This is a genomic window from Bacillus sp. 1735sda2 (assembly GCF_024159245.1).
In the GTDB taxonomy this organism is placed as follows: Bacteria; Bacillota; Bacilli; order Bacillales; family Bacillaceae; genus Bacillus; species Bacillus pumilus_O.
Genome location: NZ_JAMYWZ010000001.1, coordinates 1,144,373 through 1,198,955, shown reverse-complemented (window position 1 = coordinate 1,198,955; position 54,583 = coordinate 1,144,373). Strand labels below are relative to the sequence as shown.

Genomic DNA, 54,583 nt, shown 5'->3' with positions numbered 1-54,583 from the left:
CCCTTTTATCTCAACCGGCCCAGTAAAAGTTGTCAAAGAAATTCCGTTGCCTCCGACTATATTAGTTTTGTTTGGAGATCTTAAATCAACGTATCCTTTGGATCCATACAAACTTATATTTTCTGCTGAAACAGAATAAGATTGGTAATAGGATTCGAGATATGCTTTTCCGTTAATTAATAGACGTGGTTTGCTACTTACAGAGTCAACCATAAAATACAAAACATCTTCGTCATTCTGTGAAAAGACCGCTTGACTACAACTGTTAGTTACACCTGCCCCATTAGGAACTCCCGGATTTGTTTCTAACCTTAATTTGTGCAAGATGTTATCTTTTTTGGAGATTGAGGAAAATTCTATTCCGCCTCTTCTTACCTCAACTGTACTGATCGGCTCTTGTGTTTCATTTTGCCCGATTCTATTTCCATGTTCCTGTGTAATGTAACCAGCTTTAATGGTAAGTTTTTCATATCTTTTTACTGTTAAATCGTAAATAGTCCGTCTGAATTGATAAATTTGATCTGCTTCAATAAAAGATTCGAATGTTGTAGAACTAGAAATCGGTTCAATTCTCGCCCCTTTTATAAGTGAACCCTCTATCGTGATCCCTTTTATCGTACCAGCTGTGATCTTGTCCGCAGATAGATTGGCTATTTTGGCATTTGTAATGGCACCATCTGTGATGTGCACCGTGTCAATTATCGCTGTGCCTAAATGTGCTTTTTGGATTGCGGCATTTTGAATGGCTGCCGTTCCAATTGCAGCATCATTTACGTGCAATGCCGTCACTGATTTTTCGGTAAGCATTACATCATAGGGGCTTGGTGACCATTCTTTTACTTCGTTCCCTGATCGTAACTGGACATTGCGTATATCAAAAGAAACAGATGTTACGTCTAAAGTTTCTATACCTTCTACAGTAGTTGCTGATCTTGTAACACTGCCTATAATGGTATCTTGTGAATTTGGTGTAAAATCGACCCAAGTTAAATTGTTGTTGTATTGCCATTGAGAGCCGTTATATCGCACTACTCTAAAATCATAAGTTTGTACGGTGACACCGCTTGTAAACCTTGAATTATCTGACCCAGTGAACATTAAAAAGGCATTTGTTTCAGTAGAATTTGCCCCTGTACCTTCTAAATTTGTGCTAATTTCGGTGCTTCCCTTTGGAAATTTGTAAATAGTTCCGTCTGGCGTTGTAAAAGAAGCATTTTCACCGAAGATAACTTGAATTTCCCCCGGATTATACAAGCCGGAAAACTGCATGTTTTTCAGGAATTTTATGTCTCTTACTCCCCCGCCACGTTGAATCCCATTTACTGTTAGTGCGGGCATCCTTCCACCAAGTCCAGCTATTAAGATGCAATAGTCAGGATTGGTATTCCCCGTAAATTCAAACGGAATGTCATATCTCATAAATTCTTCTTCTGGAAAACTAGATATATCCGTGTATGGCGATGGAATTAGAACACTTTCCGTAGTAGTAGAAGTTTTATTTCTTCTTGCGTAAATATAATTGAAGTTTTCCATCAAACCTCTTTTTGCTTCAAAAGACAAAACATATTGTTTTCCTTTTTCTAATTTCAGTGCTTTCCTTTTGTTTGTGATGATTCCGACAGCTGTAGAAGTCGAATTTCTCATCACAGTAACGACATTAGATATTTCGTTTTCCTTAAAGAAGAGAAGACCCGCATTTACAGCTGTTAAATCACTTGAGCGCAGAAGAGAACCCGGCAATATATTTGAATTTGCAATGTCCGTGTACAGTTTTTCAGCCGTTACTGACAGCGAAGCCAGTTTATCAGCTGTGACAGCACCAAACATAATATCATCGGTAAGTATTCTCACTGTCTTTGCTTCATATTCTTCTGACCAATCGCTGGCCGTCCCATGTGTGTTTATGGTTCTCAATCGGTAATACCATACTTGATCAGCTTCAACGCCATCTTGATGATGCCACCCGCCTGTTTTGCCTCGGAAAATAAGCTGTGCGGCTGTAGGTGTAAACCCCTTGTTTTGTGATGCGTAAACTTCATACGCAGCTATAAAGGATCTAGGGTCATAATCCCATGTGAGTGAAATCGTCTTGTAAAGACCTTCTACTTTGATATTTGCTGGACGTGGCGGCTTTGTATTCGGAAAACTGCCATCCGTCACGTTGCCCGTTTCCGGCTTTCTTTCCCAAGTGCCCCGATTACTATCAATTATCTTTTGCAACTGCTTTACTCGATCATCGCCCTGTAAGGCTGACAAGAACTGCCCTATCTCAACGACACACGTATTTTCAGGATCGGTGATGTCATATTCCATTGAGATAATGCGCTGTGAAGTTTCGATCGGTATTGCGAAAAAGCGATCAATAGCAATGGTTGTATCTCCAAGGTCAACATGCTCATGCTCATACCCCTCAACTCCTTCAAGAAGCTTTACCGATAGTTCATAATTGACCTCTGTTTTTGAAGCGACAGTAATTAAATGATTGTAAGTTGCTTTCAACAGCTCTTCTTCATCTTCTATATCTTCATCACTGAAAATGCCTTCTCTATGGATTAATGATCCATTTTTCAAGCGTCCGTATTTTTGTAATAGAGCAGGATCTCCTACCCACTCTTGACCCTTCGGCTTGTCTACTGGATCACCATTTGACTTTTTCCACTCAACTTCCGAAAAATCAATGAAACGGGAATAACCACCCGTTTCTTCTCCGTCATCGTCTGTATTCTGCAACGAAGCACCATAACCATACAAAGCAGTTTTCGGATAGCTAATCACAGTACGTCTGATACTTTCTGTGTCTTTATCAATTTCAAACCGTTTTCCGCTGTCTTTTCCTCTTCGTGATAACACCTTGATCGTGCGTTTGGTAATGGTATTCCCGTTAAACTCCACAACGTCTTTGAATTCGCCGCCCCATTTGTTCAAAACATCGCTAAGACATTCGAGAACGTTCATTTTATAGAATGATGTTGAATTCAAGCCCAGTTCGGCTGTTACCTCTACGGTCCAGCGAGTGCGTTCGAACACTTGATCAAGAACATACTGCGCCGTTTTATCTTTTGGCCGCTTCTCTTTAATGATTGTTTCAGCCAATTCCATCATTGCGGCTTCACATGTAACGAGCGTATTAATCTCGGAACCATCATCCGTATCATCAAGCTCTTTTATAACAAACGCCCGCAATTCGCCGTCCTTATCTCGGAACACGACTTGGTTCTCTTCAAACAGATACTTAGCATCGGGATGTGAAGCATCAGCAATAAAAGAAAAAGAAGAACCCAAGTTGAGTTCTTCTTTGTATTTAGCATCCCAAAAATTACATGAGTCCTGTCCGTCACTGGACAGAACAGCCAAAAGTTCATCTTCTGGCGATAAAATGAATATTTCAGCCATGACGGACCCCCTTTCTCATTCTATAGATAGGCTTCATTGAATTTGATACTACTCTTATGGCTAAATCTTAGCTTGACTGGCTTTTGAGCAGGAAAATCAAAAAACTCTGATTGAATTTGCAGGCCATTCATAATTGCTTTACCGTTGTTCATGATTTTTCGTTTAGCAATGTCAATCACAAGCGTGTCACCAGCGATGAAATTATAAACAATTTTAATAGTTTTCTTCACGCTATTATCTGAGTTTAGAAGAGAAACCTCATATGAAGTGGCTGCTGCCGTAAATACACATTCAATCTTTGGTTCGATTGTGGCTAAACTTGGATTCGTAAAAGTCCTCAAGCCGCTCTCGAATTCATAAATCGCCGCTAATCCGTATTTTTTCGGATCGGAACAAAGGAAAGTTAGTGTGGCATGTTGTAAGCCTCCCTTTGTCTCACCCTCTGTCAAACTCTCAAATATGGCGTTATATGTCCTATCTGGTTCATCAAAGAAAACAAGCGGCTTTTCTTCGTCTGTGTGAAGAATATAGTTCAATTCCTCCTGTTTTTTCTTTAATTCCTTTTCAGAGGAAAAGGCAAATAGCACTTCTAGGGTTATCACTCTAACAGGTAATCTAGTACCACGAAGAAAACCGCCTGCGCGGTTCCCTATCGTGTCTATTTTCACCTCTCGACCCACAACACCCCTGCCGCTGGGTGTCTCTTTAAGGTAGAAATATTGTGATATGTCGATACCGTTAAAAGTGATCTTCCATTCGTTGGGGACAAGTTGTTGATAATTAATCATGTGATTCTCGTCCTCCTTGCATTTGCTCGTTTTTGCTCATTCTCGACTGGCTTCGCGACACCCTGAGCAACCTTTTTGCCGTCCATTTCAATAACAATCATTTGCTCAGGCAGTTCAATATTTTGAAGTTCTGCGCTCAACTCGTGTTTAACCGCTCCTATTTTACTGTTTGTAATAGAAGCATCGTATGCGATGTTTAAATCTTCTTGTTTGATGTACATAGCATCCTTTACATCATTCATCGCTTTACTCACAACACCAACGCCTTGCTGAATCCCCACAGCAATACCAGCTGGCACCATGACCCCCACTTGATCACGCATTAAACGTGAAGGCGAATGAATTTTCAGCTTCTTCTTGATCGTTTTTTCAATTGTGGAAGCAATATTGTTGGCTTCCTTCGCAAGCTCGCCTTTCATTCCTTTCATGCCAGATATAATGCCTGACATCGTGTTATATCCAATCGCTTGCCCGCTCTTTTTAAGCGATCCCAGCTGCTTAACATTGACAGTCAATTGTGAAATTTTATTCATGTAATCAACTTTCAATTTGTTCAATTCCGTATTTGCTGCACTTCTCAATTCTGCGATTTTCTTAGTTGTTTCGTTTTTAAGTCCAGCAAGTTCTTTTGTCGCTTGTTCGCTTGCCATATTGTGCTTCTGTTTCCATAGTGAGATATATTTATCTAACTCTGGTTCAGACATAGCAGCAATGGCTTTTATTTGATCAGCTGATCCCACGCCCATTTGTCTTAATTCATCAACGAACTCTTTAGGCGCGTTACTTGATAATTTCGATAGATCAGATTGGAAATTTTTCATTCTATCAATTTGCGCTTGCAGATTATTTAACAGCTTGGAACCACTTACTTTTTCTGTGGTGACACTATCAAACAATCCCATTGCATTGTAAATGGAATCAGTACGATCTTTAAGAGCGTTCTTATACTCTTCATTGGCCTTCTTGATGTTATCGGTCAATTTGTCATTAATGCTCTTAAACTTGGACAAATAACTGTTATTGGCAGATAGAAGACCTTTATTCAGCTTATCAGCCGCTTTTCTCTCATCATCTTTTTTCTTCTGCGCTTCTTTTTGAAGTTTGGTTCTTGTTGCATAAATTTCTTTTTGTACCTTATTACGTTGTGCAGCTGTCAGTTTTTCTTTCTTTTTGATCTTCTCAAGCTGCTTCATATATGTCTGACCACTTATTTTCTTGGTGTCATATTTAACTTCCGCAGCTGCAATCTTTTGAGACACTTTCTTTTGATAAGCAAGCTGTGCTTTTGCCTTTTTGCGCTGCGCCTCAAGAGCTTTTTTCTTTTGCTGTGATTGCGATTTTTTCTGAGCATTATATATTTCCCGCTGAATCTTCGCATTTTGTGTAGATGTTAGCTTGTTTTTCTTCTTGATTGCATTCAACTGTTTGATGAAGGTTTTAGAACTGATTTTCCCTGTATCAAACTTGGTTTCCACAGCTCTTATCTTGTTATCAACGCCTGTTTTTCTTCTCGCATTCGCTTTACGTGCCGCGGCTGCTTGTTTCTTCTTCAATGCTGCCGCTTGCTTTTGGGCTTTTTTCGTTTCAGCTTGTGCCGCTTTTTGCGCCGCCTGCGTTGTCTTTTTGGCAGAAGAAACAACTGTATTTGTTGATTTATCCAAACCAACAGCCATACCAGCACCCAAGTTAAATCCGATCTCATCCCGCATCCAACGTGAAGGAGAATGGATTTTAAATAGTTTGGTAAAAGTGTTTTTGACGTTGCTGACGATGCTTGATGCTTTGTTGTAGAGACTGGATGCCATTCCACCAATACCACGAATAAGCCCAGCTATGATGTTTTTACCAATGCTGAACAGATTTATCCCCTTGAAGAACCGCACAACTCCATTCCAGATGTTACTAATGGTTGTTTTAACAGCTCGCATTGTATTGCCAATAGCGTTTTTCATGTTGTTAAAAATAGATTTAACAGTGTTGAAAATACCGCTAACAAGATTTTTAATAGTGTTTTTAATTCCATTCCAGATGCTAGACATAAAGATCTTTATTCCATTAAAAATTGTAGATGTGACCTTTTTGACATTGTTCCAATTGTTCACAAAATAATTTTTAATGCCGGATAAAACGCTGCTAAAGAATGATTTAATCCCATTCCAAACTTTAGATGCAGTATTTTTTAAAGCGTTCCAAACTGTTGTAACAATCTTCTTGATAGTGTTCCAAGCTGTCGTGAAGATAGTTTTATATATCTTAAATAATGTCGTAAAATACGCTTTTATGCCGTTCCATATGGTCATTGCGGCTTTCTTCAAACCATTCCAAACAGCTTTAACCACTTTAGAAATGGCATTCCAAGCCGTGGTGAAGATTGTTTTGTATATTTTGAACATCGTTGTATAGTATGTTTTCAGGAAATCCCACACAAAAACAGCCGCTTTTTTTATTCCTTCCCATAAACTTTTAAGAAAATCGGAAATAGCTCCCCATGCTTTGATTGTAAAGGCTTTGACTTTATCCCAATTGGCAATGATTAAAGCTACAATCCCAATGACTGCGGCTGTGATCCAACCAATAGGACCCATCGCAACAACCCAAGCTGCGGCCATACGCACTGCATTCGCCATCGCTTGAGCGGCCATAACAGCCATTCGCGCAATAAATAAAGCCATTTGTTTTATTCCATTTTGTAACATGAGAATAAACGAACTGATCTTTGCTGCTGTCCACGCTGCGGCCATTCTCGTTGCTTGTGCTATAGACTGTGTGGCCATGACTGTCATTTGAGTGGTCCATATGATCATTTGTTTAATGCCGTTTTGCAACATCATGATAAATGAATTTATGTTCATGATCGTCCATGCTGTTGCTGTTCTTGTAGCTTGAACAATTGATTGAGCAGCCATAACAGCCATGTTTCTTATCCATAGAGACATTTGAACGATTCCGTTCTTTAAAGCAGTGACAAAGGCGGAAATTTTCATCGCTGTCCAAGAAACTGCCATCTTTGCACTGTTTGCTATAGCTTGAGCCGTCATAACTGCATACTTTGCTATGAATTTCGAAATCCATACGATTCCTAATTTCAACTGACCCACTAAACTAATTAATTTAACCCCAGCTGCTGTTTCTTTAAAGTTTCTTATATACAATGCCGCTGCTTTAAAGTCTTTAAAACCATTAGTTAAAGAACTAACAGCAACCATTGCTGGAACAATCGCTCTAACGACACCGATAAGAGACAGACCAGCTGCGATAAATTGTCCGATTGCTGGATTTGCTTCCATTGCAGCATTAGAAAATTTCAAGAAGCTGTTTACAGTTTCAAGAATCGTTTTTCCTAGTGGTGCCATTCCAACAAGTAGATTTATAATAGTCCGGGAAATTTGACCAAGTGTGCTCCATACTGTCGGGCCTGTTTTTTCAATGTATGCGATGAAATTCTTAAAACCTTCTGTATGTTGAACACTTCCCGCCCACTCTCTGAATCTAGCTGTCATATCAACTAAAGATGTAAGCATATCTGCTGACATTGGACCGAACGCAGCGAATAACCGCCGTAACGCACCTGAAAAGTTTGTGATAACTTTTAAGATTTTTGGGCCGTTTTCACGAGTGTATGCAACGAAGTCTTGGAATCGTTGTGATGAGCTTAGACCTGCCGCCCATTTAGCCCATGAAGCTGTAGCTTTTTCCATGCTTGCGGCCATGTCATTTCCTAATGGACCAAAAGCCACAATAAGGTTCATGACTGTTCTCATAACATTTCCTGCGATATTTCCAAAAGTCACGAAAGCTTTTCCTGCATTGTTATTCATCCATTTGATGAAGTTTTGCATGTCTTTTGCTTTGAAAGCATTATCAAGGTTTTTTGTTAATGTAACCGCTCCATTTGCCACGTTAACAAACATAGGCCTAAGACTATTCAGAACCTTTTTGAACGTTGTGAGCGAGTTCGTGAACGATTTCAAGATAGGCTTTTGTGTAATCTTCGCAATGTCCTGCCAGTTATCTTTAAAGTCTTCTAAAGTAGCAAGGGCTTTCTTCTCTTCTTTACCTAGCGACTCTTGCAATACTTTGATTTTTTCCATGATTTTGGCGCGCTCTTTTGCATTTGTAGCATCATCTAGTTTGGCTTGTAGCTTATCTAGGTCTTGACCAGCTTTGATAACACTACCAATGGACGTAACAGCCAATGCACCAAAAGCAACTGCTCCAGTACCAGCAGTAGAAAAAGCACTGACAAGCCCCATTAATCCACCTGTAGCCGATCCAATCATTGGACCAAGTGCTCCAATTACTCCAACAGCACCAGATAAAGCAGGAGCGATAGCAGGTAGTAAAGCAAGCAATCCGCCACGTAAAGCATTTCCCATGACGTTTGAAATTGAATTTGTGATCTTTGAAAGCCTGTTCATAGCATTCTCGAATTTATCTAAACGCTTTTCAAAACCCTTCCATACTGCCGTTATTTTAACAACAACATTATTAGGAAGGCTCGCCAAAGCCGCTCTTGCAACTGTTACAGCCCTAATCAACGCCACAGAACTTGCATTAATAATTGTTGTAACTCTGTTCGGTATGCTTGCTAATGCAGCACGAGCAGCGGCGACAGATGAATTTAAGTTGCTAGCGTTTCCTGCAATCATTGTCGTCACTCTCTGCGCTATTGAAGAAAGAGCGGTACGAGCAATGGCAACTGCTGAAACAAGCGGGCTGGCATTACCTGCAATGATTGACGTTACCCTTTGAGAAATAGAAGATAATGCCGTACGTGCGACAATTACAGCTCGTCCTAAAGGAGTAGGATTCCCGGCAATGACGGTCGTCACTCTTTGAGCGATTGACCTTAGCCCTGCTTTAGCACGAGCTATTGAACTGGTTAATGGATTATTATCACCCGTAAAATAAGTATTGATCCGTTGAGGAATCTCACGCAATTTTTGACGGGCCATTCTAACAGCCCTAATTAAAGGGTCTGCATCAGCATCTAGGTCAACTCGGTTGCGTTCATGCCGGCGCAAGAAACTGTCCATCTGCTGTTCTGCCTCACGAACACGCCTTTGGAAGTCAGCGATTTCAGCATCTACTTCGACAGTGTGATGATCACGCATGCGCCGCATCATATCATTCACTTTGTCCATTTGCTTTTTGAATTTACGTGTTTGCGCCTCGACAACGGCCGTTAATTTTTCGATCAAACTCTCACCCCTCTTCTTTTGATTTTCTAAGTATGTTCCGTAAACCAATGTTGAGATCGTTCAGCTTTTTGGCATCCACTTGATTTTTGAAACGATTGCTAGTGACATCACGCTCAAGATCAGCTCTAGCTTTTTGTGCATCAAACATTTGTGACGGCTTAACTTTTTTGGCATTATTCGCATACCGATGAAACATTGCGTTTATTGTCATTCGCTCTATTTCATCAATTTCACGCATCTTAGCTGCCTTTAACTTGCGTTTATACTCGTTTGGAGTCCATGACATGATAAGATCGTTGTCATAGACACCCATCCAACGAGCTGCATCTTCTATGACTTGGAGGTAGTCAATCCCGTCCGCTCTTTGCGGGCTTGCTTGAGCATTTCCATGTACTCTTTCGCTTGTTCCTGTTCCTCGATCCGTTTCGCTGCCATTTCTGGTGTCTCGTTCGGTGTCGCTTTCTTCGGTTTCTCCATTTTCTCCATCATGGTCCATTGCTGACGGATCTTGCCTTTGAAAAAACCGGCATTCTCAAGTGTCTGGAATGCTTCGTTAATCAAACGATCAGTAGCATCACCTTTAGTGTCTTCATCAATGATTTTCATGATTGCTTCTTCAATTTGATCTGCTGTTGGTTTACCACTCTTCAAATGAGACAGAGCACAATCCCAAAAAGCTGAAAGCATTAAAGCATCTTCATTGAGTAAACCCATATAAATGTTCATTGTGCCGCCTGCTTTGTCTTCCTCTTTCGTTGTATATTTCTCGTTTGCTGTACGATCAAATGCAAAGTCACATCTTGCTGCATATTCCTTATCTCCAATTGTTAAAGTAGCCATTTATAAAAACCCCCGATTTGTTTTTTGTAATAGAAAAGAGCCTCCAGATAATAGAGGCCCTTCAAGTGTTATTCTCCTGTCTCTGCTGGTGTCGTCTGTGTAACGATTTCACTCATTGGAGACTCGCCAGCTTCATTCACTGCTGACACATTAATGGTCAGTTTCGTATCAGGATTCATCCCTGTTGCGACATAACTTGTGTCAGTGACGTTTTTATCAAGACGCTTGTCTGCACCTCTGTATACGTTATATGAAGTCGCCCCTTCTACCGCATCCCACTTTACTGAAATACTGTCAGACGTGGCGGTAAACGATAGATTTTGGGGCTGCTTAGGGTGTCTCAACTTTCTTATTAAGTTCGCCAAACTGCTTGAAGCTATCAGCACCAGCAGTAGAACGAATTTGAGCAATAAAAGCAGGATCTAGCGCATTTAGCTCACCTTTTTGCGTTTTACCCAATACAGGTAACGTTGTTGAAACCTCAATGAAACCATCCTGTGGCGCACTTTTTTCAAGGTTTTCAATAATGGCATGGCCATATTCTGAATCATGCTTTCCGTTTTTGTTTAGGTTTAAATTTACTTTCCATACTTGGATAGCTTCTTCGTTGTCAAAAGCCGCTTCAATGGCTTTTTGACCCGGATCATCATCCGCAGCGTAGAAAGATAATTCAACTGATTCACTTTTTGTGCCGTATCCAACAATACGACCTGACTTTGTGCTTTCGTCCAGCGTGTCTTGCTCTTTTGTGTGAGAGCCTTCCGTCTGGAAAGCAATAAATAAACCTTCATCCGCTGTTGCATTCATCGGCTGAACAAAATAGATTTCGTCCTTACCATTCAATAGGTTTACCACTAAAATCATCCTCTCAATTGTTGTTTATCGTGTATCTCATTCGCAAGATACCGTGTTTTGTATATCCGTCTATGTCTGTGATGACCTGCATCCCTCTCAACTCAGAACGGCATAAAGAAAAGCCCTCTATTTCTAGGGGCCTTTTGGTCAAAGCTTGCAACATGAGGTCTATGACCTGCTGTGCTTCTTTTTTTCCGTTGTAATCTGACCAGCAGTGTAAAACCACGTTTACAACTTCGCCAGCAGATGTTTTTGTCTCAAATAAGGCCACATCGTCATCACCCATAGAGACATAAGGCTTTTTAGCATCTTTGGAGACCACGTCAAAAACGCCTGTGACACGTTCGTTTAGTTGCCTGTCCATAGATAGCCTTTCAAATATAGCAGCCTGTAACGGCCACAATGATGAGCGCATTTAAGCAGCTCCTTTCTATTGCATTTCCCTTGCGAAGTGCCTCATGCCCTCTTCGACAGCTGGGTTAAAGAATGGTTGCGCCCTCATACCTCTAGTCATCACCCATCGGCCTAGCTTTTGGTCATAGTAAACCCACGGTGTTTGACGGCCGCCGCCTTCCTCTGCATAAATACCGGTTCCATATTCAACATATATCGCATAATCAGCACCAACGGTGATGATGGCTTTCAGTCCTTCGTCTCGATATTCAACCTCAATCGAGTTTTTCAGGTTTCCGCCATCAATCATTGCTGTTGGTGCGTTAATGACAGCATGACTGTAAATCAGTTCCGCTGTCTCTGTGACAATCTGTTTTGCTCGATCTATGACTTTGCGCTCAAATTTCTCAACCGTTTTCGCCATTTGCTTTGCCCATTTGCCGCTTACCTCAGCCATTGAGCACCTCTGAAACTTGGCATTTGAGACACATGATTTCATTCTCCCCGCCTTGGTCGATAGGATCTGACTTCAATGTGAGTATTTTATTTTTGTGTTTAATTCGCATGGTCTTTCCAATGTCTTCCCTATATTCAAAATACACATTGTGGTCAACTGGATATTGTAGCTGTTGGGCTTGGTAAAATTCTCTTGATGAAACACTCGTGACCCGAGCGGGTATTGTCAGATAGTCCACATACTTTTCTGTGAATCCACCGCCACCGTCAGGCACTTTTTCAAGCTTTTGAAACGTGATTTCATGTGGGAACTCTTCAAATACATAACTCACCAATAAGCCCTCCTATACGGGTACAGGTACTTAGTGACTGTTTCAGGAAAATCAGTGTCATAAGAGTACGACACATCACCCATGCTTCGACTTGCCAAACCTGCTGGTTTCATGTTGAACTCAACAGCTTTCGCAACAAATATCTTTACACCTGCTGGCAGGTCATCTGCAACAAACTTGTTCTTACAAAAGTCAGAAGCCCATTCAACAAAAATAGGAACAACCCCAGACAAGTAATCATCGTGCTTATCTGTGGTCATTTCTATCATTCTTTTAATCTGTTGGATGTCCATTGGATCACCCTTTCAATTTTTCAAGCAGTGTTTCACGCTTCATGTTGTAATAACCAGCAATACCTTTATCTTTCGCTTCCTGCTTTAGCTGCTCAACAGTCATTTCTTCAAAAGAAAGTTCCTCTTGAGCGGCACTCTTTTCCATGTCAGCGCGCCTTTTCAATTCTTGTTCCAAGAGCCAAAAGGTTGTTGCTCCCATTTACTCAGTGCCTCCTTCTGCTTCTGTTTTAGTTGCGATTTCTGACATTGCAGATTCGCCGCTCTCATTAACAGAAGTGACATTGATTGTTAACTTAGTATCAGGCGTTAGACCGTCCGTGCTGTATTCAGGCTTGGTTACATTCTTATCAAGACGTTTGTCTGCTCCCCGATAAACATTGTATGAATCCGCCCCAGCTACGGCATCCCAATTGACAGTCACAGATTTACTTGTGCTTGTAAACCGTAGGTTTTGGGGCGCATTAGGGCGTAGGAATAGGCTCTTCCACTGGAAGTGAATCATCAACAATAATAGATTTTTGAAGGTATGTTCCGAAACCTACATCAGCTCTGTTGTTAGGAATGAACTCAATCAAGTTTTGTTTCTGTAAATTTGTATGCGTTACAGAATGCATTGCAATTGAAGTGAACTTCCCTTTAGCATCCCCAAGTAATTGAGCTGCATCAAGAATCACTTCTCCGCTTAATTTAGACTTAGCTGCTGCATCTGGCCCTTCATTGGAAATGATCTTCACAATTCGGACTTTCTTTTTGTCGTAAACACGTTCATAGTTCTTTGCACTCGCCAATTCTTTGAATGTAGGCATTTCTTTAGCAACATCAGTTTCTGTCCATTTGAAACCACGTGGATGCATAATAAATTTCTTACGATTGATCAGAATGTCCTCACCTTTTAATGAATTTCGATCTGTTTCCGTTGGTGTTTTAGGCATTCCCGGAGCATAACCAACAGCACCGCCAGCAAATAGGTAAGTTGTGTACTTTTTCCCGTCGCCGCTCGAAATATCTAATACTAGATCACCATCGTTATTAGTGATGTTGCTACCAAAGACACCATCCAACATAAGGAAGATCATTCTTTGAAACTGTCTATCCCAATAGTAGTTCACACGATCCCCAATTGCTCTCATTGGATCTGATCCTGCAAGCTCTCCCGCTAAATCTTCTGCACTCCAAGCTTTTCCATACTCAAATACCCGAGCAACGTCTTTACCTGATTTGATTTTCTCTGGAGTTAAAGCAAAATCTGATTGAATAGCTTCTGGATCTCCTTCAAGATCATTCCAGAAAGGCATATTCACTGTATCTCCGCCATTCGGAACAATTAGGCCCGGTACAGGCTGAATAATTCCACTTCGATATACTGCTGTTTGTTCAACAGTGTTGTTCATTGTGTACTGGTTAAAAATTTCCGGGATGATAACATCCTGAACTCTAGTTACTGCCATTTAAATTCTCCTTTATAATCCATAGATTGCAGGATTTCCGCCTGCTTGGATGATTAATTTTTTAGCTTGCTCTGGATCACTGCTTAAAATTTGACCCTGCTCAGTCAGGTTTAAATGTTCCTTACTAAATGGATTTTTCGCAGTTGGCAAATTAGCCGCTGAATTTCCTGTTCCATGTGGCTGTCTTCCAGCTAACCCCGGAGAACTGTCATTCTCAGCTTCAAATAGATAGCTGTCGCTCTTTTTAAGAGCGGACAACTGCTCATCAAGACCAATGACCTTATCGCCAGTCAATTTAAGTTCTTCAACGTTTAAATTAGCTTTCACAGACTTAATGTTCCGCGCCTTTGCATCACGCAAAGCACTTTCGAGAGCAAATTCAAAGGCTTGTTTCTCCAAATTTTGCTGGTATTCCTCAGACGCTTTTTTATTTTTTTCTTGCAGTTGCTCAATTTCTTTTTGAAGCTCTTCATTTCCTTTGGCTTGCTTTTGCAGTGTGCTTAACTGCTGATCCCGCTCATCAAGCTGGCTTTTCAATTCCTTCTTCTCGTTATTGACCGCATCGAATCGGTCTTTAGGAAACCATTGACCGTTGCTTACAATATCAATCTTTTGATCTCCAGCTTTTCCTACTACTTGAACATACAGATCATCACCGAGTAATTCTTTTAAACTCATTTCAACCTCTCCTTTGATGTTTTTTTGCGTGTCCACCTCACGCACAGGATTTACGCTTAGTTTGGCTCCAAGCCTTTAGAATGAGCAAAAGAGCCTTTTTATGTCATGCTCAGGACAGTTCATTATTTGTTCTCTATTGTTTTGTACCACTCTTCATAGGTTTGGTATGGAATGACTTCACCCGCTCCAGAACCACCTTTTCTCGTTCTTCTCGTGTCCGGCATTTTTCCATTTACTTTGAAAGAGACTGTGCAGCGGCAGTTTATATCATCTTTGGCGTTATTCATGTGACCGGGAGCGGGACCGACACCGCCATAAATAGAAACGAACAAACCATTTTTAGCGGTCTTCCCATCTAGCTTTCTATGACCTGCCCGCGTTTTTAGATCAAGGGTAGAATTCCACACCTTTTCTAAACCCGCATGCTTAGAAGCCTGTTCAGCGCTTTTCATCCTCGCCGAGACTTGTACCCTATGAACTTCCGTTCTCGCTACGTCACGGGCTTTTTTTCTCGCAAATTCTGTGCTTCTCTCAATTCGCTTGGCTATTTTGCTATAATCCTCACCAGCTTGAATGCCTTGAGCAATAGATATTTGAATCTGCCGGACATAATCATCACGGTGACGCTTATATAAAGCTGAAAGAGTCAATTCAGCTATCGGGTTTAATATTGCCTGCTGAATCATCGCAGTTGTTGGCAACGTATAACCCATTTTCACGGCCGCTTCTATCTCGTAGAGATAAGCAGACCGCATATAGTTCTCAAGAAACTGTTTAGCAGCCAACGCCTCTACAATGATAAGAACCGTTTTAAATGCTTTGCTGGATTCCTCTGTCATCCGCTCCATTTCTTTTTTGAAGCGGTTGTATTTGTTGAGATCAGCCATAGATAGAGAACCATCAATGCTATATTTCGCATAAAGGGCCGCAATTTGTTGATTGATTTCTTTCAATCTCTTAGCAAAGACAGCATCAATTTTCTTGGCATCCTCTGTGATCATGTCGTCGAGCAGTTTATCAATCTCGTTTTGGTTCATTTTCATCACCGCCCGCTTCTGGTTCAATCTCAGTTAACGGCGGCATGCTGTTTCTGTATTCGGCTTCCTCTGCCTCGATACGCTTTAATTCCGCTTCCACGTCATCTACCCACGGATGATTCGCAAGGCGTGTTTCACGGCTTAAATCTGTGCTCTGATTCGACATTTGAACCTGCTCAAGCTCGTTTGTCATTCGAGAGCGGTTAAATGTCATCTGTAAAAGCGTGGGATCGTATTCGCCTTGACCTGTCATTTTTAGATATTCAGTGAAGAACCAAAAAAAGGCGCTTAAAGCTGGTCGGAACTTCCGCTCTGCTTCATTCGCCTTTAGATCAAGCAATGAATATAGATTTTTAATTGCAACGTTGGTCGGTGAATTTCCCACTTTGTCAGGATTGTTGTTTACACCCTGTCCGAAGCGGTATATATTCTCTTCTAATCGGTCCAGATGTGAATTTGCGCTATCCATTGGAATTTCAGCACTCTTCATTTCTAAACCGCCTTCACCAGACACTTCCACAGCTTTATAGTGACGTAGATTCGTAGTAAATTCGCTCAAGTCTTGACCTGCAAAGTTTTTCAAGACATAGATCAAGTCTTGCATTTCATCAAACGTGTTTGCGTTATTTGAAATGTTGTCATTATATTGATCAATCAAGTCTTTATAGAAGATAAGGTCACTGACACCCTCTTCGTTGTTCTTAAACTCGATCATTGGTACCTTACCCCAGCCATACCCTTTCCCTTGTTTGTCGTAGAAATGGCTTTCAGGATTCTTCTCATATTCAAAGTCTAATTCTAAAGATCCGTTACGCTCTACATAGTAGAAAATCTGTTCATCTGTGTACAACTCAACCTTCCGAGTAAGTTCATCATCTATGTTTTTAATGTCATAATAACGGATAGCATAAAGTAGGCTGCGTTTTTTTGTTGAATCATAAACCGGTATAACTTCCTCTGCTGGAATGCGAAGATAATCAAAATTACCTTCTTCATCAACAAATGGATGAAGCCATTCTTTACCCTTGTTACTAGCATTCTTGAGCAGTTCTTGCATGCAGTCGTCAAAATCTTCGTCTATAAAGTCGTTCACAACTTCAAGAAACTTTTCTTCTTCCGCATTGAAGGTGATCGGTTTTCCTAAAAGGTATTGGACCTTCTGTTGTACCAGCAGCTTATGCCAGTTGTGAGAGATTCGATTGTTTGGTTTCTCCGTATCAACCTTTTTTGTGCCGTGCTCATAGAAATAGCGGTTACGCTTCTTAATGTCTGCTTGGTTAAGATAATAAGCGACACCTTCGAGCATCTGATCCCGCTCTACAGCATGTTTATCAATCATCTTTTGTAGAATGGTTGTATCAGGTAGCTTGTCGGATGTTTCTGCGCTGTCTTCGATGACTTTTATCAACTCTTCTGTGTGTGTTGGCGATGTTGGGTACATGGTCATTCCTCCTCTCTATACCATTGTTCAAACATGTAATCCATTAGCGTATGTGTCATATTCAACGCTTCTTGATAAGTGGCACCTCGATAAAACAAAACGTACTGATCTTTTTCAACCTCAGAAACAGCAATCATTTTGTTTATCTTTCCGCTTTTTGCATCAGTAAGCATTTTTTCTAATGATTCCACTATGTTTTTCTGATCTTCATTAAGCTGGACACGATTATTTTTACGCCAATCATTCGGTTTTTCAGTTTCAAAGCTGATCTTTTTCATGTTAATACCCTCACCCCCGATTGTTTCATATCACGCTCAAATGCGTATCTAGTCGCATCAATAGAGTGATTGTCTTTATCCTCAAGGCGTGGTTTAGGGTTGCCGTCTTTCTCCGTTTGATAATCAATGTTCTCAAATTCACGGGCTAGATTTGGAGTTCTCATTGGATCAATGACTATTTCATCTAAATCACCAAGCCATTCTTCACCATATTGAACCGAGTCAGGGCCTTTCTTTGCTCCTGAAACCCGCCTAATGCCGTGTTCCTTTTTCAGCTCGTCAATGCTTTTGGGTTCAGCACTATCGGCTGTGATCTCGTTGCTTTCATAGCCTTTTGATTTAATCCACTTCGCCAGCTCTCTATTTGAAACCTTGTGATCATATAATTCAGCAAGTGCATATATTTTGCTTCGTTTCTTATCATAGTGCCATCTGACGAAAGCGAGCGGATCTGGACCATAACCAAAGTCAACTCCTTGACGTATATTGTCAAAGGAGCGGACCATCTCATCAGTTATGCTGCCTTTATTGATATGAAGGTTATCGAATGGAACAACGCCAGTTCCGATTGCTTCCCCAAGATATTCCCATCTATACTTCTTTTCATTTTTGGCTTTAGTTGTCTCAGCCTCATTGATAAACGCTTTTGATAGATGAGGGTTGTCTAGGTACGTTGAATGATGAATATACGTGTTCTCAGCAGGGAATGACGTTTCATACTTCTTGTTAACCCAATTTTGCTTACGCTTTGGCGGGTTATAAGTGTAATAGAACGTATAATCAAACTTCCCTGCCCGTTTACGTGGGTTGTCCGGCTTTATTTTTTGTGTTAGTTCTTCACGTAAAACCGAATTCATGATGGTGCTTACTTCCTCGTCGGATTTGAATTCTGCAAGCTCTTCTATCCACATGACACCGATTGGAAAATCAGCGTCTTTGATTGATTTGAGCTTGTCAGGATCGTCAGCACCAGCAAAGTAAATCTTGTTCCCTCTTGGCTTGTATGTGATTTCTAACCTAGAAGGAACAAACTTGAATAGATGAGAGACACCCAGTGTTACCGTTGCTTGCTTTATCTGTGCGAAAACTGATTTAACAAGCGTATTCTGGACTTTACGCAGAACGAGAGCGGAAACAGGGTATTCGATGATGTCCGTTACTACACCAAGTCCCGCTGAAAACGATTTACCAGAGGCACGGCCACCCTTCATAACATAATGAAGATGCTCTTTTGCTCTTCTGTATCTCCAAAACTCACGAAATGCCGGTGCCAGCACTTCCGATACTTTAATCATCGTCATCACCTATATCATCAACAATGTAAACTGGAGCAACGTCACCTAATTCCATTTTCTCGACTTCGGCTTTTGTTTTATCAATGTTCAAGCGCATCTGCTCCAGTTTAAGCCGTCTTTCATCTGTCTCATGGGCTATGTTGTCAAACTGCTTTATCAAGCTTCTCAGCTCGCCCATAGCTCGTGATTGAGCGTTTAGGAATGTAGCATGACGATCCCAAGCGAATTGAAACTCGTATTCCTCTTCTTCGGTTTCTTTTTCTTCAAGGTCACCCTCATGAAAAACATACCGTGCTTTTTTCAGCTCTTTGATCATTTCGTCTTTGCTTTCAACGAACATGATCTTTTGTGCCCGCACAATGGCGGTAAATTGAATCTGTATTTGTTCCCAAAGTAAATCAACGGGTGAAAACTCCTGAATGTCCTGCATGATCTCAAACGCTTCTGCTGGCATGTGCTTTGAATAAAATCCATGCGTCTTTGCGTTTTGGTTTCGTATTGGTGCTGCTCCCCCGCTATTACCTAACGCATTAACGTTACCGGGTTGACCACCCTTTTTTGTGTGCACACTTTTTCTTTTGGGTGCACCCTTTTTCCTTTCCCAACCATGCCGCTTTTTCCATGATTTTATGGTGTTGATCGACACCCCGTATTTCTCGGCAAGGTCCTTGTATTTCATACCTTTGACGTAATCTTTCTCCGCCTGAATGTGCTTCGATTCCATTTACATTCACCTGCCGCCTCCTTCTGATTCGTGTTTGTTTCGGGATCTTTATTTTTTAACTTGGTGCTTGATGAGGTTGTTGTACTCTTCAAACCACTCAAGAGGAATTTCTGACCTTGCTGATATTCTTCGTTCAATAGCTGCTGCTATATCTTCTGTTCTACGTTCATCATGTAGCCACTTAGGAATAACACCTAAAGGCGGTTCCGTTGTCATGTCATTCACTCCTTTAATTTATTCGCTCTAAACTGCCGCCGCACTCTACCTTTAAGCCGATACTTCATGTAGAGATTATTCACCGGAAGCAGTTTACAGGGAACAAAAAAAGCACCTTGTTTATAGGTGCTTCTTGCCCTTTATTTGATTACATAATGTGTTACATGATTCATGTTTACTTTCTCTTCCGTTGTACCCACCCATTGCTCATTCAACACATCATACAGGTCTCTGGTTGATTGAAGTGTAAAGCTCATTGATACTTCTTTACCTGTTACTAATTCAAATGTAATTGTAAATGTTGTCATGTTCTCACCTCCTACCTTTATTTATCGGCAGAAAGTAAGTATATGGAACTATTCGCAAAATTTGTCGAACGAATCCCAAGCTCGCAAGAGCATGAGAAAATATATTAATTTGTGGAGACACGGGAAAATTATGCCTCCCCGTCCTGCCTTCAATTTTACACTACGGATTTTTCTTCATTCAACAAGTGCACAAAGTGGCAATATTGGCATAATTGGTCGATGATATTATCTTTCATTTGCCGTACCTTTTCACGAGACAGGCCCAAGTGAAGACCAATGGCTCGATAACTCATACCCTCCATCATGCAGTCATAGACCACTCTATTTTTCTCTCCTTCTATCTTGCTTGCTGCTGCCTCTATCGCATATACACGTTGTTCATATTTCCGAAGACGTTTAAATAATCTTTCTTCCCTCATATCCATGTCACGCAATTCAGCTTGGCTTTTCCCTTTGCTCCCCTTTGGAAGAGCTGCCTCGATACCGTATTGAGCAACACCCCAACTTCGCATAGGGATGTCAGTACCATATAAAACACGCTGGAGCCGTTGAACCTCTTTTGCCATCCAGTGATAATTGTGAATGAGTCCTTCAATCTCTTTTTTGTTCATGGTTCATGCTCCCTTCGATCGTATTAAATCTAGTTGAATAGCAATCTTCTTTCTTGCTCTCTCTATGTGTTTTTGTACAGACCCTTTTGCTATGCCATGCAGAGCTGCACATTTGCTGAAAGATAGGTTATGACCAACAACGGTTATATAAATCTCTCTCTCCTTCTCTGTCAGTGCAGATAAAACGTCCTCTATTAATCTTTTATCTTCATCATTTACTGTGCGTATTTCTCTCTTTAACTGGTATTGATTCGCTAAAGCCTCAAGTACTTCTGGTGAAGCAAACACAGTGCGTTGATAAACGGATCTTCGGTCAATCGCTCGTTTTGCTTCCGGCTGCCTGCCAGTGGACAACCATTTCACCACGTATTCAAGGTCACTTATCATTGCACTGAAAATCTTGCGGTTTGGATCAGTTTCTTCCAGCTGCTCATATCTTCTTTTTGTATCTTTTAACGCTCGTTTATACTCAAGAATCAATTCGTTCATGGTTCCCTCCTATTTGCGTTTATACGCCCCGCCTTTGGCTCTTTTGAGTCTTTGCATGTTTTGCCCCATGAGTTCACGTATCTCTCTGTCAGTGAGCTTCTGCGGCTGTTTTTTGGGCTTTTCCTTCTTCATGGTGTTGCTCCTTTCCGACAAATAAAAAACGGACACCAACCAGCACCCTAAAAAGGTGTTGATCAGTGTCCGCAGGCTCTCCGTCTTGGACTTATTTAGTTTGAAAAATCGGTTCATATGTTTGCTGAAATATATCAGGCTTACAAGGGTAAAATTCCCCTTTTACACCTTTAATCACGTAATCATTAGGTGAAACGATCAAGTTACCTTCTAATGTTTGTATATAAATAACACTTATATTCGTAAATGAATCAAGCCAGTTACCCACTATCTCACCGCAAAATTCTCTTAATTTATCGTAAGAGTCTTGTGACCCATCATATTGAATCGCTTCAACAACAACTGGCTTTTTCCTATACTTCATTCCACTACCTCCGTTTGAGGATACAAAGCAGCTTCAACCTTTGCTAAGATCCTTTTTTCGGTTTTATTTAAATCATGCCCGTTCATTTCAGTAAAAAGAATGTTGTCTTTGATGGCTGCTAGTTCTGATCTATCAAATTTGATTATCATTTTCGCTCCCCCTTATCTGATACTGAATTTAACGGACTCAAAGGTCCCGATATATTTTGTCTTTGCTGAATCGGTATAGCAGTCCAGCTGGATCACGTATGTTCCTCTGCCGGTACGCTTACGGATTTCACTCACGCTAAACGACTTTAGAGGTGTGGCCGCTTTGAAACTGCCTCTTTGCACTAGATTAGTATCTGTTAATCCGCCATTGGATCTCTTTTTGTAAACGCCAGCGGTGTAGTAAAGCGTTCCCGATCCCTTCTTCTCAGCTCTCCAGTCGACAGTGGAGGCATCCTTATAGTAATTGGTATCATCCGTAAAGACTCGTGCTTGATGACCATATCCGCCTCTTTGCCAGTTAGACCAATCAGCTTTCGCGAATGGTGCATATAAAAGCTGTGTCACCAGAATAATAGCTAATATAATTAGTAGATGAGCCATAGTTTTCCCCTTCCTCATAGCAAGCCACCGTCCATTAATAAAACACGTTCTTCTTCATCCTCTAAATTCTCAATCATTTCTACCTTTGTTATTTCAGCATCATCGGTCTCCGCTAACAAAACGCCATAAGTTACAGCAGCATTGATAGCTGACACTTCTTTCATGTATAGATCACCTTCGTCAGCTGCTACCTCGTCTAAATAGAGTTTAATTGCACTTTCTTTTGTGTTCGCTTTAATGAGTGCATAATATGGATCTCTCACTTTAAAAAATTTCATCTTCATTCCCCTTTCAATCCTCAGCTTTTATGAATTCCAGCGAAACGGACATCGGTTCAATATCGTACTCATTATGTTCAGACGATACTTTGCTCCAAACGTGCATTGTGGCTTCCTTGTCTCTACCGTTAATTTTTGTGTTTATTTTTAATGGCTCTGACCCGTGTAAATCCTCTTTTGATGCTAGATCATTAGAATGATCCTTTATGTGTTGGTCAAAGCATTTTTGGGCATTCTCGATGTATAAGAAGAAGTTTTCTTCTATCGGCAAGCCTCTATAGAAAAGTTGAACACGAATGATATCATGTGATTTCATCGTGCTTCCTCCTTTAGAAGATAGGGATTTTGATAGATGTTTCCGACAACCTCAATCGCATGATTAGCAGCAAATACTTTCACGTAGTCTTGATATTTCGTGTATTGATGACGCGCTCCATTAAATATTGGTAAACCACTTTGAAACTTGACTTCAAAACAACCATCGTTAAACTGTACTTCGCCTAAAGATGCAAACCCTGATTCATTTGTTAAACGGACATTATCCCCTTCATAAATCTCAACACCGTTCTTATCTCTCAATCCAGTGAACTGCATTATGTGGCTGTCTGGAAAGTAATTAAATTGATCGCTAGCCTCGGCATAAGCTGGTATAGAATAAGGGATACCTTCTGGTGTCAAACCTACTCCATAGACCATTTCTTGAGCATCCTCATCCCAAACACGGAATTTAGTAACTCCCATCAAACATTCTCCTTCCAGTGAGGGTAATCTTCAAACGCCCCTATATGCTCATCATGTGAAGCCGCATACTCCCGTTCCGTCATATCCCAGCAGTCTTTACACATGCTTCCTGTGTCACCCATAAAAGGTGAAGGCCGTACTTTGTTTGATAGTTCATCGCAGTAATCACACAAGCCGCCATTATGAAAAGAAACTTCAATCTTTTTTAGCTGCTCATCCGTTATTTCAACTTGTCCGATTGGTTCTTGACAAAAGGTATGCGTTTCTACTAATTCAGGCACACCACTAAACGCTTTATGCTGACTCTTTTCGCCCGCTCCAAGATCAATAACGAGTCTGTCGTCAATCAAATATAGTGAGTAGTTCATCAGTAACCCTCCTGCTGCCGTTTATGATTGATTTCGTTCTTTTCCATGTATGCGGCTTCTATTTGTTCAGGTGTGAAACCAAGAGCTATTCCAAGTGCGTTAAATCTCATGAAAATCTCTACAAATAAAGATGAAACCTCACCACCAGTTTCTAACTCCACATGAAAAGAGGAAACTTCATATAAAACAGCTAAAAATGCATTTACTCCACCGTCATAGAAAATAGCTCTTTTCAAAATGTCCATATTATAATTTGATGGATACATAATCTGGTTCCCGATACTCAAGATAAAGTGCAAGCAGTCCACGTATTCTTCTAGCAATGGATTCTTATAGTAGTCTCTCGATGTCTCTCCTTCTTTATTTATGATACAAGTGCGTGGCTGCTGGTCATTGCTCCAAAATTTAAAGCCGCGCCACTCGTTAGCGCATTCTGCTAGTTCCACCTGCAAAGCCAAGATAAGGCCGGGAAGAAGGTCTTGCCCTTCCAGCCCTTTTTCTCGGATGATTCGGCGGTCTAACTCCGCCTGCATCTTAAACATTTTTTCAAGATTCATTTCGCGTCCTCCCGAATATCCTTTTTTATAACTTTTAAGAAGAATGTTGTTGTATCTTTAACATCCACTTTGTCAAAGCAAGTTCTCTCATTTGTGTCGCAAAGAGGTATTCTTAATTGCATATTTGATTGTTCATAGATTTTAAAACTGGTAGTTTTTCTATTGCAAAACACACACGGTTCACTTTCATATGTTGACATTCTACCTATTCTCAAGATAATTCCTCCTAAGCCGCTAGGCTCTATTTGATATATCAACAATCGCTTTAAAGATTGGGTAAATTTGTTGTGGTACAACGGCGTTGCCTAATCCTTTAATTCTGTCCACCCGATTGGGAACCCCATGAGCCACTCTACCCACATCGGGTTCAGCTGCCCACCTACTCTCATCCCCTCTAGGCTTGACACTGCATTTCCAATCCTCACGAACTGATTCTTCTCTTTTCTTTCTTCCGCAGTCATGTTGTTCCATTTGGTTGCATCGCTTGCTAATGGAGTCGGCCATAGTTTCACTGCAGTTACCAAAGTGATTTGATGGTTTCCTGACTCTGCTCTTTCTTTCGTTAGAGGTCCTCTCTTGCCGTCCCAGGCGTTTGGAGTGGGCCACAACGAAGATCCGCATTCTTTCGTGTGGGGCGTCGACGGCGACAGCCGGTATAAGGAACGTTTGGACTTTGTAATTCGCACTTTCCAAGTCAAGTAGCGTGCGGTCGAGTTCCATGTTTGCGAAGTTAGCAACGTTTTCACCAACAACCCAAGTGGGTCTAAGTTCTTTGATGATCCTAAACATTTCTGGCCAGAGGTCGCGGTCATCTTCCGTGCCTCTTTTCTTCCCGGCAATACTGTAAGGCTGGCAAGGGAATCCTCCTGAAATAATGTCAATTGTTCCATTAGATTCAATCACTCCTTTATCTTCTAAAAGTTGTCTATTCAAGGTGCGTACATCATCAAAGACAGGAACGTTAGGGAAGTTTTGATTCAGCAGTTTTTGACAGTAGGGTTCACGCTCACAGAAGGCGACAGTTTCGATACCCGCCCATTCTGCGGCAAGCGCAATTCCTCCTATTCCTGCGAATAGCTCTATACTTTTCATAATTGTTTTCTCCTAATCGAATAAACTAAGTTGAGTAATTTCGTAGTTGAACAACAACATTTCTTCTGCGTATCTATCTTTTTCAGAACTGCCTACAACTTGTTTGTAAGCTGCAAATGTTTCTTTATGCCAATCACTATAAAGTTCTTCAATCAATGGATCCTGATAATACGAGAGAATCACTTTCCCCGATGCTTTTTTCAGTAGATTTGCCAGGTCTCTGTGATCCTTCTCTGTAAAACCACCCGCATAAAATTTTTCACGGCCGACATAAGGTGGATCAATATAAAATAACGTTTCTTTGCTATCGTATTTTTCGATGATTTCTCGGAAGTCTTTCTTTTCGATCATGACTCCCTGCATACGTTTGGCGAAGTTGGCAATAGCTTCACATGCAGATAAATAGCCATTAGCAGGGTTTTGACCACTTTGTGTACTGTGCCGCCATCCGGTTTGCGGGACATTTTCTGCGTTGCCTTTGCTTATGCCAGAACGGTTCATATAAAACCACCGGACAGCACGTTCAAAGTCGTCCTTTGGATAATCTTCTGCTTTCCATTGTTCATATAGTTGTCGACTATATGGAATGGATTCGCAAGCGCTTTGCATTGCCTTCGGATTCTTTCTCACTTGCATTAGAAAATTGACCACATTACCATCTATATCGTTGTATACTTCATGCCCGCCCTTTGGTTTATGGGCAATAACATGAGCAGCACCACCGAATGGCTCTACATACACTTTGTGACCTGGCATTTTGTTTATGATTAATTCAGCGTACTTTGCTTTGCCGCCGAACCATATTAAAGGTGATCTAGTCATTAACCAATCCCGCCTATCAACCCAGCGACAGCAATAATCCCCATGAAAAACAGTAGAGTGAAAATGACAGGTCCGTTTGACTCACGCTTTGCCATGACCACGTTCCCTTCGATGATCAGATCATCGTTTTTGCGTACCAGCATCGGCACCACATAGTCAGGCACTCTAATTTCAGCAGCCGCAGCATCTATTGTCATCGCTTTGTTTTTGCAGGCTTTGACGGCCTGCGACAGTTCAACGTGTTTTGGTAGACTCATAATCTCTCAACCCCCGTTTATTTTTTGATCTTGAATCCTATTTCATGATCGACCCTAGCAAAAGCACCCTTGGCCGTTTGAATGATCGTTTTTCCGTGTTCAGGTGCGTCTGTGATGTGGGCAGTACCTTCGTTGCCGTCAATCACGATTATGCGGACCTTCCCAGGTTCTAAATTCTGATCAATGGTTGTAGCAAAATCCTTTATTTCTTTCGGTTGGTTCATCCGCTCCGCCCCGCTTCCATGTGTTATAATTAAAGTGTCAGATTTAATTAGCACTGGAGCAGCGGCTTCGGTGTTTTTTTATGCCCATTTATCCATTTGATATGATGGTGACGGTTTTAGTTCTTCTCGATATACGATAGGATGTTTTGCTAGATACGCTTCTAGCTCTTCTTTAGTCATCTTCCACTCGATGACTGGACCCGAAATATATGGGTTGTTAGCCTTTCCGCTCATGTTTTCTCCCTCCAATCTTAGGTATTTCAATGCCGCCCATCCTTTTACAATCTGCTCCAAAACGGCTCGAGCAATGTTTATACTGCGAACAACGTGTCATACAGGCCATAAGCTTATCTTCCTGCCTTACCCACAACGGACGATCGTCTGCTATTACCACGTTTAACAGTTGGTTTCCCCGCCTTCCGTTTAATCTTTTTGAGTTTGTCCAACTCTATGAATCCAAACGACCGATCAAAAGCAATGACTTTTAGCGGCGTATCAAATTTGCGTTCGTACAGCTTTCGTTTGATGGCAAATTCCTTTGTTTCCATGCCTTTGATGTCAATTACTTCTTTCGATCCATCAAGATTAGTAATCTCAAAGTCTGCAATATATTCAATCTTCCGAAAAGTCTTGTCATGTTTCTTAAAGGCTTCTTGAAGCTCGAAGCGTGGTTGCAATGAAAAGTCTTTTATCTGCTTGGCTTGCTTGAGCCATTTAAGATGCTCATAGTATTTGGCTTCTGCCTTACTGTCGAAGGTGATGCCGTCTACTACCGTTTTACGTGCGCCGTATTTATTGGACATGTTTTGTTAATCCTCGCTTTCCGTTGCTGGAAGTGCTTTTTCAGTTCGGCAACGAGCTGTTCTTTTTCCTATTCGTTTAGGTTGGTTCGTTTCAGTAATGTCGTGATGCTAGGATTCATTATTTTTCTGTTAACAACTCCGGGTTTTCGTGAATGTTTCCAATGACTTCAAAAGCCTTTCTACAAAACAGATAATCATGCAGCGGATAAGTTCGGAGGTCTCCCAGGTAACCAATTATGCAAAAACATCCATCATCAAAGACAATCTGTGCTGAGTTCATTTGGTCATCAAGTACAATATCGCCTTCATAAATCTCAACGCCGTTACGATCTTTCAACCCTGTGTATTGGCCCACAGAATCCCAATGTACTGGTACAACACCGCTATCATCTGAGTTAATATACGCAAGTCGGTCATCTCGATTTAAGTAGATACCTCCCTCAATCCATTTGAGATCACCGTAATCTTCAATAGGACTACCTCTAAACTTGATTTCTCTCATTCCGTTACCTCCCGTCATCCCGCAACCATTGCAGGAGCTTCCTTTCTCTGAATCTAGCTGTGAAAGCGATAGTGATTAGTGCTGCCATCGTCTTCATGCTGTCTTTCCTTCCAGTGCTTCCGCTTTCGTCAGCATTTGATCTAACATTTCGATGACTGGCTTTAGGCTTTGCTTACGTCCTGTGGTGTTACATTCAGGACATGGATAGTAGCCTGCCATAAATGAAGTTTCTCCTATGACGACTTTCTCGCCATTACATGTTTCACACATTTAAACCGCTCCTTCTAACCGATGATTTAGTTTTATGTTCTTCTCAATAGTGACCGTGTAGTTTTTTGCCATTTCATAGATTCTTGTTGCAAATGCTTCATCTATCTCCAAGAGCTGGTTTAAATCAAGTTCAGATGAAACCATGATCGGCTTGTAATTCAAATAACGAAAGTTGACGATCTCTTGTATCTGTGTGAATTGCCACGGTGTCACTTGAGGTACACCCGCTTTGGGTTTGAATAGGTCATCAATGAACAAAACATCTACGGTCTTTAGAAGCTCCAGCTTGGCTGCTAATTCATCAAAATCTTTTCGTAAATCGGTCATACCCTCCAGATAAGGGAAATACATAACAGACAATTTAAATCGTTCTATGAAGCCATTTGAAATGCTCGTAAGAAGATGTGTTTTTCCCACACCTGACTGACCAAGTAGGGCGATACTATTTTGTCTCGTCTCTCTAATCTCCTTAAATTTCTGAGCATATTCAAAAGCACAGTCATACAGCTCTTTAACCTCATCCGGCTTTTTTTCAAGAGAGAAGTTTTTAAAGGTTAGTTTCCTGAATCCTTCTGAAATGTTGCTGGCACTCATCAACTTCATTTGCTTCTTTCGTGCTGCTCTTTCAGCAACGCATGGGCATTGACGGGAAAAAGTTGTTTTCCATTCCTTCGCATCTTGAGGGTTGCATACTTTGCCAGCAAGAAAGTCATCTTCACGAACCATTTCATGATCCGCTAGATCAAAACGTTTGCCTGCATCTTTCATTCGCTTTTCTGTTTTTTCGTGAATCCGATACACGATAATTCCCTTGTCCTTGCACTCATTGCATTCATGCTTTTCTTCTGTGACGGCCGGTTCCGAAAATTGGCGTGACTTTAGATTGGCCTTCATTCTTTGAAACACTTCGTCCAGCGTTGCCTTTGGCATCCTGCTTGCCTCCTTTGTTGATTGGTCTGTACAATACCGCTGAAACCCAATTGATTGATTTTCGATCCTTCTCAACTGCTTCTTTCATGACTTCAATCACTTTTTCTTCCCCGTGGTCATCAATGAATTGACCAATTTTTTGGGCATTAATCGGGCTTAATGTGCCACCAAAATGACTTTCAAAAAAAACGAATGGGTTCATTGGCTTGTCCTCCTGTCGTGTTGTTTTTTCTTCTTTTGGCTTTTCAGGTTCTTCATCAGGTACAGGGGCGATGCTTGCTTTAGTCTCAAGACTTACGATGCGATAACTGCCCGCTGATTTACCTTTAGGCTTGTATTCAATCCGGCCATGTTCTATCAAGATTTTCCGATGTTCAATCATAGTCTTTTCGCTGACTCCTAACCGCGAATAAAGCCGACTGTTTGGCACCGTGAACCACTCTTTCCAAGTGCAACCGTTATTTATATCCATCAAGTGAAACCACAATGCTTGAGTGGTAGGTTTTAGTTCTGTTGTTTCAAGCCACCGCATGAAGCCGTTTATTTCTTTCAGGTAGTTCAAGCCTCTACCCCCTTTCACATAGTGCATACAAGCCCTGTATGCGCACAAAGCGCATATCAGGCTCATTAGTCTTGATGTAATCTTTCACATAGTTTTCTGCTAATTTGAAAGGATCGGAAGTGCCTTTGACCATCCATGTGTAACAAAAAGGAATAGGAACCTTAATCAAATGGGCTTCGGTTTTCATCCGCTTGCTCCGTATTCGGGCTTTCTAAAGTTGGTTCTACACTGTACGGCATATCAAGGACTTCCTCGTCATAAACCGATTTTGCTTCTTGAGTAATATCTTTTCGTACCGTTTCGTCTTGCGCTGCGTACTGCTGAATTTCAATACTGATAGGAAGGTACTTCCACATGCGGCGAATGACAGTTTTTTTCGCCATTTCTTCATAATCTGTTTGCCACGGGCCACTGTCTTTTGATTTGCTTCGTTTACGAACGGATTCAACATCTTCTTTGCTGAAAACCTCGAATTGATAGCCGCCATCTTTAAAGTGAGCAACAGCATATACATGAGTCATTTCACCTCTATGCCCTGTTGCTGGCTTGTGAATTAACTTCGGATTTAACCCTAGTTCATACTCGAATTGGTCCTTTTCATAAACAACGTGAGAATAGATACTTTCGATATGACCAGAACGTCTAGCAAGGTCGATCATGCCTTTATATCCGATGATGAATTGAACCTCTTTCGTCCACTTATCCGGCTCTCCATTTTGCCCCTTGATCTTTTTATTGAAAGGAACAAAGTAGCAATGACCTATTAATCCGGGTTCTAACCCTAGTTGTGCGGACTGCATGACAGCCCCCAACAATGAAGCGGGTGAACATTGTTGCAATTGTGGGTTACTTCTGATTGTCGTTAGTGCGATCCTTGTGAGCCTTTCAGGTGTCATGTGTTCAGGTAATGCCTTTTGTAATTCAGGTTGCATTGAAGCAAGGTAGTCAGCAATTGTTTTAGGTTTATCCTCCTGCTGCTGGACGTTATTTGCTGCTTTATTTGCAAGCTGATTCCGAATATCTTCGTTTTTAGCCATTGTCTACGCTCTCCTTTACATAAAATCTTCTCTGCAGCTTCGTTTCGCTGAATTCCTCAAATAATTCAGGATGTTCAATGGCGAACTTCTTTGTATCAAAGCGGTTTGTTTGAATGGTCTTCCAAGTCACCCGATGTTTAGTAGCAAGACCTATTTCGTTTTCTCCTAACATGGCTTTGATCTGGTTTTCATCAGCTTTAATTCGTTCATCAATTTCTTTCTTTTCTTCTTTTGCACTTTTTAATCGGACTATGATTTCATCCGCTTTTAAAGGCAAGCTTGTTTCCTCGTCAACTCCAATTGGGTACATGTGATTAAGCAATTCTGTTGATGAGTCTGAACCGTCAAACATTGGCGGCTCTTGCTTTTGAACGTGATTCTCCCAAAAATCTTTTTCAATCTGAATCAAGTAACCTATCAATTCCTCATCACGATCGACTTTTTTATAAATGAACTTGTTTCCGCCAATCAGAACAGCGATCCACCATGCTTTATAACCCGTCACAGCCATGTAATGCTGGCACTGGATCAAATAAGCGTCTGGAATCTCTTCTCCTGTCCATTCTTCTTTCAAGTATTCAGATGCCGTTTTGCATTCAAGCCCTACATTTTCACCGACAATTAATCTATCAACGTTTGCAAGCATGAAAGGATATAAAGGATGTTGAAGAATAGCCTTTCTTCGCCGGACCTTCTTTCCAGTGCGATTGCTAAACTCTCTTGCTACCACTTCTTCGAGTACATGGCCCCAGTATGCCGCTTCTCCAGCTTCATCTTCCTTTGGTGACTGACCCAATTTATCCAAGTAAACTGAAACAGGTGACTTCCATCTGCTCATACCAGCAATGGCGGCGGCATCTGAACCGCCTATACCAGCACGTCTAGCCTCAAGCCATTGCTCTTCTGTCATCTTCTCGGTTGAGATAAGGACCTTCGCTTGCATGCTACATCCCCACCTTTTGGCGATATGCCGCCTGCCCCAATTGAATGTATTTCTGTTTAGCTGCTGCGTTCGGAAAGTTGAACACAGGTTGCCCTTTTTTGTAGTCGATCCAACCACCTGCCTGCTCCAAACGCTCCTGCGCTTCACGGCGATGGTCAAAGCTGATTTGAAATTTTGACATAGTGTATACCTCCATTGATTTTCATGTGATTATTTGGTATACTGTCGGTACCTAATCGAAGCAGTACACCTTAAAACTCGCTATGCCAAGCGGGTTTTTTTATTTGTCTTCATCGTCTTCCTCTTCATAGCCATCGCGTTCCGCTTCGTCCTTCCAGTAGTCTTTCGGATAACCAAAGCTATTAATCTGTGTCACCATCGGATGCTCAATATTCAATGATTTCAGTCCTTTCAGTTCTTGTAACTAGCTCAAGCCGCACACCATGTTTTTTCTGTATTTCTGCCGCCGCTTTAATTAAAAGACCCTTGTTATTCATCCGTACAAGATCCTCGCTGATATTTCTAATGCTTCCAGCTAGGCTTGCAACTTCTTCGTAATTTCCGTCTTTCAGTTCTTGATGAGCAAGATATAAAAGCTCTTTCACACAATCAATTTTCGTCTTTGCTCTCGATACATCTTCACTAAAGAATTGTTTTTCTATCATGCTAGTACAGCCTCCTTATCCTGTCTTTTGTGCATTGCCACCTCTGCGACAATGGCTTTTTTCGACCATTTTTCTGTTAGGTCTTGAATTTTTAGCCCAAACTCCCTCGACATTGAATACATAAGCGTTTTGTTTGCTTGTGTAAGGTCGTATATTTGCTTGATAGCCTGCATCGGAAGCTCGCCAGTTTTGCCTGGTCGGGTATTGTTCAGCCATTCCGCAAGATCACCGATAGCCTTTTGTGCGTCTTTCATTTCCTGCACCAAGTTGATTAAAGCTTTGTGAGCACTATCATTTAAGGCGGGATTAATTGGTGCGGCTGCCATTGGGTGAAGCTTGAAAATGTAGTGCACGAGATCAATATGTTCATAGGCTTCACATGCTTTGAACCAGTTGATGCACAATTCAGGTGTAGGTCTGACATAACCATTTTCAATATCTGATACATTCCTCTGATCACGCCCTCCGATTAAGGTGCCTAGCTGATACTGTGAATATCCGGCTTCCTTCCTTACTTTTCTAAGAATTTCAGGTAAATTCCGCTGATTATACGGGCTGTTCTGCATTTGTTCCCATCCTTCTTTATTCGATTTTTATTGGTAAAATTTATTAATGAAGGGACACGGCAGGATCTAGGAAACCCTGCGCGGAACCCAGTTAACAATGTAATTCACAGCTACTTGCATATCTCTTCTCTTTAAATCTTTATAACTGGATACGGCAAAACGATCTTTAATTTCCCGATGAAGTTCGCTGAATAGCCGCTTACGTTCTGATCCATCTTCTGTAAAACTGTAAACCCTAGAAGCAACGGCTTTTTGAATCCGTCTTTGTTCACCATGATCAAGTGTGATCTGCTCATCCACTTTGGTGTTCAATTCAAGAATTTTTCTTTCGTGATTGGTTAATTTTTTAGACATTTCATCCTGCCGTTGTGATGTTTCTAATAAGAGTTTAAGCGACTCAATGCGCTGTTCTCTTTCGGTTAGAGCTTTTGGTCCACCATATTGACCTGTTTGTCTGATTGTTGGAATAACATCATGTGTGATCCAACGCTTAAATTGTTTTGCTTCTGGTTTGCGGCTACTCAAGATGAGAGCGTAAAGACCCGGCTCATTTACTGCTGCTAATTCTTGCGATCCGCCAAGGGTGTCGGTTAAAACTACTCCCTTTTCATCTTCATCTAGGCGGGAAAGAGCATCACGATTGTTTTTGATTTCCAAGACTTCGCACAAGTCTTTTGCAACAAACCAAGGTTGTCCATCTTTTAAAATGGTTCTGATCTCTTGATCCTGATAATTGAAAATCTGTTGTATTTGGTTCATGCTGTGACTCCTTTCTTGAAATACTTGGTGTTGTCCTCAACCCATCTCGTGTTGTTCTCAATCCATTTAAACAGCATGGCAGTTGGGATCTTTTTCCCGAATTCATGGTTCACAGGGAAATCCGGTCTAGCCATTAATTCAGCCATTTTAGTTGGACCGCATCGTAAAACTTTCATTGCTTCGTCTCTTGTGAGGATTTTCGGAAGCTCGTTGAGCGATGCTAGTCTTTCAGTCAGAATTTCTGTTGCACGATCGGCAATCTTGTGGGCAATAGCATCAATGAATTTTTCGTCATACTGCATCGTGAACATTGTCTTTACCTCCTATGCTGTGTGTTGTTCGTCTCCATTACGCGTTATGTGTAATGACTCTTCAAAAAAAAGAGTCCAATCAAACTCAAGAACTTTAGAAATAGACTTTGCTGTTTTTACTCCAGCATTTCTTTCACCTTGCTCAATAGATGCATAGGTTGTTCTAGCAATTCCTGCTTCCAATGCAACATCTTCTTGAGTCATATGTTTTTCAGTTCGTTTTTTCCTTAACCACTCTCTAGGCTGGACATTCATTTCAACACCTCCATGACACTTAATGAGTCGTTAAATAAACTATACTACGCATTTCGTGTATTGTAAACCCCTTTTACAAACAAATTACTCTTTTTGTGTCATTTGTTTAATTACGCAAATTGTGTAGTTATAATATAGGTATCTTATCTCTACAATCGTGAGGCGATTATCAATGGATTTTAAAACGCGTTTAAAAGAATTACGCAAATCAAAGAAGCTTTACCAAGAAGACGTGGCTTCTAAATTAGGTATAGCTCGAACCACATACGCATCATATGAACAGGGGAGCAGAGAACCAGATCATGAAATGCTAGTTAAACTAGCTGATTTTTTTAACGTTTCTATTGATTACTTATTGAGAGGCGAAGAACACTATAAAGAATTAGCAAGTGAAATAAACAAAAGACCTGACACTCGCTATGCTGCCATTGACGGACATGACTTTGAAGATGAAGAAAAAGATGAGATTCTAGTGAATGCTTTAAAGCAAATTGACGGTCTTGAAAAAATCATCAAAGAACACCTTGAGAAAAAAAATAAGGGTTAATTTTGTATTTTTATTAAACAAAACCATTGCAATTCATATTAGAGTGTATTTTTTATATCTTTTAATGATTTATATATATTATTTAGTTTAGTTTAGTTTAGTTTAATTAATGCTGAAGGTTCTGCTGTAAAAATTACAGTAATACCTACAATTGAACGACCATTCAACTGTAAAAATTACAGTAGAGTCTACAATCATTTTTTCTCAACTGAAGGTTGTGCTGTAATTTTTACAGTATAAATCTTGCGTAAGGTTGTAAAAATTTTCGATATTTGTTTAAAATTGAATGAGTATATACCGATCTGCAAATAGAGACAAAGATCGTTTATATAAAAATTATGTTAAAAGGGGAATATGTTTTGAAAAAATTACTTGTATTGTTTTTAGTATTAGGTTTAACATTTGCACTTGCAGCATGCGGATCAGAAGACACTTCTTCTGCAAACAACAGCGAATCATCTAAAGAAACGAAAAAAGAAAACAAAAAGAAAAACAAGGAAGCTAAAATGAACACCAATGTTAAAGTTGGTGATATGGTCTACAACATTAAATCGAAATCAACTTCTGAAAAAGTGGGTCCTTCAATTGCTCCAGAAACTGCGAATGGAAAATACCTTATCATTGAAGCTGATTTAAAAAATACAGGAAATGAAAAGATCATGGTTGATGCCTCGTTCTTCAAGCTGAAACGCGGGGAAAAGACATACGAAGCTGATTCAACAGCAAGCATATCTGCTAATCAAAAAGAAGATGGATCTATTGATAACAGCTTTTTAATGCAAGATTTAAACCCAGATGTTGAAATGAAAGGAAAAGTTGTTTTTGATGTCCCAGCAAAAGTAGCGGAAGCAAATGACTTGAAGTTAGAAGTACAGACTGGCGTTTTTGGAACTCAGACCGGCACAATTAAATTATCTAAGTAAGCCTTCGGGCTTCTTTTTTAAAGCCATAACCAGAACGTACATTCCTGATATTGATTTTATCCTGAAATTAAAATATCATAAAAGATAAACAAATTATGGTTTCTAAAGAGGAATATATTCAGAACAGGAGAATGAAAAAATGTTTGGTTTCTTCTTGCAGTTTTTCTTTTTGATCATTGGTGCGGTCTTCTGGATTTATCATCAATATCTCTACAGACCAGACATAAGAGAAAGTATTGTTCTTCTAATAATCATCATAAGTTTTACAGCAATCTTCTTTTTTAAAGACATAGATTTAAAAAAAGCTGAATAAGCCCTTTAACTCTGGGCTATTTTTTAGAACTAAAAACAGAACACACGTTCTTTTTATGATTAGAAAATAAGTCGTCAGCCTCAATAAATGTTTTTCAAACCATATTTTTATCCAGTATTAATGCAGTAAATTTGGAGGGGATGCTTCACATGATAAACACATATACTCAAAGCCATTTAGAAGACTGGATCGAAAGATTTTTAAGAGGTAAACAGATTACTTCTCCATCAGACTTAGAACTAATAGAACTATGCCGAAAAATGAACATTTTCATAGTGCAACATGGAAAACGAACCTGTATGACTGAGATATGCGGCGTCTATGTTGTAAGCATTGATAGTAGGTCAGACCCGTTTCAACAAAGATGTGAACTGGCGCATGAACTATGGCATATTTTGATTGAAGGCGGCAACAATGCCGCAATGCCGCTTCAATGGAAGCAATACCAAGAGTACAAGGCGAATTATTTTTCATATCATTTTTGTATTCCAACATTCATGCTGAAAAATTTAAGCTTACCCGCTGACCAAAACAAAGCAGCACTACTTGTCGCCGATATTTTTAAAGTTACTTGTGAATTTGCTAAGCATAGACTTAAAATTTACTTTAACAAACTGTCTAGGAGGTAAAACGATGCATTTCAAAGAGTTAGTCAAGGGGAAAAAATGGCTCGCTGTTGGGGATGGTCCACCTGATCCCGTCACCGGTAAACGTAAACAAATACCCAGACGAGGGAAAACAAAAAAAGAAGCAGAACAAAGAGTTCTGAAAGCTATAGCAGCATTAGAAGAAGACGGAATTGATGAATCTGTTGTAAAAAAGATGACTTTTGATAAACTTGCGAACGAGTGGTTAGAAGATTACATGAAAGTATCTGGAAATAAAGATAATACATTTAGAATCAGAAAAACTGAAATTAAAATTCTTAATAGGAAATTTGCTAAATTAAATATTGCTAAATTGACAACTAGGCTATATCAAAAAGGGTTAAATGAATTATCTGAGGAGCTTTCTTTAAATACACTTAAAGGAGTACATGCCGCAGCTGGTATGATATTTGATTATGCTGTAAGAGTACAGTTCTTGAAAGATAACCCCGTTAAAAGAGCCGCCATACAAAAGCAGCGGTTGACAGTTGAAGCTATTGAAAATAACAGCATTGATGAAAAATACCTTGAAAATGCAGAACTAGAGGATTTTTTAGGAGCTGTAAAAAAGTATGGACTAGAATTGGATGTCGAGCGATTTTTTTTAATGGCATTCACAGGCATGAGGTCCGGCGAATTATGTGCTTTAAAAGTCAATGATGTATTGTTTGAGACCAAGGAAATTAGAATCACGAAAACAATTTACTCAGATAGTGGGAATAGAAAGAATTACATTCTTACTCCCCCAAAAACATCAGGATCAGTACGCACTATCCCTTTAGACGACAAGATACTTGATCTATTAAAAGCCTTAATAAAGAGAAAAAACAAAAAAAGATTAGAATCACCTATAGATTCTTCGAAGTATAATGATGATAATTTTCTTTTTTGTGATGACAATGGATACCCCTATTTACCGCAGACCATTGGCACCAGAATGAATCGAATACTAATAATGACAAACATCACAAAAAAGGCTAGTCCTCATATATTTAGACATACACACATTAGTATGCTTACAGAAGCCGGCGTTGATATTCCAACAATAATGGAGAGAGTTGGACATAGTGATATGAAAACTACAATGCAAGTATACACGCACGTAACCAAAAAAATGAAAGAGAACTCCGTCAATAAAGTAAGCAACACTTTCGGCAAACTTCTTGATTTGGGAATATCTTAATAAGAAATGTTATTTTTTCGTGATTTTTTTGTACTCTTAAAGCCAGAAACCCCTATAAAATCAAGCATTATAAGCATTTATCGAAAACATTTGATCATCTATTTTATGATAAAACATGAATAAAAGAAATAAAAACGCATTTTTTGCAAAGAAAACTTACAGAAACATATATTTGAATTGTCTTCATATATTGGTTGTACGAGCTCTATTAGACATGAGGTGAAATGGATGGAAACAGAGTGGCTCATATCCTTACTGATGATTATTGGCATCGATCTGATTTTAGGCGGTGATAACGCGTTGATCATTGCGATGGCTAGCCGCAGCTTGTCAAATGACAAACGCAATAAAGCCATATGGATCGGCACACTTTTGGCCGTGCTGATGAGAATTACAATGACAGGTGCCGCAGTTTATTTATTGACCATCCCATATTTGCAATTTATCGGCGGACTTTTTCTCCTTTATATAGGATACAATTTGTTAATTGAACAAAAGAATGAATCGATTCGTATTAAAAGCAGCGGCTCCCTTTGGCGTGCGGTACAGACCATTGTGATTGCCGACCTCTTTATGTCACTTGATAATGTGATTGCTGTTGCAGGAGCGGCAAAGGGCAACATGTTGCTGACTGCCTTTGGGCTGATGATTTCAGTACCGATTATTATTTGGGGAAGTAAGCTGATTCATGCCGCTTTAACCAAATTTCCGTTTCTTTTATACGGAGGAAGTGCTCTTTTGGCTTTTACTGGCGGTGAAATGATTGTTCGTGATGTGAAATTGAATGAATTTATGGCACAGCACGCAACTCTTGAATTGATGCTCCCTTTTTTAACAGTCATCATGGTCATTTTAGCCAGCCTGTTTTACGAACAAACGGCTGAAAACAAATAAAAAAAGCTGCCAAATGATCGGCAGCTTTTCGTTTTTTCTATTAGTTAGCAAGTCGCTGAGCTTCTCTGAGTTGGAATGTACGAACCGTTCTTGGAAGGAAACGTCTAATTTCATCTTCATTGTAGCCAACTTGTAGTCTTTTTTCATCCAAGATGATTGGACGTCTTAAAAGACCTGGATGCTCATTGATTAGTTTATACAATTGTTGAAGAGGCATTGTCTCAACATTCACATTTAGCTTTTGGAATACTTTTGAACGTGTTGAGATAATTTCATCTGTACCGTCTTCAGTCATTCGAAGAATTTCTTTAATTTCATCGATTGAAAGAGGCTCTGAAAAGATGTTTCTCTCTTGATACGGAATATTGTGTTCTTCTAACCACGCTCTTGCTTTTCTACATGATGTACAGCTTGGTGATGTGTATAATGTTACCATAAATCTTCACTCCTCAATTTGTAGAATGAATATTGATCTGTATTCTTAAATTAAAATTGTTCTAAATAAGTAATCTTTATAGTGATTATACTATAAAAAAGTAAGTGTGAACAGATTTTCTTGCAATTTTTGTGACAAAAACTAGACAATTTCATTCATTTTGTAGTGTTGCTTGATGTCTGAACATTCTCATTTAGTCGAGATGATCGAAAATATTTTTTTGTTTTCTATTTTCAATGACCTTTAATACATCATCAACATCCTCATACGACTGCCCATACCATTCTTCGTCTTTATACGTATGGATTCGTTCATAGGTCTTCCTCATAGCCTCCATCATTTCTTCCTCATTATCTATAAGAGGCGACCAATAAAGGATTTCCATGCGGTTCACTTCATTTGTTGCAAGTGACCTGCGTTTATAACCGATTGATTCTGCATGCTTGAAGTGCTCTCTTTGGTAAAACTTTAGGCGTTTTGCAGTATCTGCATCATCTTCATCTACAGGCTCAACCTCAAGCAAGATCGGTTTCTTTTTTTCCTTCAGCTTATGAATGAGCTTTGATCCGAGGCCTTCACCTCTTGCATCTCTGGAAACAAATAAATAATCAATAAAGATGAAATGATCAAATTCGGCGTACATCATCACATGATGAGGTCCTTCCTCCTTATGATAAACATCACTTCTTTCCTTTAATAAAGCTTCCATATGCTCTTTTGACTTCATTTCTTCTATCGGGAAGTATTCACTGAGCTTTTCATACCAATTCATGGATCCGCTCCTTATGATATCGTTAAGAATCACTTCCTTAGATATTCCCGATTTCCTGCTATTTAAACGCCTGTACTAGTAAGACGCAGAAAAGTCTCCTCTAGTTTCACTTTTTTTCAAACAACAGAAAAAAGTTTTATATCGAACGATTCATGAGTAATTGAAAACAGACAAACAGGATGAGTGTCATCCCAGTTTGAAACATGATGAAATAAAGATACTTTCTGCGGCGTGCTTCCTCTTTCTGATTGCTTAATTTCAGGTGAAGCATATATTCCACGGAAAAAGACGCAATGCCAATGAACACCATAAATATGATCATCCACTGCACTCCATTTGGCTTTCTCAAAAAAGACGTTGAAAAAAGCATGAATACAATGAGAAAGTGAAAGAATGAATAGCGAAACGTCTTCCATATCGACATCTGATTTCCTCCTAGAACCCGTTTGTTGTTAACTAGAAATTACCATTATCGCATTCTTTTGTAAAATAAAAAAAGAAGCACTGACGTAGCAGCGCTTCTCAGCTTGTAGAGAAACTCATGTTTTTCTACAGGCTTTTTTATTTTCATCGTAATTATGATGGATGAGATTTAATGAAAAAGGCCTCCCACACACCTAGCCTAGCTTCGCTAGGTGTGTGGCAATCTTTTTCATGTTCTGGCACGCAGCTGTGAGGAGAACTTGCTCACTCACATTTTGTTTCCCCCTTAACCGGCAGTAGCGAAGCCCATGCAGTTGTTTTGAATCTGCAAAGCTTCGCTCTATTTTTTCTTTTCTTTTTTTATATAGCTCTTTTCCAGAGACAGTTAGACGATTCTGTCTGATCTTTTCTTTATGTTCTTCCCATATGTGTCTTGAGATGACTCTTTGATGATTTTTCGATCTTGTGCATCTTTCAAGGAAAGGACACGATGCACATTTTTTAGGATCTGATTTGTAGAATCGATAACCTTTTCGATCTGTTGTCGTATATAAAAGCTTCTCACCTTTTGGGCATATGTAATGATCATTTTCAGAATCATACTGAAATTTCCACTTCTCAAATAATCCTCTTGTTGGATGAAAACGTCTATGGGCAATGACACCAAAAATATGTCGATCAGATAAACCTTTACAAATTGGTGTTGTCAAATAACCTGAATCAAGCGCAACAGCTTCTACTTGAAAACCAAATCGTGCGATTTGGTGATCTAACCGATCAAGATATGGAACAGAATCATGGACATTTCCAGGCGTGACATGAGCATCGGTGATGATATTATACTTCATATCTGTTGTCCGGTGGTCTAGGTAGAAAAAGCCTTCAGGCTTGTTTTCGCGATATAGATAGCCACTTTCAGGATCAGTCATACTTTGACGAATGTCTTTTTCTGTTTTCACCTCCTCTTTTACCTTTAAGAGCTTTTTTCCATGTGCCACCCGATCTTCTTGGACTGCTTCTTCTAAATCATTGATATAGTTCTGGGTATCTTGTTCAATCGTTTTTCTCGTATATTTATGTTTATTAGCATTGGCTTTAAGATGAGTTGAATCAGTAAAAAGAACGCGACCTCCTACCATATCATGATTGATAGCTTGAAGCACAATCTCATCGAAAATGTCTTGAAAAATCGTTGTATTTTTAAATCGAGTACGACGATTCCAACTAATAGTGGAGTGATGGGGAACGGGATCATTGATGTTCAAACCTAAAAACCATCTATACGCCATGTTATAGTAAATTTCTTTTTCGAGTTGTCTTTCAGAACGGATACCGTAAAGGTATCCGATAAACATCATTTTGAACAAAATAAGCGGATCAAGAGAAGGACGACCTTTATTCTCACTATAATAGGGTTTTACTTTATCTACGATAAATGAAAAATCAATGTACTGATCAATTTTACGAAGCAGGTGATCCTCTTCGACCAGTTGATCTAGCAATACAAATTCGGCTTCGTGCTGAGAAGAATTTCTAGTGTGGAACATGAGAAAAACACCTTCCTTTAGAATGCTTTTCTCTATTATAAAATGGAGTGATAGAAAATTTAAGGGAAAAAATAAAGCTGCCGAGATTTTCTCGACAGCCTGAGAAGCACTGACGTAGCAGCGCTTCTTCTCTCTTATGATTGTTTTGCCTGAAGCTCTTTGAATTCTTCCTCTGTGCAGCTCACAAAGTGGCCTGGCTTCACTTCACGGAACTCAGTGTTCGTTCCTTTGTGAACAGATGGATCATACTTGATTCGTTTGCGGTTACGCTCATAATCTGGATCTGGAAGCGGAATCGCAGATAGTAATGATTTTGTATATGGATGAAGCGGGTTTTCGTATAATTCATTCGCTGGTGCCAGCTCGACCAATTTCCCGAAATACATTACGCCAATGCGATCGCTGATGTATTTTACCATAGACAGGTCATGGGCAATGAATAAGTACGTTAAGCCTTTTTCTTCTTGAAGCTCTTTCATTAAGTTGACGACCTGTGCTTGGATAGACACATCTAATGCAGAGATTGGTTCATCGGCAATAATGAAATCTGGTTCAACTGCTAATGCACGCGCAATCCCAATACGCTGCCTTTGACCTCCAGAGAATTCATGCGGATATCTGTTTGCATGCTCTTTGTTCAAGCCAACAGTTTCAAGCAATTGGTACACACGCTCTTTACGTGCTTGCTTTGTTTTTGCAAGACCATGAATGTCGATACCTTCTGCAATGATGTCAAGCACTGTCATTCTAGGGTTCAATGAGGCATATGGATCTTGGAAGATCATCTGCATCTGACGGTTGAACTCAAGCATTTTTTGTCTTGATTTCTTCCCGTGTACATTTTCCCCTTTATAAAGAACTTCGCCATCTGTCGCATCATAAAGTCTAATGATGGAACGGCCCGTAGTGGACTTACCACAACCAGACTCACCTACAAGGCCTAGTGTTTCACCTTTGTAAATATCAAATGAAACGCCGTCAACTGCTTTCACCGTTCCTCTTGCTGTATGGAAATGCTGCTTTAAATTTTTGATTTCTAACAGTTTTTCTGCCATGCTATTCACCCTCTTTTACTAATACAGGTTTTTCGTAGCTACCTTCTAGTTCACGCATTCTCGCCTTTACAGAAGCAGGCGGTTCAACTTTAGGTGCATTTGGATGAAGTAGCCATGATTTCACATAATGCGTATCTGATACTTTGAACATTGGCGGTTCTTGTTCAAAGTCAATTTTCATTGCATAATCACTTCGGAGTGCAAATGCATCTCCTTTCGGCGGGTTTGTCAGATCTGGCGGTGTTCCTGGGATTGCAGTTAGCTTTCCTTCAGCCCCGCCATCTGTGTCTAGGCTTGGCATTGATGCCAACAGTCCCCACGTATACGGATGTTGTGGATTGTAGAAAATTTCATCAACAGTTCCTGTTTCGACAATCTGACCTGCATACATAACAGCTACACGATCAGCGACGTTGGCGACAACACCTAGATCATGTGTAATAAAGATAATTGACGTTTCAACCTTTTGCTGAATTTCTTTCATTAATTCTAAAATTTGCGCCTGAATCGTTACATCTAGTGCTGTTGTCGGCTCATCGGCAATCAATAGCTTTGGATCTGCTGCAAGTGCCATCGCAATGACAACCCTTTGTCTCATCCCGCCACTAAATTCATGTGGGTATTGTTTGATTCTTTTTTCAGGCATTGCTATTCCAACAAGCTCCAATAATTCAATGGCTCTTTTTTCAGCCGCTTCTTTTGAAATTTGTTCGTGCTTGAACAGCACTTCTGTAATTTGTTTCCCGACCTTCATTGTTGGGTTCAAAGAAGTCATTGGATCTTGGAAGATCATTGAGATGTCTTTTCCTCGGATGTTTTGCATTTGTTTTTCCGTTTTCTTGACAATATCTTGCCCATCAAACAGGATCTGTCCGCGCTTGAAATAACCGGGCGGCATCGGAATTAATCTCATGATAGCCTGTGATGTCACACTTTTACCAGATCCAGATTCACCTACAATAGCAAGTGTCTCGCCTTTATTTAAGTGGAAGTTCACACCACGAATGGCTTGAACCTCTCCACCATATGTTTTAAATGAGATAGCAAGGTCTTTCACCTCTAGAATACGTTCACGTTCCATCCTAATCACTCCTTATTTACGCAACTTCGGATCTAAAGCGTCTCTTAGTCCGTCTCCAACCACGTTAAAACCAAACATTGTTATACAGATAAATGCGGCTGGGAACCATAATCTCCAAGGGTAGTACGTCATGGCTGGAATTCCGTCAGAAGCCATTGTTCCCCAGCTTGCTAATGGTTGAGGTACACCCAGCCCTAAATAGCTTAAGAATGCCTCTGTGAAAATAGCAGAAGGAATGGTTAATGTCATCGTCACAAGAATTGGTCCCATTGAGTTTGGAATTAAGTGTTTAAATAAAAGTCTAGATGTTTTCGCACCTAATGTTTGTGCAGCAAGAACGTACTCTTGACTCTTCAATTGTAAAACCTGTCCCCGAACGATACGTGCCATGTTGATCCAGCCTACGACTGTCATGGCAAGGATAATCGTTAATAATCCTTTTGGCAGAACAACCATCATTAAGATGACCATTAGTAGTGTTGGAATTGCCCATAAAACGTCAGCAATACGCATCATTACTTCATCTGTACGGCCACCTTTGAATGCTGCAATACTTCCCCAAATAATCCCGATGATTACGTCAAGAATAGCTGCAGCAAGACCAATGAAGATCGAAATTCTTGCCCCGACCCATGTACGGACAAACATGTCACGTCCTAAATCATCTGTACCGAACCAATGCTCTTTTGAAGGCGGCTGGTCCGCATTCAGTAAATCAGTCGTTGAATAATCATACTTAGAAAACCACGGAACTAAAATGGCTAACATTACAATGATAAAAATGATTGTAAGACCAACCATTGCAAGTTTATTTGCACGGAAGCGAAGCATAGCATCCTTCCATAAAGATAGACTAGGTTTAGAAATTTTTTCAGATTCTGCTGCGTCAGCTGTCGCAGGAACAAATAAATCTTTTCTCATCTCTTCCATGTGTTAGACCCCTTTCTTCGCCTTCGTCAGTTTAATTCTAGGATCGATAATACCGTAGAGGACGTCAACGACTAAAATACTAATTAATAGAATAATACTGTAGAAGACTGTAACACCCATGATGACGGTGTAATCACGGTTCGTAATACTTGTGACAAAGTGAGAGCCTAATCCAGGAATACCGAAAATCTTCTCCACGACAAAACTACCTGTTAAAACTGAAGCAGCCATTGGTCCCATATATGTAATGACAGGTAACAATGCGTTTCGAATGGCGTGTTTAATCGTCACAGCTGATTTCGTTAATCCTTTCGCTCTAGCCGTTCTAATGTAGTCACTATTTAGAACTTCAAGCATACTTGACCGTGCAAGTCTAGCGATAAATGCCATAGGCATGAAGGAAAGTGCAATAGAAGGTAGTACGGTGCTGGCCCAAGACTCCCATCCTGCAACTGGGAAGATCGCTAAAAAACTTGCCTCAGATGCAAATACATATTGTAGTAGCGCCGCTAAAATGAAACTTGGAACTGAAATTCCAAAGATCGTTAAAATGGCAATCGTATAGTCTTGCCACTTGTTATGATAGAGCGCTGCAAGGACCCCAAACAATACACCAAATGCTAACGCGAGGAGAATTGCCTCAATTCCGAGGGTAAAGGAAACGGGGAATCCAGAACTGATTAAGTCATTTACAGTTTGTCCTTTATATTTAAATGAGGGACCAAAATCTAATGTTGCAACTGAACCTAAATAGTTTACATATTGAACAAATAAGGGCTTGTCCAACCCGTAGTGCTCGTTTAGGTTTGCTTCAATTTCAGCAGGAAGTTTCTTCTCACCAGAGAATGGACCACCCGGTGCTGCCTGCATGAGAAAGAAAGTCGCAGTTACAATAACAAACAGTGTGATTAAAATATATATTAATCGCTTACCGATATATTTAAGCAACGGAATTGCACCTCCATGATTTTACAACATTTTCTCTAATCAGCAAGAAAGGTATATGGAGAGACATCCTCCATATACCTTAAGATCCTTGCCGTAGATCTCTTACACTATAACTCTTACTTTTCGAAATGTGCCCATTTGTATTGAACATCACCTAGTCCAGATACAACCACACCTTTTAGTTTTGGATCTTGAACCCAAAGCTGAGTATAGAAGTAAATTGGTGCTATAGGCATATCGTTGATGATGATTTCTTCTGCTTTTTTCAGCATTTCTTCACGCTTCGTTTTATCTGTTTCTTTTGCAGAATCATTCAACAATTGTTTGTACTCTTTGCTTTCCCATCCAGTGTCGTTGTTTCCTCCGTCTTTATCTTTGTAAAGCTCAAGGAAGTTCACTGGATCGTTGAAGTCACCTAACCAGCCCATACGTCCGATTTGGTAGTCTCCGCTGTGGATTTTGTCGATGTATACGTTCCACTCAGAGTTATCAAGTTCAACTTTTAGACCTAAATCTTTTTTCCACATTTCTTGAATTGCTTGTGCAATCTTTTGATGAGCTTCATCAGTGTTGTAAGAAAGTTTCAAAGCTGGAAGATCAGAAACAGACTTATAACCTAATTCTTTCGCACCTTTTTCAAGAAGTTTTTTAGCAGTATCTACATCGTGATCTTTGAAGTAGCCAGTTTTGTTATCAGTGAAACCTTCCATTGTTGGTGGAACGATTGCCATAGCTGGAACTTGTTCACCTTGCGTAATTTTGTCAACGATCGCTTGACGGTTGATTGAGTATGCAAGAGCTTTACGGATGTTTGCATTGTTTAAAGGTTTTACTTCTGTGTTGAATTTGTAGTTATAAATACCAGCGATCGTTTGGATTTTAAGACCGCCATCTTTTTTCAATTTTTGTAAAGACTCAGTTGGAAGGTTTCCTGTTGGAGAACCAGCCCAGTCAAGCTCGCCTTTTTGGAACATGCTAAGCTCAGTATTTGTATCTTTGATCATAGACATGTTGATTTTTTTCAATTTCACAGTATCTTTATCCCAGTATTCATTGTTCTTTTCAAGCGTGATAGTACCGCCATGTTTCCATTGAGAAAGAACGAATGGTCCGTTAGATACGTAGTTTTCACCAGCATTTGTGTACCAGTTTTTATTCTTTTCAGCCACTTTTTTGTTGACTGGCATATACGTATAGAATGCAGTTAGTTCAGTAAAGAACGGTGTTGGGTTCTCTAGCTCAACAACAAGCGTTTTTTTGTCTTTTGCTTTAATGCCAACATCAGCAACTTTCGCTTCCCCTTTGTTGGCTGCTTCAGCACCTTTAATATAGTAAAGCTGGTAAGCATATTGAGATTCATTTTTAGGGTCTAATGCCCATTTCCAAGCATATTCGAAATCTTCAGCTGTGACAGGGTCACCATTAGACCATTTTGCATCACGAAGTGTGAATGTGTATGTTTTACCATCAGCACTTGTTTTGATATCAGAAGCCATTGCATTTTCTGGCTTACCTTCAGCGTTAATTCTTGTTAATCCCTCAAAAGTCTGACGGATGACACTTCCTGAAGTTGAATCATTTGCCAATCCTGGATGTAGAGAAAAAGGCTCAGTGGAGATATTCACATTTAATGTTGTTTTAGCCTCTCCAGAACTGCTCGTGCTGTCGCCTGATTTGTTTCCGCTGAAACCACAAGCGCTTAATACAAGTGTGAAAATAAGCATTAATGTAACAACAGACCAACGCTTTTTCAACTGTATTCCCCCTTATAATATGTTTTAGTTCAAAGGTCTCGATAGAAGATGAGATTCAGATTTAAGAAATAGCGTAAAAAAGTCCCTAAATAGCTTACTTTCTATTTCTTTTGTTTTTTCTGAATTTTCACTATGTAAAGAGCCTAGCACAAACGTGTGAACAAATTAATTATAATGAATAGAATAATTTATTGCAATATCAATTTCATATATTTTTAAAAAACGTAAATGGGGATAAAGAGGGATTTTTATAAACTAAAGTCTCAATCACTTCAACAAATTAAAGCGGAAATTGATTAAAATAATTTAACAAATTCAGCTGGAATAATGTTTTATACATATAATTAATCATCCCTTTTTAAAAAATTCTGACAGATAGTTGGTATTTTACCTAAAATTTTAAGTGTCAAACGACATGATGAGAAGGTCACATAAGGGGCTTCGTGACTTTTTTATGGTCATCCTTTATAATAGATAGACATACTGTTGCGATGAAAAAGAAGAGTACATATATTCACCATTTATAGAGAGTCTGCGGTCGGTGCGAGCAGACAATGGCATATATGGAATGGGCTTTGGAGCAGCTAACCGAACACTTTTGAAAGTAAGTAGGCTTAGACGGAGCAGTCTCCGATATCAACGTCTTGAGTGATTTCCATGTGAAATAACAAGGGTGGTACCACGGTTCATTCGTCCCTTTTCTGTTGAAAAGTGACGGGTGGGCCTTTTTATATTGAGGAAAAGAGGTTTTAGTATGACAAAGAAGACAATTTTTTCAGGCATTCAGCCGAGCGGTTCGGTCACATTGGGGAACTATATCGGAGCGATGAAGCAATTTGTCGATTTGCAACATGATTATCACGGGTATTTTTGTGTCGTCGATCAGCATGCAATTACGGTGAGTCAGGACAGGCTAGCCCTTCGCCAAAATATTAGAAGCTTAGCAGCTCTTTATTTAGCAGTTGGACTTGATCCAGAGAAGGCGACATTGTTTATCCAATCAGAGGTACCTGCTCACGCCCAGGCAGGATGGATGCTTCAATGTGTTGCTTATATTGGGGAATTAGAGAGAATGACCCAATTTAAGGACAAATCCGCTGGTAAGGAAGCGGTTGTTTCAGGACTATTAACGTATCCCCCATTAATGGCTGGTGATATCTTATTATATGGTACTGATTTAGTCCCTGTCGGAGAAGATCAAAAGCAGCATCTTGAATTGACTAGAACGCTTGCTGAACGTTTTAACCGCAAATACAATGACATTTTCACTGTACCTGAAGTGAAGATTCCAAAAGAAGGCGCTCGGATTATGTCGTTAGCAGATCCAACGAAAAAGATGAGCAAATCCGATCCGAACCAAAAATCCTTCATTACTTTATTAGATGAACCAAAACAGCTTGAAAAGAAAATCAAAAGTGCTGTGACGGATTCAGAAGGCATCGTTAAGTACGACAAAGAGAACAAGCCTGGTATTGCGAACTTACTGACGATTTATTCTGTGTTAGGCAACATATCGATTGCAGAGCTTGAGCAAAAATATGAAGGCAAAGGGTATGGTGAATTTAAGGGAGATCTTGCGAACGTCGTCGTTGATGCTTTAAAACCAATTCAAGATCGATACTATGAACTCATTGAGTCAGATGAGCTTGACCGCATTCTTGACGAAGGTGCTGAAAAAGCAAATCGCGCAGCAAATAAAATGCTGAAAAAAATGGAGAATGCAATGGGTCTAGGTAGAAAACGCAAATAAAAAAAGCTTGCAGCGTGATGTGCTGCAAGCTTTTTCTAATTCACCTTTGATTCATTTTCCATTTCCCAAAGCTTTTCAAAAAACGGCTGTCCCTTAATCATTTTTTCACAGAAGGCTAAATGATTCTCTGACCATCCATCAATGGTTTCATTGTAAAGCATGTTCCAAATCTCTTCGAATGACATTCGCTTAATTTGATTGTACATACGCGGGTTCCATTCCGTATACCAATACGCAATCTCCGCCCTGTTTTGAAGACCTTTTAATTGATCGAGCGCCATAAACATGAGCTGCTTCAACTGTCTTTCTTTTCTTGTTAGTCCGCTAATGTGCTGCGGCGGTAAAGACAAAATATGATACTCCTTCGACGACTCAAGACTTTCCTGAGAAAATTCATATTCCTCAGCCTTCACATCTTTCACCATTTCATACACCAATTGCTCCTGCCTTGGGATTAAGCGGCTTTTCCTCACAGGAATGGAATACCCAATCGTATCCACCGCAATAATCCGGATACCGTCCGTCACCACAAAGCAATATTCTAGTTTACGCCGTTCATGATTTTTTCGAATATATGATTTCTCAAATACAGATTCTAGCAGCGTCTTCGGCAGTTCTGAAAGATCATTCTCTATGTAATCATACAAAGGACTCTGCACCTTAAGTAAAGGTACTTGATCTAACAGCTCCACACTGTCCTCCTTACGCCACTCATGAAAATGACACACATTGTAGCCATTTTCTTCCCCTTCAAACCAATTCACCCATACGTCATGAAGAAATAACATAACCAATCCCTCACTTTATAAAAACTGTTGTCCACAGTATGGGCAAGGGATAGAGAAATTATTCCAACTTTATTAAACTTCAAGCTGGGCAACGGACGGTTTGTCTTTATTTTTTTTCGTGACAGTTAATAAGGCGGAAAAACCTTTCATCCGCATTGAGAATAAACTGATAGCGAGCAGTACTAAGCCAGAGATGGCTGTAATCCAAATGACACCAATATATTTTGAAAACATACCGGCGATGATTAATCCAAGAATGATACCGAAGTTAGAGAACATTTGTAAGATGGACATTGCACGTCCTCTATAAGCATTTGGAGTAAGCCCTAGAAATAAACTGCTAATCGGCACATTCAAGAAAGCATTCATTAAGCCGATACCAAACACCCAAAGGTAGACTGGTGGTAACCCAAACAGTGCTTCTAGAAACTCAACCGGTATGATGACCATCATCCAAATTCCCATAAAGATCGTCGTTGTCATTAAAATATAACCAGGTTTGATTTTTCCAAGCAAGTAAGGACCTAAAATGGAACCGATAACGGCTCCGATACCCGAAAATGCTTCAATCATCCCAAAATGAAAACCTGATACTTGAAACTCGTGCAGCAAAATAGAGTTGGATGTAGTATTAAAAATTCCTGCGATAAACATGACTTGTGTTAATAAAAGGATTAAAAAAGCAAGTGGTGCTGATTGAAATACTACCTTCAATCCTTGCTTGATCGCCGTCCACTGTTTTTCTTTAGACGTTGAAAGGCTCGCTTCCCCTTCCTTATTGTTCTTTTTCACAAGTACAGCCGTCAGCAAGATAAAACATGCGGATAAACTATAAGTAAAAATATCGATAATGAGTAGAGCTGTCGGTGAAAAGAAAAGAAGAAGTAGGCCTGCAATTCCAGGACCCGCAATCTGCATAACGGAATAAATACTTTGAGAAACCCCCATCGCTTCTGTAATATTGTTTTCTCCCACTACAACCGGAATATACGAGGAGCGCGCTGGATAAAAAAAAGCACTTCCTATACCTGATAAAAAAACGAGGATAATGACATACACTGGATGGTGTAAACTAAAGATCATTCCTATTAATATGAAAGACCGAAATAAATCGGCTGCAATCATAATATGATGTTTTTTGAATCGGTCTGCCGCAACACCACCAAATAAGCCAAAGAAAAACATGGGTGAATATTGACAAAATAACACAAATCCAATTAATAACGGATCATTCGATGTAGTTCCAACCACATAAAGGATGACAATAGTTGTAAGACCGTCCCCAAAACGGGAAAATAATTGTCCCATACAAAACATAAGGAATTGTGGCTGCTTCAGGATAGCGATCAATAAAATCAACCTCTCAATCTTCTCGTCTGAACTATTTATTTACGTAAGAAAGTGCGTGTGATTGAACACGCACTTCTCAGAATGAATATAAAAGTCACTTATTTTGTGATGATGATAATAACGTTTGTTTTCATATGACTCACCCCCTTTAATGCTTCATTTTGTGCATAAAAGTATCGTGTTGTGAGCTTCTATGTTATATGAATTACTTTCAAAATCTCCATAAATATGTTTGACAATAAAACCAGCATCTTTTAGCATATTTGTGATTTCAGCTACACTATATAACCGCATTGTGATGACATGGTTGGTTGTTTTGTAATTCACTATCCTTGTTTGTTCTATTTTAATAGTGCTGTTTACTATATCTAACTGTCTTTTTTCTAAGGCATAGCCTGTCTTTTCGTCTCCAAACCAGATAAGTGGATGGAAATACTTAATAAGAAATTCTCGATTTGCAAGATGAAGAAGCAATGTTCCACCTTCATTTAAACATGAATACATGGACCTCAGCATTTTCATGTTCTCCTCATCTGACATATAGACAATCGATGTTTCCATATTAAGCACAACATCATACGTTCGAGGGGGATGAAAATCTCTTCCATCTTCTAAAAATGTTGTCACTTGGTGATTTGACTCTTTTTCAATATGCGCCAAAAAATCCTGATTAATATCCAGTCCATCTATTTGAAAACCTGCCTGCCAAAGTTTAAGCAGGTGTCTTCCATGTCCACAACAAAAATCTAAAATGTGCGGATGATCATAGTTTTGAAGAATTTTTCTTTGAATAAAGTCAATTTCCATATCCACATTTTGAGATAAAAGACGTGAGTAAATCTCTTTATACTGGAAACCAAAAAAGTTTGTACCATCATCTGAAATTGGTGTTTCCACTTTAACAGACAATCAGGAGCCCCCCTCTCAATCTCTTATTCACTGTAAATCTATGGTACTATATCAAATTTCCTTTTTCAACCACTTTTGATATTAAAATACATTTTTTTGTTACTTAAGTACGTCAATTTACTTTAATTTTTTAGGATCAAGGGCATCTCTTAGTCCATCACCTAAGAAGTTAAAGCATAAAACGGTCAGCAATATGAGTAAACCTGGGAAGAGCGGATACCACCACGCTTGCACCATAATCGAGAAGTTTTGTGCATCTTGTAGCATGTTGCCCCAGCTCGCGGTTGGCGGCTGTATGCCAAATCCTAGATAGCTCAGCGTTGATTCAGCTAAAATGACGGAACCTACTTTAAGGGTAGCTGACACAATAATAGGACCGATACAGTTCGGTAAAATATGTGAAAAGATGATGACATGGTTTTTCGTTCCAATGGTTCTTGCTGCGAGTACGAATTCTCTTGTTCGTAGTGATAAAAATTCACTGCGGATCAGTCTCGCGGTTGTGGTCCAGCCGGTCAAAGCAAAGATGAAAATCAATTTATCAATGCCCGGCTTGAAAATGGTGACGAGCGTGATTAAGAGAAAAATGTCAGGGATCGACAACACAACATCCACAAATCTCATTAACAAGGAATCAACAAATCCTTTGAAATACCCCGCTACCGCTCCGACCACAGTGCCAATGGTAATCGCACCGACCACTGAGACGAAACCGACTAACAAAGAGACTCTCGCTCCATAAAGCACCCTTGAGAAAATATCTCGGCCAAACTTGTCAGTTCCCATCAAATGCTCTGCACTTGGCGGTTGGAGCCGTTTTAATAAATCTTGATGCTCTGGTGCGTAAGGGGCAATCACAGGAGCGAAGATGGCTGAAAAGATAATGATCAATAAGATCACGGAGCCGGCAACCGCCAATTTATTTTTGAAAAATTTCTCACAAAATAAACGCAGCATCGTCTCTGGCTTTGGCGGAAGTCCCTCTTTTAATTTGAGATCAACAGGAGGCGTTCCCATATTAGGCTGTGCCAATTGTGCTTCAGCTCCCTTCTAATATTCAATACGCGGATCAACGATCGCATAGAGAATATCCGCAATTAAATTCCCAACCACCACGAGCACTGCGGAAATAACAGTCATCGCCATAATGACCGGATAATCTCTCGAAAAGGCAGAATCAATAAACAACTTCCCTAATCCTGGCCAAGTGAAGATTTGTTCCACCACGACTGCGCCGCCAATAAAGGATGGAATCATCAATCCGAAAATTGTAATGACAGGCATAAGACCATTTCTTAATCCGTGCTTGAAAATGACTTTGTTTTCTCGAAAGCCTTTCGCTCTTGCGGTACGAATGTAATCCTGCCTCATGACATCAAGCATGCTCGACCTTGTGTACCGCGTGAGCCCCGCCATATCAGCGGTTGCTAAAACAAAGGCTGGTAAAATGATGTGATGGAGCCGGTCAAATAGATTAAAATCGGTGTTTAAGGTAGACACGCCGCCTGTCGGGAACCATCCTAAATTCACAGATAACACCATAATTAGAATGAGTCCAAACCAAAAATTCGGAATAGCCAGTCCGATAAAAGATGTAACTGTAATGCCGTAGTCTAGCTTTGTATATGGACGTTTTGCTGAAAGAACACCGAATGGGATGGCGATAATCAGGGCGACTAATGTAGAAAAAATCATGAGGATGAGGGTATTTGGCAGCCTAGCAAAAATCAAATCAGCCACAGGCGTTCCCTTTTTCACAATGGAGGTGCCAAAGTCACCTTGAAGCATATTGCCAAGCCATTTCATATACTGCACATATTCAGGATCGTTCAAGCCGTACTTATCAATAAAAGCTTCCCGGTCTGCCGCACTAATGGTTGGGTCCATCATAAGTGACATTGGATCGCCTGGTGCTGCTTTCATAATGGCGAAGGACAAAATGGTAATCCCAAATAAGATGGGAATGGAAAGCAATGTCCTTCTAATGATATATGTAACCATATGCACAACTCCTTTTTCATCGGATCGCCATACTGTGATGAAAAAGGGCTAAAGTGATCTTTCTTTTAGCCCTCTGTCTTCATTACAATGTGATATCGGAACCCTTTCAATCTAACTGGTGCTCAGTGAATGTAATCATCGTGAGCACCAACGCGCCTGACTGACACGGAATGAAAGGGATTATCTTCACGTTAAAGGAGAGAACTTTCCTCTTCTTTCACTAACGTC

The 54,583-nt window shown here is 40.0% G+C and carries 71 protein-coding genes and 1 other annotated feature (1 of these 72 only partly in view); of the genes, 6 read left to right on the top strand and 65 right to left on the bottom strand.

The window, feature by feature from the left end; translation table 11 throughout:
• The 51 genes from NKR21_RS06110 to NKR21_RS05865 all read right to left on the bottom strand — a co-directional run.
• On the bottom strand, positions 1-3,393 hold the 5' portion of the coding sequence (locus NKR21_RS06110; RefSeq protein ID WP_253602491.1) for a phage tail protein. Its footprint begins 543 nt before the window's first position; 3,393 of the gene's 3,936 nt are visible here — the first part of the coding sequence; it begins with the start codon at positions 3,391-3,393; the stop codon falls past the left edge of the window.
• A 20-nt stretch (positions 3,394-3,413) separates the two neighbouring features.
• Entirely contained in the window at positions 3,414-4,181 is a 768-nt protein-coding gene (locus tag NKR21_RS06105) for a distal tail protein Dit (protein ID WP_144498775.1), read from the bottom strand.
• The gene (locus NKR21_RS06100; RefSeq protein WP_144498773.1) at positions 4,178-9,382 is read right to left on the bottom strand and encodes a phage tail protein; all 5,205 of its coding nucleotides are present in this window, start codon (positions 9,380-9,382) and stop codon (positions 4,178-4,180) included. The genes NKR21_RS06105 and NKR21_RS06100 overlap by 4 nt, the downstream gene beginning before the upstream one ends.
• Positions 9,383-9,386: 4 nt before the next feature.
• Positions 9,387-9,695, bottom strand: coding sequence for a hypothetical protein (locus NKR21_RS06095; protein ID WP_095357071.1), 309 nt, complete (start codon positions 9,693-9,695; stop codon positions 9,387-9,389).
• Between the two features lie 17 nt (positions 9,696-9,712).
• Positions 9,713-10,222, bottom strand: coding sequence for a tail assembly chaperone (locus NKR21_RS06090; protein ID WP_138825229.1), 510 nt, complete (start codon positions 10,220-10,222; stop codon positions 9,713-9,715).
• A 68-nt stretch (positions 10,223-10,290) separates the two neighbouring features.
• A complete protein-coding gene (locus NKR21_RS06085) occupies positions 10,291-10,566 on the bottom strand; it encodes a fibronectin type III domain-containing protein (protein ID WP_483298364.1) in 276 nt (91 codons plus the stop codon).
• Entirely contained in the window at positions 10,553-11,077 is a 525-nt protein-coding gene (locus tag NKR21_RS06080) for a phage major tail protein, TP901-1 family (protein WP_253602490.1), read from the bottom strand. Before NKR21_RS06080 ends, NKR21_RS06085 begins: the two co-directional genes overlap by 14 nt.
• A 13-nt stretch (positions 11,078-11,090) precedes the next feature.
• On the bottom strand, positions 11,091-11,492 hold the full coding sequence (locus tag NKR21_RS06075; protein WP_253602489.1) for a DUF3168 domain-containing protein: 402 nt from the start codon (positions 11,490-11,492) through the stop codon (positions 11,091-11,093).
• 15 nt (positions 11,493-11,507) lie between these two features.
• Positions 11,508-11,927, bottom strand: coding sequence for an HK97-gp10 family putative phage morphogenesis protein (locus NKR21_RS06070; RefSeq protein WP_098676722.1), 420 nt, complete (start codon positions 11,925-11,927; stop codon positions 11,508-11,510).
• Positions 11,920-12,261, bottom strand: a complete 342-nt coding sequence (locus NKR21_RS06065) for a phage head closure protein (protein WP_144498763.1) — start codon at positions 12,259-12,261, stop codon at positions 11,920-11,922. Before NKR21_RS06065 ends, NKR21_RS06070 begins: the two co-directional genes overlap by 8 nt.
• Positions 12,255-12,551: a phage head-tail connector protein gene (locus tag NKR21_RS06060; protein ID WP_144498761.1), complete on the bottom strand. Its 297-nt coding sequence runs from the start codon at positions 12,549-12,551 to the stop codon at positions 12,255-12,257. Before NKR21_RS06060 ends, NKR21_RS06065 begins: the two co-directional genes overlap by 7 nt.
• Positions 12,552-12,555: 4 nt before the next feature.
• Complete coding sequence (locus tag NKR21_RS06055) at positions 12,556-12,750, bottom strand: hypothetical protein (RefSeq protein WP_144498759.1); 195 nt, start codon at positions 12,748-12,750, stop codon at positions 12,556-12,558.
• Positions 12,751-13,053 (bottom strand): fibronectin type III domain-containing protein, encoded by a 303-nt coding sequence (locus NKR21_RS06050; RefSeq protein WP_144498851.1) that lies wholly within the window; start codon positions 13,051-13,053, stop codon positions 12,751-12,753.
• Complete coding sequence (locus NKR21_RS06045; protein ID WP_144498757.1) at positions 13,013-13,999, bottom strand: coat protein; 987 nt, start codon at positions 13,997-13,999, stop codon at positions 13,013-13,015. The genes NKR21_RS06050 and NKR21_RS06045 overlap by 41 nt, the downstream gene beginning before the upstream one ends.
• A gap of 12 nt (positions 14,000-14,011) precedes the next feature.
• Positions 14,012-14,677 carry a phage scaffolding protein gene (locus NKR21_RS06040; RefSeq protein WP_253602488.1) on the bottom strand — a complete coding sequence of 222 codons (666 nt, stop codon included), beginning with the start codon at positions 14,675-14,677 and terminating at the stop codon, positions 14,012-14,014.
• A gap of 122 nt (positions 14,678-14,799) precedes the next feature.
• Positions 14,800-15,714: a phage minor head protein gene (locus NKR21_RS06035; protein ID WP_253602487.1), complete on the bottom strand. Its 915-nt coding sequence runs from the start codon at positions 15,712-15,714 to the stop codon at positions 14,800-14,802.
• Positions 15,695-17,155 carry a phage portal protein gene (locus tag NKR21_RS06030; RefSeq protein ID WP_144498751.1) on the bottom strand — a complete coding sequence of 487 codons (1,461 nt, stop codon included), beginning with the start codon at positions 17,153-17,155 and terminating at the stop codon, positions 15,695-15,697. The genes NKR21_RS06035 and NKR21_RS06030 overlap by 20 nt, the downstream gene beginning before the upstream one ends.
• A 2-nt stretch (positions 17,156-17,157) precedes the next feature.
• Positions 17,158-17,433 carry a hypothetical protein gene (locus NKR21_RS06025; protein WP_144498749.1) on the bottom strand — a complete coding sequence of 92 codons (276 nt, stop codon included), beginning with the start codon at positions 17,431-17,433 and terminating at the stop codon, positions 17,158-17,160.
• The gene (locus NKR21_RS06020) at positions 17,430-18,734 is read right to left on the bottom strand and encodes a PBSX family phage terminase large subunit (RefSeq protein WP_144498747.1); all 1,305 of its coding nucleotides are present in this window, start codon (positions 18,732-18,734) and stop codon (positions 17,430-17,432) included. The genes NKR21_RS06025 and NKR21_RS06020 overlap by 4 nt, the downstream gene beginning before the upstream one ends.
• Positions 18,721-19,452 carry a phage terminase small subunit gene (gene terS / locus NKR21_RS06015; RefSeq protein WP_253602486.1) on the bottom strand — a complete coding sequence of 244 codons (732 nt, stop codon included), beginning with the start codon at positions 19,450-19,452 and terminating at the stop codon, positions 18,721-18,723. Before terS ends, NKR21_RS06020 begins: the two co-directional genes overlap by 14 nt.
• 48 nt (positions 19,453-19,500) lie before the next feature.
• The gene (locus NKR21_RS06010; RefSeq protein WP_165378732.1) at positions 19,501-19,668 is read right to left on the bottom strand and encodes a hypothetical protein; all 168 of its coding nucleotides are present in this window, start codon (positions 19,666-19,668) and stop codon (positions 19,501-19,503) included.
• A gap of 140 nt (positions 19,669-19,808) precedes the next feature.
• A complete protein-coding gene (locus NKR21_RS06005; RefSeq protein ID WP_186312968.1) occupies positions 19,809-19,976 on the bottom strand; it encodes a hypothetical protein in 168 nt (55 codons plus the stop codon).
• 155 nt (positions 19,977-20,131) lie between these two features.
• Positions 20,132-20,587, bottom strand: a complete 456-nt coding sequence (locus NKR21_RS06000) for a sigma-70 family RNA polymerase sigma factor (protein ID WP_144498743.1) — start codon at positions 20,585-20,587, stop codon at positions 20,132-20,134.
• A 3-nt stretch (positions 20,588-20,590) separates the two neighbouring features.
• On the bottom strand, positions 20,591-21,076 hold the full coding sequence (locus NKR21_RS05995; RefSeq protein WP_144498741.1) for a sigma factor-like helix-turn-helix DNA-binding protein: 486 nt from the start codon (positions 21,074-21,076) through the stop codon (positions 20,591-20,593).
• Positions 21,077-21,085: 9 nt separating this feature from the next.
• Positions 21,086-21,208, bottom strand: a complete 123-nt coding sequence (locus NKR21_RS21145) for a hypothetical protein (protein ID WP_260856570.1) — start codon at positions 21,206-21,208, stop codon at positions 21,086-21,088.
• Positions 21,209-21,299: 91 nt separating this feature from the next.
• Positions 21,300-21,572 carry a hypothetical protein gene (locus NKR21_RS05990; protein ID WP_144498739.1) on the bottom strand — a complete coding sequence of 91 codons (273 nt, stop codon included), beginning with the start codon at positions 21,570-21,572 and terminating at the stop codon, positions 21,300-21,302.
• Positions 21,569-21,721 (bottom strand): hypothetical protein, encoded by a 153-nt coding sequence (locus NKR21_RS05985; protein WP_186312966.1) that lies wholly within the window; start codon positions 21,719-21,721, stop codon positions 21,569-21,571. Before NKR21_RS05985 ends, NKR21_RS05990 begins: the two co-directional genes overlap by 4 nt.
• Before the next feature lie 12 nt (positions 21,722-21,733).
• Positions 21,734-22,162, bottom strand: coding sequence for a hypothetical protein (locus NKR21_RS05980; protein WP_144498737.1), 429 nt, complete (start codon positions 22,160-22,162; stop codon positions 21,734-21,736).
• A 14-nt stretch (positions 22,163-22,176) separates the two neighbouring features.
• Positions 22,177-22,440, bottom strand: coding sequence for a hypothetical protein (locus NKR21_RS05975; RefSeq protein ID WP_111292441.1), 264 nt, complete (start codon positions 22,438-22,440; stop codon positions 22,177-22,179).
• A 13-nt stretch (positions 22,441-22,453) separates the two neighbouring features.
• On the bottom strand, positions 22,454-22,756 hold the full coding sequence (locus tag NKR21_RS05970) for a hypothetical protein (protein ID WP_253602485.1): 303 nt from the start codon (positions 22,754-22,756) through the stop codon (positions 22,454-22,456).
• Entirely contained in the window at positions 22,753-23,181 is a 429-nt protein-coding gene (locus tag NKR21_RS05965) for a YopX family protein (RefSeq protein ID WP_253602484.1), read from the bottom strand. Before NKR21_RS05965 ends, NKR21_RS05970 begins: the two co-directional genes overlap by 4 nt.
• Positions 23,181-23,549, bottom strand: a complete 369-nt coding sequence (locus NKR21_RS05960; RefSeq protein ID WP_253602483.1) for a hypothetical protein — start codon at positions 23,547-23,549, stop codon at positions 23,181-23,183. Before NKR21_RS05960 ends, NKR21_RS05965 begins: the two co-directional genes overlap by 1 nt.
• Positions 23,549-24,106, bottom strand: coding sequence for a dUTP diphosphatase (locus tag NKR21_RS05955; protein WP_253602482.1), 558 nt, complete (start codon positions 24,104-24,106; stop codon positions 23,549-23,551). The genes NKR21_RS05960 and NKR21_RS05955 overlap by 1 nt, the downstream gene beginning before the upstream one ends.
• Positions 24,107-24,340: 234 nt before the next feature.
• Positions 24,341-25,198 (bottom strand): DNA cytosine methyltransferase, encoded by an 858-nt coding sequence (locus tag NKR21_RS05950; protein WP_253602481.1) that lies wholly within the window; start codon positions 25,196-25,198, stop codon positions 24,341-24,343.
• 12 nt (positions 25,199-25,210) lie between these two features.
• On the bottom strand, positions 25,211-26,020 hold the full coding sequence (locus tag NKR21_RS05945) for a DNA adenine methylase (RefSeq protein WP_253602480.1): 810 nt from the start codon (positions 26,018-26,020) through the stop codon (positions 25,211-25,213).
• Entirely contained in the window at positions 26,020-26,277 is a 258-nt protein-coding gene (locus NKR21_RS05940) for a hypothetical protein (protein WP_253602479.1), read from the bottom strand. The genes NKR21_RS05945 and NKR21_RS05940 overlap by 1 nt, the downstream gene beginning before the upstream one ends.
• Positions 26,278-26,294: 17 nt before the next feature.
• On the bottom strand, positions 26,295-26,501 hold the full coding sequence (locus tag NKR21_RS05935; protein WP_110487447.1) for an XtrA/YqaO family protein: 207 nt from the start codon (positions 26,499-26,501) through the stop codon (positions 26,295-26,297).
• A 78-nt stretch (positions 26,502-26,579) separates the two neighbouring features.
• Entirely contained in the window at positions 26,580-26,735 is a 156-nt protein-coding gene (locus NKR21_RS05930) for a hypothetical protein (RefSeq protein WP_186312740.1), read from the bottom strand.
• Between the two features lie 113 nt (positions 26,736-26,848).
• The gene (locus NKR21_RS05925) at positions 26,849-27,304 is read right to left on the bottom strand and encodes a DUF1064 domain-containing protein (RefSeq protein ID WP_144482346.1); all 456 of its coding nucleotides are present in this window, start codon (positions 27,302-27,304) and stop codon (positions 26,849-26,851) included.
• A 118-nt stretch (positions 27,305-27,422) separates the two neighbouring features.
• The gene (locus NKR21_RS05920) at positions 27,423-27,806 is read right to left on the bottom strand and encodes a YopX family protein (protein WP_253602478.1); all 384 of its coding nucleotides are present in this window, start codon (positions 27,804-27,806) and stop codon (positions 27,423-27,425) included.
• Positions 27,807-27,899: 93 nt separating this feature from the next.
• A complete protein-coding gene (locus NKR21_RS05915) occupies positions 27,900-28,076 on the bottom strand; it encodes a hypothetical protein (RefSeq protein WP_253602477.1) in 177 nt (58 codons plus the stop codon).
• Positions 28,077-29,006, bottom strand: a complete 930-nt coding sequence (locus NKR21_RS05910) for a DnaA ATPase domain-containing protein (protein ID WP_253602476.1) — start codon at positions 29,004-29,006, stop codon at positions 28,077-28,079.
• Positions 28,909-29,568: a DnaD domain protein gene (locus tag NKR21_RS05905; protein ID WP_253602475.1), complete on the bottom strand. Its 660-nt coding sequence runs from the start codon at positions 29,566-29,568 to the stop codon at positions 28,909-28,911. The genes NKR21_RS05910 and NKR21_RS05905 overlap by 98 nt, the downstream gene beginning before the upstream one ends.
• A gap of 161 nt (positions 29,569-29,729) precedes the next feature.
• Entirely contained in the window at positions 29,730-30,605 is an 876-nt protein-coding gene (gene recT / locus NKR21_RS05900) for a recombination protein RecT (protein WP_253602474.1), read from the bottom strand.
• A complete protein-coding gene (locus NKR21_RS05895) occupies positions 30,598-31,548 on the bottom strand; it encodes a YqaJ viral recombinase family nuclease (RefSeq protein WP_253602473.1) in 951 nt (316 codons plus the stop codon). The genes recT and NKR21_RS05895 overlap by 8 nt, the downstream gene beginning before the upstream one ends.
• 1 nt (position 31,549) lies before the next feature.
• Complete coding sequence (locus NKR21_RS05890) at positions 31,550-31,729, bottom strand: hypothetical protein (RefSeq protein WP_008348780.1); 180 nt, start codon at positions 31,727-31,729, stop codon at positions 31,550-31,552.
• Positions 31,730-31,934: 205 nt separating this feature from the next.
• A complete protein-coding gene (locus tag NKR21_RS05885; RefSeq protein WP_253602472.1) occupies positions 31,935-32,213 on the bottom strand; it encodes a YqaH family protein in 279 nt (92 codons plus the stop codon).
• The gene (locus NKR21_RS05880) at positions 32,210-32,779 is read right to left on the bottom strand and encodes a helix-turn-helix domain-containing protein (protein ID WP_253602471.1); all 570 of its coding nucleotides are present in this window, start codon (positions 32,777-32,779) and stop codon (positions 32,210-32,212) included. Before NKR21_RS05880 ends, NKR21_RS05885 begins: the two co-directional genes overlap by 4 nt.
• Before the next feature lie 66 nt (positions 32,780-32,845).
• Positions 32,846-33,538, bottom strand: a complete 693-nt coding sequence (locus NKR21_RS05875) for a BRO family protein (RefSeq protein ID WP_253602470.1) — start codon at positions 33,536-33,538, stop codon at positions 32,846-32,848.
• On the bottom strand, positions 33,535-33,849 hold the full coding sequence (locus NKR21_RS05870) for a hypothetical protein (RefSeq protein ID WP_253602469.1): 315 nt from the start codon (positions 33,847-33,849) through the stop codon (positions 33,535-33,537). The genes NKR21_RS05875 and NKR21_RS05870 overlap by 4 nt, the downstream gene beginning before the upstream one ends.
• Positions 33,850-33,861: 12 nt before the next feature.
• Positions 33,862-34,104: a helix-turn-helix transcriptional regulator gene (locus tag NKR21_RS05865; protein WP_252224932.1), complete on the bottom strand. Its 243-nt coding sequence runs from the start codon at positions 34,102-34,104 to the stop codon at positions 33,862-33,864.
• A gap of 172 nt (positions 34,105-34,276) precedes the next feature.
• Between NKR21_RS05865 and NKR21_RS05860 the strand changes: the two genes are divergently transcribed.
• The 5 genes from NKR21_RS05860 (at position 34,277) to NKR21_RS05840 (ending at position 38,611) form a co-directional block, all read left to right on the top strand.
• Positions 34,277-34,651, top strand: coding sequence for a helix-turn-helix domain-containing protein (locus NKR21_RS05860; protein WP_253602468.1), 375 nt, complete (start codon positions 34,277-34,279; stop codon positions 34,649-34,651).
• Positions 34,652-35,010: 359 nt separating this feature from the next.
• Positions 35,011-35,574 (top strand): DUF4352 domain-containing protein, encoded by a 564-nt coding sequence (locus NKR21_RS05855; protein WP_144498703.1) that lies wholly within the window; start codon positions 35,011-35,013, stop codon positions 35,572-35,574.
• Positions 35,575-36,036: 462 nt separating this feature from the next.
• On the top strand, positions 36,037-36,516 hold the full coding sequence (locus tag NKR21_RS05850; RefSeq protein WP_253602467.1) for an ImmA/IrrE family metallo-endopeptidase: 480 nt from the start codon (positions 36,037-36,039) through the stop codon (positions 36,514-36,516).
• A 4-nt stretch (positions 36,517-36,520) separates the two neighbouring features.
• Complete coding sequence (locus NKR21_RS05845) at positions 36,521-37,717, top strand: tyrosine-type recombinase/integrase (protein WP_253602466.1); 1,197 nt, start codon at positions 36,521-36,523, stop codon at positions 37,715-37,717.
• A gap of 228 nt (positions 37,718-37,945) precedes the next feature.
• Entirely contained in the window at positions 37,946-38,611 is a 666-nt protein-coding gene (locus tag NKR21_RS05840) for a TerC family protein (RefSeq protein ID WP_144457874.1), read from the top strand.
• Positions 38,612-38,651: 40 nt separating this feature from the next.
• On the opposite strand, the gene spxA is transcribed toward NKR21_RS05840, so the two are convergent.
• From spxA to NKR21_RS05795, 9 genes are all read right to left on the bottom strand, one after another.
• Positions 38,652-39,047, bottom strand: coding sequence for a transcriptional regulator SpxA (gene spxA, locus NKR21_RS05835; protein ID WP_003211421.1), 396 nt, complete (start codon positions 39,045-39,047; stop codon positions 38,652-38,654).
• A 193-nt stretch (positions 39,048-39,240) separates the two neighbouring features.
• Positions 39,241-39,819 (bottom strand): GNAT family N-acetyltransferase, encoded by a 579-nt coding sequence (locus tag NKR21_RS05830; RefSeq protein WP_012009571.1) that lies wholly within the window; start codon positions 39,817-39,819, stop codon positions 39,241-39,243.
• A gap of 136 nt (positions 39,820-39,955) precedes the next feature.
• Positions 39,956-40,243 carry a hypothetical protein gene (locus NKR21_RS05825; RefSeq protein ID WP_012009570.1) on the bottom strand — a complete coding sequence of 96 codons (288 nt, stop codon included), beginning with the start codon at positions 40,241-40,243 and terminating at the stop codon, positions 39,956-39,958.
• A 193-nt stretch (positions 40,244-40,436) separates the two neighbouring features.
• Positions 40,437-41,789 carry an IS1182 family transposase gene (locus NKR21_RS05820; protein WP_253602410.1) on the bottom strand — a complete coding sequence of 451 codons (1,353 nt, stop codon included), beginning with the start codon at positions 41,787-41,789 and terminating at the stop codon, positions 40,437-40,439.
• A gap of 134 nt (positions 41,790-41,923) precedes the next feature.
• Positions 41,924-42,844 (bottom strand): ABC transporter ATP-binding protein, encoded by a 921-nt coding sequence (locus NKR21_RS05815; protein WP_144456049.1) that lies wholly within the window; start codon positions 42,842-42,844, stop codon positions 41,924-41,926.
• Position 42,845: 1 nt separating this feature from the next.
• The gene (locus tag NKR21_RS05810; RefSeq protein WP_301287553.1) at positions 42,846-43,925 is read right to left on the bottom strand and encodes an ABC transporter ATP-binding protein; all 1,080 of its coding nucleotides are present in this window, start codon (positions 43,923-43,925) and stop codon (positions 42,846-42,848) included.
• A gap of 12 nt (positions 43,926-43,937) precedes the next feature.
• Positions 43,938-44,855, bottom strand: coding sequence for an ABC transporter permease (locus tag NKR21_RS05805; RefSeq protein ID WP_144456053.1), 918 nt, complete (start codon positions 44,853-44,855; stop codon positions 43,938-43,940).
• Positions 44,856-44,858: 3 nt separating this feature from the next.
• A complete protein-coding gene (locus tag NKR21_RS05800) occupies positions 44,859-45,803 on the bottom strand; it encodes an ABC transporter permease (protein WP_144456055.1) in 945 nt (314 codons plus the stop codon).
• Between the two features lie 116 nt (positions 45,804-45,919).
• Positions 45,920-47,557, bottom strand: a complete 1,638-nt coding sequence (locus tag NKR21_RS05795; RefSeq protein WP_144456057.1) for a peptide ABC transporter substrate-binding protein — start codon at positions 47,555-47,557, stop codon at positions 45,920-45,922.
• A 482-nt stretch (positions 47,558-48,039) separates the two neighbouring features.
• Positions 48,040-48,258 (top strand) — a binding site (T-box leader).
• A gap of 53 nt (positions 48,259-48,311) precedes the next feature.
• Here NKR21_RS05795 and trpS point away from each other — a divergent pair.
• Positions 48,312-49,307: a tryptophan--tRNA ligase gene (trpS, locus tag NKR21_RS05790; RefSeq protein WP_012009563.1), complete on the top strand. Its 996-nt coding sequence runs from the start codon at positions 48,312-48,314 to the stop codon at positions 49,305-49,307.
• A gap of 35 nt (positions 49,308-49,342) precedes the next feature.
• On the opposite strand, the gene NKR21_RS05785 is transcribed toward trpS, so the two are convergent.
• The 5 genes from NKR21_RS05785 to NKR21_RS05765 all read right to left on the bottom strand — a co-directional run bounded on the left by NKR21_RS05785 (position 49,343) and on the right by NKR21_RS05765 (position 54,355).
• A complete protein-coding gene (locus tag NKR21_RS05785) occupies positions 49,343-50,095 on the bottom strand; it encodes a YjbA family protein (protein WP_144456059.1) in 753 nt (250 codons plus the stop codon).
• 72 nt (positions 50,096-50,167) lie between these two features.
• Positions 50,168-51,454 carry an MFS transporter gene (locus NKR21_RS05780; protein ID WP_253602465.1) on the bottom strand — a complete coding sequence of 429 codons (1,287 nt, stop codon included), beginning with the start codon at positions 51,452-51,454 and terminating at the stop codon, positions 50,168-50,170.
• 147 nt (positions 51,455-51,601) lie between these two features.
• Entirely contained in the window at positions 51,602-52,354 is a 753-nt protein-coding gene (locus tag NKR21_RS05775) for an SAM-dependent methyltransferase (protein WP_144456061.1), read from the bottom strand.
• 117 nt (positions 52,355-52,471) lie between these two features.
• The gene (gene opp4C / locus NKR21_RS05770; protein ID WP_144456196.1) at positions 52,472-53,371 is read right to left on the bottom strand and encodes an oligopeptide ABC transporter permease; all 900 of its coding nucleotides are present in this window, start codon (positions 53,369-53,371) and stop codon (positions 52,472-52,474) included.
• A gap of 33 nt (positions 53,372-53,404) precedes the next feature.
• Complete coding sequence (locus tag NKR21_RS05765) at positions 53,405-54,355, bottom strand: ABC transporter permease (protein ID WP_012009558.1); 951 nt, start codon at positions 54,353-54,355, stop codon at positions 53,405-53,407.
• Positions 54,356-54,583: the final 228 nt, after the last annotated feature.

What these genes read in the sequence shown, in the direction of transcription:
- NKR21_RS05990 (WP_144498739.1), bottom strand. Translation starts at nt 21,572, where the DNA reads ATGAAGTATAGGAAAAAGCCAGTTGTTGTTGAAGCGATTCAATATGAT.
- NKR21_RS05955 (WP_253602482.1), bottom strand. Translation starts at nt 24,106, where the DNA reads ATGAATCTTGAAAAAATGTTTAAGATGCAGGCGGAGTTAGACCGCCGA.
- NKR21_RS05915 (WP_253602477.1), bottom strand. Translation starts at nt 28,076, where the DNA reads ATGTGTGAAACATGTAATGGCGAGAAAGTCGTCATAGGAGAAACTTCA.
- NKR21_RS06010 (WP_165378732.1), bottom strand. Translation starts at nt 19,668, where the DNA reads ATGACAACGGAACCGCCTTTAGGTGTTATTCCTAAGTGGCTACATGAT.
- NKR21_RS06090 (WP_138825229.1), bottom strand. Translation starts at nt 10,222, where the DNA reads ATGGCTACTTTAACAATTGGAGATAAGGAATATGCAGCAAGATGTGAC.
- NKR21_RS05870 (WP_253602469.1), bottom strand. Translation starts at nt 33,849, where the DNA reads ATGTTCACGATGCAGTATGACGAAAAATTCATTGATGCTATTGCCCAC.
- NKR21_RS06035 (WP_253602487.1), bottom strand. Translation starts at nt 15,714, where the DNA reads ATGAACCAAAACGAGATTGATAAACTGCTCGACGACATGATCACAGAG.
- NKR21_RS06020 (WP_144498747.1), bottom strand. Translation starts at nt 18,734, where the DNA reads ATGACGATGATTAAAGTATCGGAAGTGCTGGCACCGGCATTTCGTGAG.
- NKR21_RS06045 (WP_144498757.1), bottom strand. Translation starts at nt 13,999, where the DNA reads ATGGCAGTAACTAGAGTTCAGGATGTTATCATCCCGGAAATTTTTAAC.
- NKR21_RS05930 (WP_186312740.1), bottom strand. Translation starts at nt 26,735, where the DNA reads ATGAGCGGAAAGGCTAACAACCCATATATTTCGGGTCCAGTCATCGAG.
- NKR21_RS05935 (WP_110487447.1), bottom strand. Translation starts at nt 26,501, where the DNA reads ATGAACCAACCGAAAGAAATAAAGGATTTTGCTACAACCATTGATCAG.
- NKR21_RS06025 (WP_144498749.1), bottom strand. Translation starts at nt 17,433, where the DNA reads ATGAAAAAGATCAGCTTTGAAACTGAAAAACCGAATGATTGGCGTAAA.
- NKR21_RS06060 (WP_144498761.1), bottom strand. Translation starts at nt 12,551, where the DNA reads ATGGACATCCAACAGATTAAAAGAATGATAGAAATGACCACAGATAAG.
- NKR21_RS05960 (WP_253602483.1), bottom strand. Translation starts at nt 23,549, where the DNA reads ATGAACTACTCACTATATTTGATTGACGACAGACTCGTTATTGATCTT.
- NKR21_RS05910 (WP_253602476.1), bottom strand. Translation starts at nt 29,006, where the DNA reads ATGCCAAAGGCAACGCTGGACGAAGTGTTTCAAAGAATGAAGGCCAAT.
- NKR21_RS05875 (WP_253602470.1), bottom strand. Translation starts at nt 33,538, where the DNA reads ATGAACCAAATACAACAGATTTTCAATTATCAGGATCAAGAGATCAGA.
- NKR21_RS05970 (WP_253602485.1), bottom strand. Translation starts at nt 22,756, where the DNA reads ATGAAATCACATGATATCATTCGTGTTCAACTTTTCTATAGAGGCTTG.
- NKR21_RS05840 (WP_144457874.1), top strand. Translation starts at nt 37,946, where the DNA reads ATGGAAACAGAGTGGCTCATATCCTTACTGATGATTATTGGCATCGAT.
- NKR21_RS05810 (WP_301287553.1), bottom strand. Translation starts at nt 43,925, where the DNA reads ATGGAACGTGAACGTATTCTAGAGGTGAAAGACCTTGCTATCTCATTT.
- NKR21_RS05845 (WP_253602466.1), top strand. Translation starts at nt 36,521, where the DNA reads ATGCATTTCAAAGAGTTAGTCAAGGGGAAAAAATGGCTCGCTGTTGGG.
- NKR21_RS05950 (WP_253602481.1), bottom strand. Translation starts at nt 25,198, where the DNA reads ATGAAAAGTATAGAGCTATTCGCAGGAATAGGAGGAATTGCGCTTGCC.
- NKR21_RS05895 (WP_253602473.1), bottom strand. Translation starts at nt 31,548, where the DNA reads ATGCAAGCGAAGGTCCTTATCTCAACCGAGAAGATGACAGAAGAGCAA.
- NKR21_RS05920 (WP_253602478.1), bottom strand. Translation starts at nt 27,806, where the DNA reads ATGAGAGAAATCAAGTTTAGAGGTAGTCCTATTGAAGATTACGGTGAT.
- NKR21_RS05820 (WP_253602410.1), bottom strand. Translation starts at nt 41,789, where the DNA reads ATGTTCCACACTAGAAATTCTTCTCAGCACGAAGCCGAATTTGTATTG.
- NKR21_RS05865 (WP_252224932.1), bottom strand. Translation starts at nt 34,104, where the DNA reads ATGAATGTCCAGCCTAGAGAGTGGTTAAGGAAAAAACGAACTGAAAAA.
- NKR21_RS05975 (WP_111292441.1), bottom strand. Translation starts at nt 22,440, where the DNA reads ATGAAATTTTTTAAAGTGAGAGATCCATATTATGCACTCATTAAAGCG.
- NKR21_RS05765 (WP_012009558.1), bottom strand. Translation starts at nt 54,355, where the DNA reads ATGGTTACATATATCATTAGAAGGACATTGCTTTCCATTCCCATCTTA.
- NKR21_RS06075 (WP_253602489.1), bottom strand. Translation starts at nt 11,492, where the DNA reads ATGCGCTCATCATTGTGGCCGTTACAGGCTGCTATATTTGAAAGGCTA.
- NKR21_RS05885 (WP_253602472.1), bottom strand. Translation starts at nt 32,213, where the DNA reads ATGATAGAAAAACAATTCTTTAGTGAAGATGTATCGAGAGCAAAGACG.
- NKR21_RS06105 (WP_144498775.1), bottom strand. Translation starts at nt 4,181, where the DNA reads ATGATTAATTATCAACAACTTGTCCCCAACGAATGGAAGATCACTTTT.
- NKR21_RS06095 (WP_095357071.1), bottom strand. Translation starts at nt 9,695, where the DNA reads ATGGGTGTCTATGACAACGATCTTATCATGTCATGGACTCCAAACGAG.
- opp4C (WP_144456196.1), bottom strand. Translation starts at nt 53,371, where the DNA reads ATGGGAACGCCTCCTGTTGATCTCAAATTAAAAGAGGGACTTCCGCCA.
- NKR21_RS05825 (WP_012009570.1), bottom strand. Translation starts at nt 40,243, where the DNA reads ATGTCGATATGGAAGACGTTTCGCTATTCATTCTTTCACTTTCTCATT.
- NKR21_RS06000 (WP_144498743.1), bottom strand. Translation starts at nt 20,587, where the DNA reads ATGAACAAAAAAGAGATTGAAGGACTCATTCACAATTATCACTGGATG.
- NKR21_RS06040 (WP_253602488.1), bottom strand. Translation starts at nt 14,677, where the DNA reads ATGAGTTTAAAAGAATTACTCGGTGATGATCTGTATGTTCAAGTAGTA.
- NKR21_RS05805 (WP_144456053.1), bottom strand. Translation starts at nt 44,855, where the DNA reads ATGGAAGAGATGAGAAAAGATTTATTTGTTCCTGCGACAGCTGACGCA.
- NKR21_RS06030 (WP_144498751.1), bottom strand. Translation starts at nt 17,155, where the DNA reads ATGTACCCAACATCGCCAACACACACAGAAGAGTTGATAAAAGTCATC.
- NKR21_RS05830 (WP_012009571.1), bottom strand. Translation starts at nt 39,819, where the DNA reads ATGAATTGGTATGAAAAGCTCAGTGAATACTTCCCGATAGAAGAAATG.
- NKR21_RS06055 (WP_144498759.1), bottom strand. Translation starts at nt 12,750, where the DNA reads ATGGGAGCAACAACCTTTTGGCTCTTGGAACAAGAATTGAAAAGGCGC.
- NKR21_RS05860 (WP_253602468.1), top strand. Translation starts at nt 34,277, where the DNA reads ATGGATTTTAAAACGCGTTTAAAAGAATTACGCAAATCAAAGAAGCTT.
- NKR21_RS05965 (WP_253602484.1), bottom strand. Translation starts at nt 23,181, where the DNA reads ATGGGAGTTACTAAATTCCGTGTTTGGGATGAGGATGCTCAAGAAATG.
- NKR21_RS05945 (WP_253602480.1), bottom strand. Translation starts at nt 26,020, where the DNA reads ATGACTAGATCACCTTTAATATGGTTCGGCGGCAAAGCAAAGTACGCT.
- terS (WP_253602486.1), bottom strand. Translation starts at nt 19,452, where the DNA reads ATGGAATCGAAGCACATTCAGGCGGAGAAAGATTACGTCAAAGGTATG.
- NKR21_RS05785 (WP_144456059.1), bottom strand. Translation starts at nt 50,095, where the DNA reads ATGTTATTTCTTCATGACGTATGGGTGAATTGGTTTGAAGGGGAAGAA.
- NKR21_RS05880 (WP_253602471.1), bottom strand. Translation starts at nt 32,779, where the DNA reads ATGCAGAACAGCCCGTATAATCAGCGGAATTTACCTGAAATTCTTAGA.
- NKR21_RS05940 (WP_253602479.1), bottom strand. Translation starts at nt 26,277, where the DNA reads ATGAGTCTACCAAAACACGTTGAACTGTCGCAGGCCGTCAAAGCCTGC.
- NKR21_RS05815 (WP_144456049.1), bottom strand. Translation starts at nt 42,844, where the DNA reads ATGGCAGAAAAACTGTTAGAAATCAAAAATTTAAAGCAGCATTTCCAT.
- spxA (WP_003211421.1), bottom strand. Translation starts at nt 39,047, where the DNA reads ATGGTAACATTATACACATCACCAAGCTGTACATCATGTAGAAAAGCA.
- NKR21_RS05995 (WP_144498741.1), bottom strand. Translation starts at nt 21,076, where the DNA reads ATGAACGAATTGATTCTTGAGTATAAACGAGCGTTAAAAGATACAAAA.
- NKR21_RS05980 (WP_144498737.1), bottom strand. Translation starts at nt 22,162, where the DNA reads ATGGCTCATCTACTAATTATATTAGCTATTATTCTGGTGACACAGCTT.
- NKR21_RS05850 (WP_253602467.1), top strand. Translation starts at nt 36,037, where the DNA reads ATGATAAACACATATACTCAAAGCCATTTAGAAGACTGGATCGAAAGA.
- NKR21_RS06050 (WP_144498851.1), bottom strand. Translation starts at nt 13,053, where the DNA reads ATGATTCACTTCCAGTGGAAGAGCCTATTCCTACGCCCTAATGCGCCC.
- trpS (WP_012009563.1), top strand. Translation starts at nt 48,312, where the DNA reads ATGACAAAGAAGACAATTTTTTCAGGCATTCAGCCGAGCGGTTCGGTC.
- NKR21_RS05890 (WP_008348780.1), bottom strand. Translation starts at nt 31,729, where the DNA reads ATGTCAAAATTTCAAATCAGCTTTGACCATCGCCGTGAAGCGCAGGAG.
- NKR21_RS05925 (WP_144482346.1), bottom strand. Translation starts at nt 27,304, where the DNA reads ATGTCCAATAAATACGGCGCACGTAAAACGGTAGTAGACGGCATCACC.
- NKR21_RS06070 (WP_098676722.1), bottom strand. Translation starts at nt 11,927, where the DNA reads ATGGCTGAGGTAAGCGGCAAATGGGCAAAGCAAATGGCGAAAACGGTT.
- recT (WP_253602474.1), bottom strand. Translation starts at nt 30,605, where the DNA reads ATGGCTAAAAACGAAGATATTCGGAATCAGCTTGCAAATAAAGCAGCA.
- NKR21_RS06005 (WP_186312968.1), bottom strand. Translation starts at nt 19,976, where the DNA reads ATGACAACATTTACAATTACATTTGAATTAGTAACAGGTAAAGAAGTA.
- NKR21_RS05985 (WP_186312966.1), bottom strand. Translation starts at nt 21,721, where the DNA reads ATGATAATCAAATTTGATAGATCAGAACTAGCAGCCATCAAAGACAAC.
- NKR21_RS21145 (WP_260856570.1), bottom strand. Translation starts at nt 21,208, where the DNA reads ATGAAGAAGGAAAAGCCCAAAAAACAGCCGCAGAAGCTCACTGACAGA.